Origin of the sequence: Mesorhizobium sp. CA12 (assembly GCF_020165255.1) — a bacterium.
In the GTDB taxonomy this organism is placed as follows: Bacteria; Pseudomonadota; Alphaproteobacteria; order Rhizobiales; family Rhizobiaceae; genus Mesorhizobium.
This window is the reverse complement of record NZ_JAIUHT010000005.1, coordinates 1-57,671: the sequence shown is the minus strand read 5'-3', so window position 1 is coordinate 57,671 and position 57,671 is coordinate 1. Positions and strand designations below refer to the sequence as shown.

At 59.8% G+C, this 57,671-nt stretch carries 47 protein-coding genes; 30 read left to right on the top strand and 17 right to left on the bottom strand.

What is annotated here, in order from left to right; translation table 11 throughout:
• Positions 1-223 precede the first annotated feature (223 nt).
• The 3 genes from LB520_RS10655 to LB520_RS10645 all read right to left on the bottom strand — a co-directional run bounded on the left by LB520_RS10655 (position 224) and on the right by LB520_RS10645 (position 2,060).
• On the bottom strand, positions 224-505 hold the full coding sequence (locus tag LB520_RS10655) for a hypothetical protein (protein ID WP_140542987.1): 282 nt from the start codon (positions 503-505) through the stop codon (positions 224-226).
• Positions 506-593: 88 nt separating this feature from the next.
• Complete coding sequence (locus LB520_RS10650) at positions 594-1,607, bottom strand: ATP-dependent DNA ligase (protein WP_224637627.1); 1,014 nt, start codon at positions 1,605-1,607, stop codon at positions 594-596.
• Between the two features lie 9 nt (positions 1,608-1,616).
• Positions 1,617-2,060, bottom strand: coding sequence for a PPC domain-containing DNA-binding protein (locus LB520_RS10645; RefSeq protein WP_095768692.1), 444 nt, complete (start codon positions 2,058-2,060; stop codon positions 1,617-1,619).
• A gap of 238 nt (positions 2,061-2,298) precedes the next feature.
• Between LB520_RS10645 and LB520_RS10640 the strand changes: the two genes are divergently transcribed.
• The 16 genes from LB520_RS10640 to LB520_RS10565 all read left to right on the top strand — a co-directional run bounded on the left by LB520_RS10640 (position 2,299) and on the right by LB520_RS10565 (position 19,622).
• The gene (locus LB520_RS10640; RefSeq protein WP_411969878.1) at positions 2,299-2,865 is read left to right on the top strand and encodes a (2Fe-2S)-binding protein; all 567 of its coding nucleotides are present in this window, start codon (positions 2,299-2,301) and stop codon (positions 2,863-2,865) included.
• A gap of 1 nt (position 2,866) precedes the next feature.
• Positions 2,867-3,889: an FAD binding domain-containing protein gene (locus LB520_RS10635; RefSeq protein WP_224637469.1), complete on the top strand. Its 1,023-nt coding sequence runs from the start codon at positions 2,867-2,869 to the stop codon at positions 3,887-3,889.
• Between the two features lie 2 nt (positions 3,890-3,891).
• The gene (locus tag LB520_RS10630) at positions 3,892-6,171 is read left to right on the top strand and encodes a xanthine dehydrogenase family protein molybdopterin-binding subunit (RefSeq protein WP_224637468.1); all 2,280 of its coding nucleotides are present in this window, start codon (positions 3,892-3,894) and stop codon (positions 6,169-6,171) included.
• Positions 6,172-6,636: 465 nt separating this feature from the next.
• Entirely contained in the window at positions 6,637-7,293 is a 657-nt protein-coding gene (locus tag LB520_RS10625) for a cytochrome c3 family protein (RefSeq protein ID WP_411969877.1), read from the top strand.
• Positions 7,277-10,249, top strand: a complete 2,973-nt coding sequence (locus LB520_RS10620) for a TAT-variant-translocated molybdopterin oxidoreductase (RefSeq protein WP_224637466.1) — start codon at positions 7,277-7,279, stop codon at positions 10,247-10,249. The genes LB520_RS10625 and LB520_RS10620 overlap by 17 nt, the downstream gene beginning before the upstream one ends.
• Positions 10,242-11,600 (top strand): NrfD/PsrC family molybdoenzyme membrane anchor subunit, encoded by a 1,359-nt coding sequence (gene nrfD / locus LB520_RS10615; RefSeq protein ID WP_224637465.1) that lies wholly within the window; start codon positions 10,242-10,244, stop codon positions 11,598-11,600. Before LB520_RS10620 ends, nrfD begins: the two co-directional genes overlap by 8 nt.
• The gene (locus LB520_RS10610) at positions 11,597-12,124 is read left to right on the top strand and encodes a DUF3341 domain-containing protein (protein WP_224637464.1); all 528 of its coding nucleotides are present in this window, start codon (positions 11,597-11,599) and stop codon (positions 12,122-12,124) included. Before nrfD ends, LB520_RS10610 begins: the two co-directional genes overlap by 4 nt.
• Positions 12,125-12,144: 20 nt before the next feature.
• A complete protein-coding gene (locus LB520_RS10605) occupies positions 12,145-12,663 on the top strand; it encodes a c-type cytochrome (protein ID WP_263483690.1) in 519 nt (172 codons plus the stop codon).
• Positions 12,660-13,775, top strand: a complete 1,116-nt coding sequence (locus LB520_RS10600; protein ID WP_224637462.1) for a hypothetical protein — start codon at positions 12,660-12,662, stop codon at positions 13,773-13,775. The genes LB520_RS10605 and LB520_RS10600 overlap by 4 nt, the downstream gene beginning before the upstream one ends.
• The gene (locus LB520_RS10595) at positions 13,768-14,211 is read left to right on the top strand and encodes a hypothetical protein (protein ID WP_224637461.1); all 444 of its coding nucleotides are present in this window, start codon (positions 13,768-13,770) and stop codon (positions 14,209-14,211) included. The genes LB520_RS10600 and LB520_RS10595 overlap by 8 nt, the downstream gene beginning before the upstream one ends.
• 8 nt (positions 14,212-14,219) lie before the next feature.
• Positions 14,220-14,960, top strand: coding sequence for an SCO family protein (locus LB520_RS10590; protein WP_224637460.1), 741 nt, complete (start codon positions 14,220-14,222; stop codon positions 14,958-14,960).
• A complete protein-coding gene (gene coxB, locus LB520_RS10585) occupies positions 14,957-15,910 on the top strand; it encodes a cytochrome c oxidase subunit II (protein ID WP_224637459.1) in 954 nt (317 codons plus the stop codon). Before LB520_RS10590 ends, coxB begins: the two co-directional genes overlap by 4 nt.
• Positions 15,907-17,550, top strand: a complete 1,644-nt coding sequence (ctaD, locus tag LB520_RS10580; protein ID WP_224637458.1) for a cytochrome c oxidase subunit I — start codon at positions 15,907-15,909, stop codon at positions 17,548-17,550. Before coxB ends, ctaD begins: the two co-directional genes overlap by 4 nt.
• The gene (locus LB520_RS10575; RefSeq protein ID WP_224637457.1) at positions 17,547-18,182 is read left to right on the top strand and encodes a cytochrome c oxidase subunit 3; all 636 of its coding nucleotides are present in this window, start codon (positions 17,547-17,549) and stop codon (positions 18,180-18,182) included. The genes ctaD and LB520_RS10575 overlap by 4 nt, the downstream gene beginning before the upstream one ends.
• Positions 18,179-18,427, top strand: a complete 249-nt coding sequence (locus LB520_RS10570) for a cytochrome C oxidase subunit IV family protein (RefSeq protein WP_140543006.1) — start codon at positions 18,179-18,181, stop codon at positions 18,425-18,427. Before LB520_RS10575 ends, LB520_RS10570 begins: the two co-directional genes overlap by 4 nt.
• Positions 18,428-19,250: 823 nt before the next feature.
• On the top strand, positions 19,251-19,622 hold the full coding sequence (locus LB520_RS10565; RefSeq protein WP_224637456.1) for a hypothetical protein: 372 nt from the start codon (positions 19,251-19,253) through the stop codon (positions 19,620-19,622).
• A 185-nt stretch (positions 19,623-19,807) separates the two neighbouring features.
• On the opposite strand, the gene LB520_RS10560 is transcribed toward LB520_RS10565, so the two are convergent.
• Positions 19,808-20,617 (bottom strand): hypothetical protein, encoded by an 810-nt coding sequence (locus tag LB520_RS10560; RefSeq protein ID WP_224637455.1) that lies wholly within the window; start codon positions 20,615-20,617, stop codon positions 19,808-19,810.
• Between LB520_RS10560 and LB520_RS10555 the strand changes: the two genes are divergently transcribed.
• On the top strand, positions 20,616-20,975 hold the full coding sequence (locus LB520_RS10555; RefSeq protein WP_224637454.1) for a hypothetical protein: 360 nt from the start codon (positions 20,616-20,618) through the stop codon (positions 20,973-20,975). The two genes, LB520_RS10560 and LB520_RS10555, sit on opposite strands and share 2 nt — an antisense overlap.
• Positions 20,976-21,109: 134 nt before the next feature.
• Here the strand turns inward: LB520_RS10555 and LB520_RS10550 are convergent, their stop codons facing one another.
• Complete coding sequence (locus LB520_RS10550; protein WP_224637453.1) at positions 21,110-22,579, bottom strand: calcium-binding protein; 1,470 nt, start codon at positions 22,577-22,579, stop codon at positions 21,110-21,112.
• Positions 22,580-23,402: 823 nt separating this feature from the next.
• On the opposite strand from LB520_RS10550, the gene LB520_RS10545 reads away from it, so the two are divergent.
• Genes LB520_RS10545 through LB520_RS10525 form a run of 5 tightly spaced genes read left to right on the top strand, consistent with a single transcriptional unit; the run spans position 23,403 to position 32,326 of the window.
• On the top strand, positions 23,403-24,611 hold the full coding sequence (locus tag LB520_RS10545) for a glycosyltransferase family 4 protein (protein ID WP_224637452.1): 1,209 nt from the start codon (positions 23,403-23,405) through the stop codon (positions 24,609-24,611).
• Positions 24,608-25,861 (top strand): O-antigen ligase family protein, encoded by a 1,254-nt coding sequence (locus LB520_RS10540; protein WP_224637451.1) that lies wholly within the window; start codon positions 24,608-24,610, stop codon positions 25,859-25,861. The genes LB520_RS10545 and LB520_RS10540 overlap by 4 nt, the downstream gene beginning before the upstream one ends.
• Before the next feature lies 1 nt (position 25,862).
• The gene (asnB, locus tag LB520_RS10535; protein ID WP_224637450.1) at positions 25,863-27,857 is read left to right on the top strand and encodes an asparagine synthase (glutamine-hydrolyzing); all 1,995 of its coding nucleotides are present in this window, start codon (positions 25,863-25,865) and stop codon (positions 27,855-27,857) included.
• Between the two features lies 1 nt (position 27,858).
• Complete coding sequence (locus LB520_RS10530) at positions 27,859-30,072, top strand: GumC family protein (protein ID WP_224637449.1); 2,214 nt, start codon at positions 27,859-27,861, stop codon at positions 30,070-30,072.
• Between the two features lie 28 nt (positions 30,073-30,100).
• Positions 30,101-32,326, top strand: coding sequence for a lipopolysaccharide biosynthesis protein (locus LB520_RS10525; protein ID WP_224637448.1), 2,226 nt, complete (start codon positions 30,101-30,103; stop codon positions 32,324-32,326).
• Positions 32,327-32,599: 273 nt separating this feature from the next.
• Here LB520_RS10525 and LB520_RS10520 read toward each other — a convergent pair whose 3' ends face one another.
• Positions 32,600-33,667: an NAD-dependent epimerase/dehydratase family protein gene (locus tag LB520_RS10520; RefSeq protein WP_140839506.1), complete on the bottom strand. Its 1,068-nt coding sequence runs from the start codon at positions 33,665-33,667 to the stop codon at positions 32,600-32,602.
• Positions 33,668-33,908: 241 nt separating this feature from the next.
• On the bottom strand, positions 33,909-34,592 hold the full coding sequence (locus tag LB520_RS10515; protein WP_095768664.1) for a helix-turn-helix transcriptional regulator: 684 nt from the start codon (positions 34,590-34,592) through the stop codon (positions 33,909-33,911).
• A 324-nt stretch (positions 34,593-34,916) separates the two neighbouring features.
• Between LB520_RS10515 and LB520_RS10510 the strand changes: the two genes are divergently transcribed.
• A complete protein-coding gene (locus tag LB520_RS10510) occupies positions 34,917-36,596 on the top strand; it encodes a PAS domain S-box protein (RefSeq protein ID WP_224548584.1) in 1,680 nt (559 codons plus the stop codon).
• On the opposite strand, the gene LB520_RS10505 is transcribed toward LB520_RS10510, so the two are convergent.
• The gene (locus tag LB520_RS10505) at positions 36,593-37,264 is read right to left on the bottom strand and encodes a LuxR C-terminal-related transcriptional regulator (protein ID WP_095768696.1); all 672 of its coding nucleotides are present in this window, start codon (positions 37,262-37,264) and stop codon (positions 36,593-36,595) included. The genes LB520_RS10510 and LB520_RS10505 overlap by 4 nt on opposite strands.
• A gap of 643 nt (positions 37,265-37,907) precedes the next feature.
• On the opposite strand from LB520_RS10505, the gene LB520_RS10500 reads away from it, so the two are divergent.
• The 6 genes from LB520_RS10500 to LB520_RS10475 are packed head-to-tail and all read left to right on the top strand — an operon-like array spanning position 37,908 to position 44,077.
• Positions 37,908-38,630 carry an NDP-sugar synthase gene (locus LB520_RS10500; RefSeq protein WP_095768666.1) on the top strand — a complete coding sequence of 241 codons (723 nt, stop codon included), beginning with the start codon at positions 37,908-37,910 and terminating at the stop codon, positions 38,628-38,630.
• Between the two features lie 50 nt (positions 38,631-38,680).
• The gene (locus LB520_RS10495) at positions 38,681-39,817 is read left to right on the top strand and encodes a DegT/DnrJ/EryC1/StrS family aminotransferase (protein WP_095768667.1); all 1,137 of its coding nucleotides are present in this window, start codon (positions 38,681-38,683) and stop codon (positions 39,815-39,817) included.
• The gene (locus LB520_RS10490; RefSeq protein WP_224637447.1) at positions 39,814-40,503 is read left to right on the top strand and encodes a sugar transferase; all 690 of its coding nucleotides are present in this window, start codon (positions 39,814-39,816) and stop codon (positions 40,501-40,503) included. Before LB520_RS10495 ends, LB520_RS10490 begins: the two co-directional genes overlap by 4 nt.
• A 53-nt stretch (positions 40,504-40,556) precedes the next feature.
• Complete coding sequence (locus LB520_RS10485) at positions 40,557-41,561, top strand: SDR family NAD(P)-dependent oxidoreductase (protein ID WP_140839031.1); 1,005 nt, start codon at positions 40,557-40,559, stop codon at positions 41,559-41,561.
• A gap of 26 nt (positions 41,562-41,587) precedes the next feature.
• Positions 41,588-42,799, top strand: a complete 1,212-nt coding sequence (locus tag LB520_RS10480) for a hypothetical protein (protein WP_224630747.1) — start codon at positions 41,588-41,590, stop codon at positions 42,797-42,799.
• A 15-nt stretch (positions 42,800-42,814) separates the two neighbouring features.
• A complete protein-coding gene (locus tag LB520_RS10475) occupies positions 42,815-44,077 on the top strand; it encodes a polysaccharide biosynthesis/export family protein (RefSeq protein WP_224637446.1) in 1,263 nt (420 codons plus the stop codon).
• Positions 44,078-44,098: 21 nt separating this feature from the next.
• Here the strand turns inward: LB520_RS10475 and LB520_RS10470 are convergent, their stop codons facing one another.
• From LB520_RS10470 to LB520_RS10430, 9 genes are all read right to left on the bottom strand, one after another.
• The gene (locus tag LB520_RS10470; RefSeq protein WP_224637445.1) at positions 44,099-45,454 is read right to left on the bottom strand and encodes an HlyD family type I secretion periplasmic adaptor subunit; all 1,356 of its coding nucleotides are present in this window, start codon (positions 45,452-45,454) and stop codon (positions 44,099-44,101) included.
• 11 nt (positions 45,455-45,465) lie between these two features.
• Entirely contained in the window at positions 45,466-47,160 is a 1,695-nt protein-coding gene (locus LB520_RS10465; RefSeq protein ID WP_224523343.1) for a type I secretion system permease/ATPase, read from the bottom strand.
• Between the two features lie 336 nt (positions 47,161-47,496).
• Complete coding sequence (locus LB520_RS10460) at positions 47,497-48,210, bottom strand: N5-glutamine methyltransferase family protein (protein ID WP_224637444.1); 714 nt, start codon at positions 48,208-48,210, stop codon at positions 47,497-47,499.
• Positions 48,211-48,255: 45 nt separating this feature from the next.
• On the bottom strand, positions 48,256-48,522 hold the full coding sequence (locus LB520_RS10455; RefSeq protein WP_095768673.1) for an acyl carrier protein: 267 nt from the start codon (positions 48,520-48,522) through the stop codon (positions 48,256-48,258).
• A 54-nt stretch (positions 48,523-48,576) separates the two neighbouring features.
• Entirely contained in the window at positions 48,577-50,130 is a 1,554-nt protein-coding gene (locus LB520_RS10450; protein ID WP_224637443.1) for a class I adenylate-forming enzyme family protein, read from the bottom strand.
• A complete protein-coding gene (gene asnB / locus LB520_RS10445; RefSeq protein WP_224637442.1) occupies positions 50,127-52,145 on the bottom strand; it encodes an asparagine synthase (glutamine-hydrolyzing) in 2,019 nt (672 codons plus the stop codon). The genes LB520_RS10450 and asnB (LB520_RS10445) overlap by 4 nt, the downstream gene beginning before the upstream one ends.
• A 2-nt stretch (positions 52,146-52,147) precedes the next feature.
• Positions 52,148-53,131, bottom strand: coding sequence for an NAD(+) synthase (gene nadE / locus LB520_RS10440; protein ID WP_224522964.1), 984 nt, complete (start codon positions 53,129-53,131; stop codon positions 52,148-52,150).
• The gene (locus LB520_RS10435; protein ID WP_224637441.1) at positions 53,128-55,866 is read right to left on the bottom strand and encodes a non-ribosomal peptide synthetase; all 2,739 of its coding nucleotides are present in this window, start codon (positions 55,864-55,866) and stop codon (positions 53,128-53,130) included. The genes nadE and LB520_RS10435 overlap by 4 nt, the downstream gene beginning before the upstream one ends.
• 407 nt (positions 55,867-56,273) lie before the next feature.
• Complete coding sequence (locus LB520_RS10430; RefSeq protein WP_224630744.1) at positions 56,274-56,702, bottom strand: hypothetical protein; 429 nt, start codon at positions 56,700-56,702, stop codon at positions 56,274-56,276.
• A gap of 600 nt (positions 56,703-57,302) precedes the next feature.
• Here LB520_RS10430 and LB520_RS10425 point away from each other — a divergent pair.
• The gene (locus LB520_RS10425; RefSeq protein ID WP_224637440.1) at positions 57,303-57,485 is read left to right on the top strand and encodes a hypothetical protein; all 183 of its coding nucleotides are present in this window, start codon (positions 57,303-57,305) and stop codon (positions 57,483-57,485) included.
• Positions 57,486-57,671 lie beyond the last annotated feature (186 nt).

Below are 57,671 nucleotides of genomic sequence, written 5' to 3'. Positions count from 1 at the left end.
ACTCCGTTGTTCCCCCCAGTTACAAACAGTGAAGGGTCCACTGCCGATTTGCGCCCCCGATTTTTGACGGCCCATGGGTAGGGATCCCACGTAACCTTGATCAATGGCCGGTCTTCTGATGTGGCGCCGCGACCGCCTTGCTCTGCGGCGATGCCTTCTCGCGCAGCCCGCGGAGCTTTGCAGGCAATCGAAGGCGGGAAAATCCCATCGCTGCTAGCTTTCGCTATGCTTCGTCAAAACGACTGCCTTCCTTGGAAGGATCCCGCGACAGCACACGTTCTTCCTCGTCGTCGGGCAAGGCTTCGTCGCTCTCCTGATAGGGGTTGTCGTCATCTTCTTCGGGGAGGACGCCTTGTGCTTCGGCATCGTCCTCCGGATCGCCGTTTATGGCGACGCTGCCAGGCGGCACCCGACCATTATCAAGAGCGTCCCAGTCCTGTTGTTCGATGCCGGGAGCTTCGGTTTCATCCCGCCTTGCGGCTCGCTGTTTGTCGCGCGGATCCATTTCTCGTCTCCAAGATAGGTGCGTCCGTGACGCGGGCTGTTCTAACCATAAACCGTTTGATGGGGTCGGTTGTTCCGGAGGGGCGCTGCTACGAGATCTGCTCGAACGTGCATTGGCGCGGCGCTTTTTCGGGCCGCCAGCGAATGAATCGAGTGCCATGCCGGAACCGCTCGCCCGTGACGTGGTCGAAGCGGACTTCCACGACCAGTTCCGGCCGCAACGGCTCCCATTCGCCGCTGCGCTCGGTGCTCCAGCGGCTCGGCCCGCCCGGCGCCTTGCCGGTGAAGCCGGACCCGCCACGCAGCGCCTCCAACTTCTTCGTGAGCGTGGCTCGTTCCTCGTTGGCGATTGTCGAGGTGAAGCCGACATGGTCAAGCAAGCCCCGTTCATTGTAGAGGCCAAGCAATAGCGATCCGACCTGCGACTTGCCGTTCAGATAACGGAAGCCGCCGACCACGCAGTCGGCAGTGCGCAGCCGCTTGACCTTGATCATCGCGCGCTCGCCCGGCTGATAGGGATCGTTCAGCCGCTTGGCGACGACGCCGTCGGTAGAGCCATGCCCGGCGTCCTCCAGCCATCGCCTGGCGGTCGCGAAACTGGTGGTGCAGGGCGAGAGCTGAAGAGCGTCTGTGTTTGCTTGCGCGACGAAGTCTTCAATTGCCGTGCGTCTTTGCGTCAATGCGACTTCGAGCAGCGATTTGCCGCCCGGCGCGACCAGCATATCGAACAAGATCAGCCGCGCCGGCGTCTCCACGCTCAGCTTGCGGATGCGGCTCTCGGCCGGATGAAGCCGCATCTGCAGCGCGTCGAAGGATGCGGCGCCGCCGATCTCGATGACGATTTCGCCGTCGACCACGAAATCCTTGGCTTCGAGGTTTTGCATCATTGCTGTGAGTTCGGGAAAGTAACGCCCAAGCGGCTTGCCCGACTTCGCCCTGAGATCGACCGTTTTGCGATTCTTGAAAGCGAGGCAGCGAAACCCATCCCATTTCGGTTCGAACTGCCAGACGCCTTTGTCCTGCGGCAGTTTTTCGTCGATCCGAGCCTCCATCGGGGATGTATCGAGGGGGAGAGGAAACGCGTCGGTCGCGGCCGCTGCCATCATCGGCCCTCAGGCGTCGAGATCGATCAAGGCGATGCCAAGGCCGGGGCGTTTGGTGCGCCGCAGGTGAACGGGCGATTCGGTCACCGTGACTTCGAGCGTAGGCTTGACGATGCCTTCAACAAGGTGGCCGCCGCGCGTCGATCCGTCGCTTAGACCCAGGACAGCATGGATGTGCAGGCTCGGTCTGCCGCCGTCGTCGACCGCGATGTCGCCAACAGCGCTCAGAACCTCGCATTGCTCGCCGACCGGGATCTTGCGGTAAGATTTCGAGCCGAAGTCGAACCAGCCAACAGTCGCCTTCTCGAATGCGCCGATCGCGGTCAGCGAGGCGCCGGCAATTCCTTGCTCGTCGGCGAAGTCGGACAGGGCAGCAAATGCTTCCTCGCCTGGGTCCAGCACAACCACGAATGTCCTTTGTCCAGAAGTCTGTGCGACCAGTTTCGATTTCATATCGGCCTGCCATCAGCATTGGTATTGGCCGTAGAACTCGAACCCGGCATGCATGTTCCCGCATGATGAGCATCTTCGAAGGACAGGATCACACTTCTGTGAGGCCTAGGATCCCGCGCGGGCCGGGCCGGAACAATGGCCTGAATGAATGGTTAGCCCCCGATGAGCAGCCAGCCAGGAGCGAGCCATGCCCCAGCCTTCCGTCCCATCCACGCTTGGCCTCAGCCGGCGCAATTTCATGACAGGCACAGTCTCGGCTGCCGCGGCACCATTACTCGTTTCGGCGGCGAAAGCCGAAGCGCCTGCCGCCGCTGGCGCGGAACTTCGCGAGCCAGTGGTGACGTCGATGCGGATCAACAAGCAGGCCTATGAGCTGTCGCTCGACACTAGAACCAGCCTGCTTGACGCCTTGCGGGATCATATCGGACTAACCGGCACCAAGAAGGGTTGCGACCATGGACAGTGCGGGGCGTGCACGGTTCTTGTCGATGGCAAACGCGTGCTCTCCTGTCTCAGTTTCGCGGTGATGAATGCCGGCAAGGATGTGACGACCGTCGAGGGGCTGGCATCCAGCGACGGTAAGCTGCATCCGATGCAGCAGGCCTTCATCGACCACGATGCCTTCCAGTGCGGCTACTGCACGCCGGGCCAAATCCTGTCGGCCATTGGTTGCATCAATGAAGGGCACGCAAAATCCGAAGACGACATTCGCGACTATATGAGCGGTAATATCTGCCGTTGCGCCGCCTATCCAAACATTGTTGCTGCCATCCTGCAGGCACGCGATCAGATGAAGGGAGCCTGATATGCGTCCCTTCGTCTACGAACAGCCGACCGACATTTCCGCGGCCGTCGCGATCGCATCCCGCTTCACGACCGAGGACGACCAGCCGACGCGAGCGAATGTGCAGTTCATCGCCGGGGGCACCAACCTTGCCGATTATATGAAGCTCGGCGTTGCCGAGCCGAACCGGCTGGTTGACCTCAACCGGCTCAAGGATCCAGGCCTCAGGCAAATCCGGGTGACCGACGATGGTATCCGCTTCGGGGCTCTGGTGCGGATGGGTGAGGCGGCAGATCACGCTGAGCTTAAGCGCGGCTATCCCGTTATTGCCGACAGCTTGCGGCTGGCCGCAAGCGGCCAGATCCGCAACATGGCAAGTCTCGCCGGCAATGTCCTGCAGCGCACGCGCTGCGAATATTTTCGCGAGACATCCTGGCACTGCAACAAGCGCGTGCCAGGGTCCGGCTGCGCTGCGATGGAGGGTTTCAACCGGCAGCATGCGGTGCTGGGCGGCAGCAATGCCTGCATCGCAACGTATCACGGCGACTTTGCCCAGGCGCTGATCGCGCTCGATGCCGTCGTGCGTGCCGAAGGCTCGCGTGGAGCGCGAAAGATACCGCTCGCCAAGCTGCATCGTCGGCCACGCGATACGCCTGAGATCGAGACCGATCTCGCTGCTGACGAGATCATCACCGCCATAGAAGTGCCGGCTGTGCCATGGGCGCGGCGCTCGCTTTATCTGAAGATCCGAGACCGCGAATCCTACGCGTTCGCGCTGGCTTCGGCGGCCGTTGCGCTCGACCTGGACGGCGACAACGTACGCGAGGCGCGCATTGCCTTGGGCGGTGTGGCGACCGTGCCGTGGCGTGCCAAAGCCGCGGAGGAAGCCCTGCAAGGAAAGACGCTCGACGAGGTTTCGGCGGGGGCGGCGGCGGATGCCGCCTTCGCCGGGGCCGAGCCGCGCCAGCACAACGCATTCAAGATCGAGCTCGGTAAGCGAACGCTGGTGCGCGCGCTGCTCGAAACCCGCGACATGAAGGTGTGACCATGGACACTGCCGCTCCGAGACCGAAAGAGAACCAGGGCCAACCGCTGCCGCGCGTCGATGCACGGCTTAAGGTCACCGGGCAGGCGCATTACCCAGCCGACCTGCCGACCGCCAACATCGCTTACGGCGCGCTGGCCACCAGCAGCATTGCCAAGGGCAAGGTAGCCAAGCTTAATCTCGACGACGCTCGTGCCGTGCCCGGGTTGCTCGACATCGTCACTTACGGCGATATGGACACTGTCGAGAAGCCGAAATTCGGCAATTCCGGCGCCACCTCGATCGGGCCGCTGCATGACCGGACGATCTTCCATGACGGCCAGATCATCGCGCTCGCGGTTGCCGAGACATTCGAAGCCGCCGAAGAGGCGGCGCAGTTGATCCGCGCCGAGTATGATGCGGAGACGCCCACGGCGAGCTTCGACAGTCCGGGCACGGCAACCATTCCTGCCGCCGGCAAGAGTCCTCTGTTCAAGGAAGACGTGAAGGCCGGCGACTTCGATGCCGCCTATAGAGAGGCCGCGGTGAAGATCGACGCGCGCTATTCGACGCCCACGCAGCACCACAATCCGATCGAGCTGTTCTCAACCACCGCCTTCTGGGAGGGCGACCAACTGATCGTCCACGAGCCGTCGCAAAACGTGACCGGCTGGAAGGTCGAGCTTGCCAGGCAATTGAAGATCGATCCCGCTAAGGTGCGCATCGTCAGCCCCTTCATCGGCGGCGCCTTCGGTTCCAAGGGACCGATGACGCCGCGCACGGCCATCGTCGCGGTTGCCGCCAGGCGGCTCGGCCGACCGGTGCGTTGCGTGACCAGCCGGATGCAGGCCTTCGGCACCCAGACCTATAGGGCGGAGACAAGGCACCGCATCCGGATCGGCGCAGGCAAGGACGGCCGCATCACTGCTTTCGCGCATGAAGGCTGGGAGGTCACCTCGCGGCCGGACTCCTATGTCGTGGGCGGCACGTCGGCAACCGGCCGCATGTATGCTTACGGTTCTGTGCTGACACATGTCTCGCTGGTGCAGGCGGACCGCAACACGCCCGGCTATATGCGCTCGCCGCCCGAGACGCCTTATGTCTATGCGCTGGAAAACGCCATGGACGAAATGGCGGTAGCGCTCGGCATGGACCCGGTGGAATTCCGCCGGATCAATGAACCGAAGACAGAGCCGATCGGCAAGAAGCCGTTCTCCAGCCGCTCTCTGATCCAGTGCTATGACCAAGCGGCCGAGGCTTTTGGCTGGGCGAAGCGGGACCCGAAAGTGGGAGCGATGCGCGACGGCGACTGGCTGGTCGGCATGGGCTGCGCGACGGCGATTTATCCAACCGCAGTCGCGCCATGCGCGGCACGGGTGCGCCTGACCGTCGATGGCGATGTGCGGCTGCAATGCGGTTCGCACGAGATCGGAACCGGCGTGCGCACCGTCGCCGGTCAGATGGCGTCGGAACGTCTCGGCGTCAGCATCGATCGGATCAGCGTCGAAATGGGCGACAGCAGCCTGCCTCCCGCTCCTGTCTCGGGCGGCTCGATCTCCACCGCGAGCGTCTGCTCGGCAGTGCTGAAGGCCTGCGACGCCATCCGCACCAAGCTCTATGCCGGCGCGACCGCCGAGGGCGGTCCGCTGGCGGGCTCTCACAACGAGGAACTCGACCTCGCCGACGGAAAGATCGTGGCCAAGGGCGGCGCTTCGGCAAAGATCGAAGATGTCCTGAAGACCATGCAGGTCGGCGCGATCGAGGAATATGCCGAGTTCGCGCCCAAGGGTGCGACGCCCGAAGCGCTGAAGAAGCTCTATGCCGGCATGCCGGAATTCCACGGTGGCGAGCAGGATGAGGATTCGGTGAAATACGCCTTCGGCGCCGAGTTCGTCGAAGTCCGCATCAACCGCTACACGAGGGAGATCCGCGTGCCGCGCATCGTCGGCGCGTTCGCGGCCGGCCGCATCATGAACACGCGCACCGCGCGCAGCCAACTGATGGGCGGCATGATCTGGGGCATCGGCCAGGCGCTGCATGAAGCGACGGAAGTCGACAGCCGCTATGCCCGCTATGTCAACCGCGACCTGCAGGACTATCTTGTGCCGGTGAATGCCGACATCAAGGACCTGCAGGTGATCCTGGTTCCGGAAGTCGACCACGCGGTCAACCCGGCCGGCGTGAAGGGCTTGGGCGAACTGGGCAATGTCGGCACGGCCGCGGCTGTTGCCAGCGCAGTCTACCATGCCACCGGCAAACGCATCCGCGATTTGCCGATCAGGATCGAGCAGTTGCTCGCTTGAGCATGCCTGCGATGCATGCGCATTTTCTCTAATAGGGCGAAACCCATGTTTCACCTTGGGGTGTGGATGCTGCCCATCGCGGGTATCCCTCTGATCCTCATTCTGATCTGGATGTATTTCCTCGCCAGGCGCCGAAGCCGGCGGCCGGCGGAGCGGAAGGGCGGTCCGTCACAGCCGACGGGGCGGCGTCGCAACGACCTGAAGCGCTGAAGTCTTTAGCCCGGGTGGCCGATCTCTGTCACCCGGTCGGCAAAGCGTGGGCGATGATTTCGTGCCGACCTTGGTTTCCGTGAAGTGGCGGCCGCCGAACGCATGGGAGCGGCGGGGGTTGCGGATTAAATCCGCGACCTGTTCCCGGTTGCAGTCACCATTCTGTGATTCCGACGCGGGCGCGGAACCTTGGCGGCGAAAGCACCGTTAGGGGGCGTCAACTCTGGGTTTGCCTTCAGCAGAATCGGCGAGGGGATGCCGCAAATCTTCTCGAAAAACGCCAATGGCGTTGCGCGCTTTGTCATCTGGGGAAGTTGTGCGGTTCTGTTGATCGCAGCCGCGATCGGGACAATCCTTCCCCGTTCGGACCTGGTAACGGGAGTAGGTGAGCCATTGGCGCAGCCGGTGCCGTTCAGTCACAAGCACCATGTCGGCCAGCTCGGCATCGACTGCCGCTATTGTCACAATGGCGTCGAGACCTCGTCTTCGGCGGGTTTGCCGGCGACCGAAGTCTGCATGACCTGCCATTCGCAGCTTTTCACCAATGCCGGCATGCTGGCGCCGGTGCGTGCAAGCCTGGCCGGCGGCAAGCCGATCGAATGGCAGCGCGTCAACGGCGTGCCGGATTTCGTCTTCTTCAATCATGCGATCCACATCAACAAAGGCGTCGCCTGCGAGACCTGCCATGGCGAGGTCGACCAGATGCCGCTGACGATGCGGGCGCGCACACTGAGCATGGAGTGGTGCCTCGGCTGTCATCGCAACCCGGAGCCGAATTTACGTCCCCTGCAGGACGTGTTCCTGATGCACTGGCAGCCGCCCGCGGACATCGCTGAGATCAGGCGGCAGCTGATCGGCGTGCTCGACATCCATCCCGAGACGATGACGGATTGCTATGTCTGCCATCGCTGACCGGCCTGGTTCCGCCATCGACATCGAGGCTCTGCGCAAGCGGCTGGCGCATGGCGGTGAAATGTGGCGCAGCCTCGACGAGATCGCCGGCGCTGCCGAATTTCGCCGCTTCGTCGAGGCCGAGTTCCCGGCAATCGCGGAACGCCTGCCGGCAAAGCCGAACCGGCGCACGCTGCTGAAGCTGATGGGCGCCTCGCTGTCGCTTGCCGGGCTGGTCGCCTGCGGCAGGGCGGAAAACATCGTGCCCTATGTGCGCCAGCCGGAAATCCTGGTCCCCGGCAAGCCTGTCTACTATGCGACGACGCTGTCGAGTGACGGCTTCGGTATCGGCGCCATCGTCGAAAGCCATGAAGGGCGGCCGACCAAGATCGAAGGCAATCCCGACCATCCGGCCTCGCGCGGCGCCACCGACGCGGTAATGCAGGCAGCCGTGCTGACGCTGTTCGACCCGGACCGTTCACGCACGCCGCTCAAGGATGGCCAGCCGGCATCGTACGGCGATTTCCTGAAGACAATGGCGGGGCTCGTTTCGCGATGGACGGCATCGCAAGGGCAGGGCGGGGCGTTGCTGGTTGAAGCGACCACCTCGCCGACGTTCGCGGCTCAGATCGATGCGCTACGGGCTCGCTATCCGAAACTGAAAATCTACCACCACGACCCGTTGGCGATGCCGGCCGCGATGGAGGCGTCGCGTGCCCTGTTCCGGTCGGCGCTGACGCCGGTCTATCGCTTTGATCGTGCTGAAACGATCGTCAGCCTCGACGCCGATTTCCTCGGCGAAGGACCGGGGCGGCTCGCCTATGCGCGCGACTTTGCTGCGCGGCGACGTGTACGCGATCCGTCCGACCGGATGAGCCGGCTCTATGCGGTGGAGTCGACGCCGACAATCACCGGAGCCGCCGCCGATCACCGGCTTGCGATCAAGCCAAGCGACGTCGAAGCCGTGGCTGCCGGATTGAACGCGGCGTTGACCGGCAAAACCGGAGCTTCCGGCTCGCCGGCCGACCAGGCCTTGATGACGGTGCTGGTCGACGACCTGAAAGCGGCAGGTCGCAATGCGCTGGTCATTGCTGGAGCGCAGCAGAGCGCCTTCGTTCACGCCGCCGCGTTTGCCGCCAATGCGAAGCCTGGCGCGCTTGGCAACACGGTCGAGCTGATCGAGGCGCCGGATGCGCTGTCGGTCGACGGCGATCTCGGAGCGCTGCGCGAGGCAATCGGCGATGGGGCTGTGGACACCGTGGTGGCGCTGGGTGCAAACCCGCTGCACACCGGCCCGGCAAACCTCGATATGCGCAAGGCTTTTTCGGGACTGAAGCTGCTAGTCCATCACGGCCTCTACCGCGACGAGACGGCGTTCCTGGCGCATTGGCATGTGCCCGCGGCGCATGAGCTCGAGAGCTGGAGCGACATCCGCGCCTATGAAGGCAGCACCTCCCTGGTCCAGCCGCTGATCAAGCCGCTTTACGACAGCAAGACCGCGCATCAGCTTCTTGCCGTGCTTGGCGGCGGGTTCGAGGCCGATCCGCTTTCGCTTATCCGGCAGCATTGGACGCAACTCGATGATGATGCCTGGAGAAAGGCTCTGCGCGACGGCGTCATGGCGGACAGTGCTGCCAAGCCGGTATCCGTCACAGTGCCGCCGGACCTGGCGGGACTGAAGCCGGCAGCAAAGGCAGACAGCGGCATCGATGTCCGTTTCGTCGCGGATCCCTGGTTGCGCGACGGCCGTTTCGCCAACGCCTCATGGCTGCAGGAACTGCCGCGACCCTTGACGAAGATTGTGTGGGGCAACGCTGCGCTCGTCTCGCCCGCCACCGCCGAGCGATTGAAGGTCGGAAATGGCGAGGTCGTCAATATCGCCTCCAATGGGGCGGATGTCGATGCACCTGCCTGGATCGTGCCCGGTCACCCGGACGAGACGATAACGCTGTCCTTCGGCTTCGGACGAAAGGTCGGTTCCGTTGCTGCGCTATCGCAAGGCTACGACGCCTTCCATTTGCGCCGTGGCTCGGAATGGTTCGCGACCGGCGCGGCCATCGCGCCGCGCGGACACAGCATGCGGGTCATCACCACGCAGCATCACCAGGCGATGGAAGGCCGCGCCATCGTGCGCCACGCGTCGCTCGATGCATTCCGAGAGAACCCGGATTTCGTGCGCAAGAATGCGCCGCCGTCGCCGACGGGATCGCTCTATCCCGACTGGCCTTACAATCAGGAAGCCTGGGCGATGGCGATCGACCTCTCGGCCTGTATCGGCTGCATGGCCTGCGTCTCGGCCTGCCAGGCGGAGAACAACATCGCGCCGGTCGGGCCCGAGGAATGCGAGCGCGGCCACGAGATGCACTGGCTGCGGGTCGACCGCTACTATGCCGGGCCGGTCGATGCGCCCGACACTTTCTTCCAGCCGGTGCCCTGCATGCATTGCGAAAAGGCGCCGTGCGAAGTGGTGTGTCCAGTCAACGCCACCGTGCATACGCATGATGGGCTGAACGCGCAGGTCTATAACCGCTGCATCGGCACGCGCTATTGCTCGCAGAATTGCCCCTACAAGGTTCGGCGCTTCAACTTCCTCGACCATCAATCCTTCGACAAGGATGAAGCCGGGCCGGAACAGGGCGTGCACAACCCGAATGTCAGCGTGCGCTCGCGCGGCGTCATGGAGAAATGCACCTATTGCGTCCAGCGCATCAGCGCCAAGCGCATCCAGGCGCAGATCGAGAACCGCGACATCACCGACGGCGAAGTTGTCACCGCCTGCCAGCAGGCTTGCCCGACGCAAGCCATCACCTTCGGCGATCGCAACAAGAAAGATGCAAAGGTCGTTCGCGAGAAGAGCGCGCCGCAGAATTACGCGCTGCTGGAGGAGCTGAACACACGGCCGCGCACCACCTATCTCGGCAAGATCTCCAATCCGAACGGCAAGCTTGCCAAGCCGGGCGAGGCGACCGATGGCTGAAGCGAGCGCGAAAAGCCCGGCTGTCCTGCGCGGTCGTCACGATTTTCCCGAGATCAGCGGCCGCATCGGCTCCATTGTGCTCAACGGCCGCCTGCCGCGCCATTTCTGGACTGCGTTCCTGCTCTGTTTCCTGCTGGTTTTGCTGCTGCTCTATTCGATCACCTATCTCATCGCGGTCGGCGTCGGCGGCCTCGGCATCAACATGCCGGTGGTCTGGGGCACGATGATCTCCAACTTCGTCTGGTGGATCGGCATCGGTCATGCCGGCACGCTGATCTCGGCGGTGCTGTTGCTGCTGCGCCAACCCTGGCGCGCCTCGATCAACCGCTTCGCAGAGGCCATGACGCTGTTTGCCGTCGCCATGGCCGGCCTATTTCCGATCCTGCATCTTGGGCGACCGTGGTTCTTCTACTGGCTGCTGCCGCTGCCCAATGTGCATATGCACTGGCCGCAATGGCGCAGCCCGCTGGTCTGGGACTTCGCGGCGATCGCCACCTACGCGACCGTTTCGCTGCTGTTCTGGTATATGGGGCTGCTGCCGGATCTTGCAGTGCTGCGCGACCGCGCCAGGTCGAGACCGGCGCAGCTCTTCTACGGCATATTGGCGCTCGGCTGGCGCGGCTCGGCCTATCATTGGGCGCGCTACCAGGTTGTCTATTTCCTGCTCGCGGCCTTGGCCACGCCGCTGGTCGTTTCGGTGCATTCGATCGTCTCGCTCGATTTCACCTTCGCGATCACGCCCGGCTACCACTCGACGATCTTCCCGCCCTATTTCGTCGCCGGCGCGTTGCTCTCCGGCTTCGCCATGGTGCTCACCATCGCCATCCCCTTGCGGTGGGCCTTCTCGGTCAAGGACCTGATCACGCTAAAGCACATGGACAATGCCGCCAAGCTGATGATCGCTGCCGGGATGGTCGTCGCCTATGGCTATCTCTCGGAAGCATTCTTCGCCTGGTATTCGGGCGAGCCCTACGAGCGAACCATGATGGCGCAGCGCGCGCTGGGTCCCTATGCGCCGCTGTTCTGGATAATGCTGAGCCTGAACTGCGGCGTGCTGCAATTGCTGTGGTTCAGACGCATCCGCCGCAACATGCCGCTGCTGTTCGCGATCGCCGTCGCCATCAATGTCGGCATGTGGATCGAGCGCTACATCATCGTCGTGACGGGGCCGAGCCGCGACTACCTGCCGTCTGCCTGGGGCGAGCAGTCGCTGGCCTGGCTCGATTTCGGCATCCTGTTCGGTTCGATCGGCACCTTCTTCGCGCTCGTCTTCCTGTTCATCCGCATCCTGCCGGCGATCACCATCTTCGAGGTCGAGGAACTGGCCGAAGAGGAGGGCAAGATCCGATGAGCCTCTACGGTCTCATGGCGGTGTTTGCCGGTCCCGAAGCGCTCATCGCGGCGGCGCGCGGCATGCGCGAGCGCGGCTATCGGCGCATGGATGCGTTCTCGCCGTTTCCGATGAACGACCTGGAAGGGATATTGGAGATACCGAAGACGCGCCTGCCCTGGGCGGTGCTCGCCGGCGGCATTGCCGGCGCGGCTCTCGTTTATGCGCTGATCTGGTACTCTGTCGAAGTCGACTATCCCATCAATGTCGGCGGCCGGCCGCTGCATTCCTGGCCGCCTTTCGTCATCATCGCGTTCGAGGCCGGCATTCTCGGCGCCGCCTTCGCGGGCTTCCTGGGCGTGCTCGCGGCCAATGGGCTGCCCCGCTATCATCATCCGGTCTTCAACGCCGAGAGCTTCAGCTACGCGCGCGGCGGCAAGTTCTATCTGCTGATCGAAACGGCCGATCCCAAATACCGCAAGGGCGTGACCAGGGGCCAGCTGACACGGCTCGGCGCCGAGATGGTCGAGGAGGTCGAGGCGTGAGGCGCCTCGGCCTCACGCTAATGTTGGGTGCGCTGGGCGTCGCCGGCTGCCGGCAGGATATGGAGGACCAGCCGCGCTACGATCCGCTGGAGGCCAGCAACCAGTTCCCCGACGGCATGTCGGCGCGGACACCGGTGACTGGCACCGTCGCGCGCGACGCCGATCTGACGCCGGTCCCGGACAAAATCCCCTATCCGATCACGATCGAGCTTCTGCAGCGCGGACGACAGCGTTTCGACATCTTCTGCTCGCCCTGTCACGGCCGCACCGGCGATGGTCACGGCATAATCGTCCAGCGCGGCTTTCCGGCGCCGCCGAGCTACCACCAGGAAGCCCTGCGCAAGGCCTCGGACCGGCACTTCTACGACGTCATCACCAACGGCTATGGCGCCATGTATTCTTATGCAGCCAGGGTGCCGCCGCAGGACCGCTGGGCGATCATCGCCTACATCCGCGCGCTGCAATATTCGCGGGCCGCGCCGGTCGCCGAACTTCCGCAAAGCATGCGCGCGCGGCTCGAAGCGGAGGCCTCGCCATGAGCCGCCTCGAGCAAGGCTTTCTGTCGGCGGGCGCCGCAGGACTTGTCGTCTGCGGTCTGGGCGTATCGCTCGATGCCAAAGCGATGCTGAGCGCCTGGCTCCCCGCAATTCTCTTCGCGCTCAGCCTGCCGCTCGGCGCGCTGACCATACTGATGGTGCACGGGCTGACCGGCGGGCGCTGGGGAGAAGCGGTCCGCCAGCCGCTCCGCACCATGACGGCCCTGCTGCCGCTGGCGTTGGTTTCCCTCGTGCCCGTCCTGATAAGGCTCGACCTCGTCTTTCCGTGGGTCGGCGCCGACACAGCGAAACTGCAGGAGACTGTCCATGAAAAGCTTGTCTATCTCAACCTGCCGTTCTTCCTGCTGCGCTTTGCGGTTTGCGCGGCGATCTGGCTCGTCCTTACCTGGATAGTGCTCGGCACGACCGAGGCCCCGGTCAATTCGAATGAACACAACGGCAAGAAATTCGCCCTTGGCCTCGTTCTCCACGCGCTTGCCGTCAGCGTCTTTGCCATCGACTGGATGCTGTCGCTCGAGCCTGAATTCACCTCGACCATCTATGCGCTTTGCGAAGCTTCGGCCGAGGTGGTCGGGGCATTCGCCCTGGCAATCCTGGTGCTGGCGGCAAGGCGGGCGGTGGAGGTCATGCCCGGTGGCGAGGAAGACGTCGCGCTCAGCGAGGATCTTGCCAACATGCTGCTCGGCTTCCTGCTGACCTGGATCTATCTCATGTTCATGCAGTGGGTCGTCGTCTGGGGCGGCGACCTGCCCGACGAGATCCGCTGGTATGGCATGCGCTCCGCGGGCGGCTGGCTATATCTTCTTTGGCTGCTGATTGCCTTGCACGTCGCGGCTTTCGCAGGCCTGCTCAGCCGAAGGCTGAAGCGCAGCCATCGCGGCCTTGTCTGGCTCGCCGCTGTCGCTCTGGCCGGCCATTTCATCGACATCTTCTGGCGAATCCGGCCACCGCTCTTTGCCGGCGGCGTCCTGGCATTGTGGCATGATGCGGCCGCCTGGATGGGATTGGGAGGACTATGGCTCGCGCTGTTCCTTTTCCTGCTCCGCCGGCCGGACAGGATCGTCTGGTGGAAACGGGAGGTCGCCCATGGCTAAGGCGCGCCGTCACCCCGAAACGCGCGATGTCCAGCCGCGTGTGCTGCTCGCCTTCGGCGGCGGGCTGCTGCTGTTCATCGCTTTAGCCGCGATCGGCGTGAAGCTCATCTTCAACACCGCGCCGACCTGGCTGCCGCTTCCGACGGACACCAGTCCGGAAGGCCCCGGCTTGCAGACCGCGCCAAGGCAGGATTTGGCCGCTTTCCGCGCCGAAGAGGATCGCCAGCTCAAGACGCTTGGCTGGGTCGATCGCAAGGCCGGCATCGCCCGCATCCCGATCGATGACGCCATGTGGGCGGTGGTCAGCCACGGCCTGCCGGATTGGTCGCGACCGACGGCAGCGGCCACGGAGCCTGATTGCGCCCTGCTCACGGCGGCGGTTCCCCGTGCGCTGCGGGCCCGGAATTGCCGACAGCAAGGCGAGACAGAGCGATGAGAAGCTTGTTGGCTGCGCTTTGTCTGTTCATTGCCGGCATGGCGATTGCCGCGGAACGACCGAGCTTCGATCCGAAGCTCGGCGCGCAGCTCAGCCTTGAGCGAGAATTGGTCGATACAAGCGGCCGGAAGCTGACGCTTGGCGAGACGCTTGGCGGACGTCCGGCGCTTGTCATCTTCGGCTACGATAAATGCCCGAATCTTTGTGGCGTCACCCAGCAGGCCGTCGCATCCGATCTGAAGAAGACATCGCTTCGCCCTGCGGATTATCGCGCGCTGTTCATCTCGATCGACCCCGAAGAGACCTCCGCCGATGCCGCCGCGGCGCGGGATGACATCGCTTCCGCCGCAGGCCCGGCGGGATTGTCCGCCTGGCGTTTTCTGACCAGCAGCGAGAGCGCCGGCGCGGCGCTCGCCAACGAGGCCGGGATCACCTTCGACCCGCGCAAAGACATCGATCAGTTCGTGCATCCGATCGCAGTTATCGCGCTCACACCGTCGGGCCGAATTTCACAGGTATTGCCGGCCTTGACCTTCACGCCGCGCGATCTCCAACTCGCGCTGGTCGAAGCATCAGCCAACAAGCTCGGGTCGATTGCCGATCATGTCTTCCTGTTCTGCGCGGGGTTCGACAGTTCGAAAGGCCAGTACACTCCCGTAGTCTGGGCGGCGCTGAAAGTGGTCAGCCTGGCAACGGTGCTCGGCCTGGGAGCAACGGTGCTCTGGCAAATGCGGGGGAGGGCAAGGTGAGCTTCGGCGTTCCCTTCTTCCCGCAGGAAGCCTCGTCGGAAGCCGGCCATGTCGATGCGCTGTTTTATACGCTGCTCGTTTTCTCAGCCGTGCTCGGGCTGGCGCTCACCGGGCTGGTCGTCGGCTACGCGGTGAAATACCGCGTCGGGTCGCCGGCGGATCGCACCGGACAGCGTTCCCGTACCCTGTGGCTGGAGATGAGCTGGACCGTCGCCAGCCTGATCATTGCCTTCATCTTCTTCGGCTGGGGCGCGACGCTTTTCGTTCGCCGCGATCATCCGCCGGCGGACGCGCTCGAGATCACCGGGCTTGGCAAGCAGTGGATGTGGGAGTTCAGGCAACCCGGCGGCCAGCGCGAGATCAACGAGCTGCACGTTCCGGTCGGCAAACCGGTGGTCGTGTCGCTCGCCTCGCAGGACGTCATCCACTCCTTCTACGTGCCGGCGTTCCGCATCAAGCAGGACGAGGTGCCTGGACGCACGACCCATATCTGGTTCATTGCCACCGAGCCCGGCCGCTACCACCTGTTCTGCGCCCAATATTGCGGCACTCAGCATTCTGAAATGGGCGGCTGGGTGACCGTGATGGCGCCCGAGCAATATGCCGCGTGGCTGAACAGCCAGGGCGAAGGCGAGACGCTTGCCGCAAGCGGCGAGAAACTGTTTCGCGCGCTGGGCTGCTCCGGCTGCCATGGCGCGAGCAGCAAGGTGAGGGCGCCCTCGCTTGACGGCATCTTCGGCCGGCCGGTGGCGCTCGACAATCAGCAGACGGTGATCGCCGACGAGCGCTATTTGCGCGACTCCATCCTCAACCCGAAGAAGGAGATCGCGGCGGGCTACGAGCCGGTCATGCCGAGCTTCGATGGCCTGATCGATGAAGGCGAGCTGCAGATGCTGCTCGCCTATCTGAAGTCGCTTTCGCCTCAACCAACGGCCGGAGCCAAGCCATGACCAACGCGGCGATGCAGGGTACATATCTCGGCCAAAGCAGCGGCCTGCGGGCATGGCTTCTCACCACCGACCATAAGCGCGTTGCGTGGCTCTATCTCATCTCGCTAACGGCCTTCTTCTTCCTCGGCGGCGCGATGGCGGTGCTGATGCGGATCGAGCTGGCGACGCCGGCAGGCGACCTCGTCTCCGACGACGTCTACAACAGGCTGTTCTCGCTGCACGGCATCATCATGGTCTGGTTCTTCCTGGTGCCGTCGATCCCGGCGACCATGGGCAATTTCCTTTTGCCGCTGATGATCGGCGCGCGCGATCTCGCTTTCCCGCGGCTCAACCTCGCCAGTTGGTACGTCTTCATTTTCGGCAGCCTGTTCGCGCTGTTTGCAGTGGTGGCCGGCGGCGTCGATACCGGCTGGACCTTCTACACGCCGCTGTCGACGCTTTATGCCAACGGCTTCGTCTCGACCGCGGCCTTCGGCGTCTTCATCGTCGGCTTCTCGACGATCATGACCGGCATCAATTTCATCGTCACGGTTCACACGCTACGCGCGCCGGGGCTCACCTGGTTCCGACTGCCGATTTTCGTCTGGACGCTTTACGCCACCAGCCTGGTGATGGTGCTGGCAACGCCGGTGCTCGCCGCATCGCTGATCCTGATCGTGCTGGAGCGCGTGTTCGGCATCGGCATCTTCAATCCCGATCTCGGCGGCGATCCGCTGCTCTTCCAGCATCTCTTCTGGTTCTACTCCCACCCGGCCGTCTACATCATGATCCTGCCCGGCATGGGTGTGGTGTCGGAGGTGCTGCCCTGCTTCAGCCGCCGGCCGCTGTTCGGCTACAAGGCGGTGGCGATGTCGTCGATGGCGATCGCCGTCTTCGGCTTCCTGGTCTGGGGCCACCACATGTTCGTCAGCGGGCAGTCGGCCTATGCCGGCGTGGTGTTCTCGTTCCTGTCCTTCTGCGTCGCGATCCCGTCGGCGATCAAGGTTTTCAACTGGAGCCTGACGCTGCGCAAGGGCGAGATCAGCTTCGAGACGCCGATGCTCTATGCGCTGTTCTTCCTGGCGCTGTTCACCTTCGGCGGGCTGGCGGGGCTGTTCCTTGCGGCGTTGGCGGTCGACGTGCATGTCCACGACACCTACTTCGTCATCGCGCATTTCCACTACATCATGGTCGGCGGCATGGTGACGGCCTACATGGCGGGCCTGCATTTCTGGTGGCCGAAATTGACCGGCCGCATGTATTCGGAAACGTCGGGGAGGATTGCGGCGACCGTCACTTTCGTCGGCTTCAATCTGACGTTCTTCCCGCAATATGTGCTGGGCTTCGACGGCATGCCGCGGCGCTATCACACCTATCCGCCTGAGTTCCAGTTCTGGAACGTCCTGTCCTCGGGCGGCGCGGTGGTGCTGGCGATCGGCTATCTGATGCCCTTGTTTTACCTCGGCTGGTCGCTGTTTCGCGGCGCCCGGGCGCCCGACAATCCGTGGAACGCCACGGGGCTCGAATGGCAGACAAGCTCGCCGCCACCGCCGCATAATTTCGAGACCATGCCGGTCGTGACGCGACCGGCCTATGCCTACGACATGAAGGGGCTCGAGCACGAGCGCTTCAGCCCGCACCGGGAGGAAGCGGCGCGATGAGCGGCACCGAAAGCGTCGCTTTCGACACGCCCCAGCGCGAACTGCGCGCCGACACTTTTGCGATGTGGGTGTTCATCGGCTCCGAGGCGATGCTGTTCGGCGCGATTTTCCTGGTCTTCCTCGTCGCGCATATCGATTTCGGCCCGGCCTTCGCGGCGGCTTCCAAGCATCTTTCGCTGCCGCTCGGCACCTTCAACACGGCCGTGCTGATCACCAGCAGCTTCACCATGGCGCTGGCGCACAGGTTTACGCTGCAGAGACGTTGGCGCGCGACAATTTGGGCGTTGGCCGCGACCTCGGTGCTGGGTGTCTGCTTCCTGGTTGTGAAGGGGATAGAATACGGCAAGGAGATCAGCGAAGGTCTGGCCCCGCTTCTCGGCCTGCCGTTCCGCTATGCAGGACCGGATCCCGTGCACGCCCAGCTTTTCTTCGGCCTCTATTTCGCGATGACCTCGCTGCATGCGCTGCACCTGATCGGCGGCATCGTCGTCATCGCCGGCATGATCGCGCTCTGGCGGCCCTCCAGCCCTGCCAACCGGTTGCGCCGGGTGGTTGCCGTCGGCCTCTACTGGCACTTCGTCGACGTCATTTGGGTGTTCATGTTCCCCGTTCTCTACCTGATCAACCGATGAGCGAATTGCGCAAACTCACCTTCGGCTATCTCGGGCTGCTCGCGCTGCTGGCGCTGACGGTGGCTTCCTCCTTCCTCGATCTCGGCGGCTTCAATGTCGCCCTCAACCTGGCGATCGCGGCCGCCAAGGCGGTCCTGATCGCCCTGCTGTTCATGCATCTGACAGGCACCTTGCCGCGGCTCGCCGTCGCGGCAACCGGGCTTTGGCTCGCCATTCTTTTCGGGCTGACGCTGATCGGGCGATAGGAGAGCGGCGTCAATCGCGAGCGGGCACGCCGATTGGGACTGAGGTCCTGTCATCAAGCCGCAACAGGCCCAGCATCAACATGTGATCTTGCTCATAGTCTTCGGGCAGCATGATTGCGAATGAGGAACACGTCATTGGAGGTGAGCGATGCCCCTGTCCGCGGCGCTGAATGATGCCGACTTGGAATTCAAGTGCTTGGAATGTAACCATGCCTTCAAAAGGAAAGGGTCGTGGTTCAAGGTGATCTCGACCTTCAAATGCGAGGGCTGCGGAGCTGCGAACCGCATCGGGTATGCCGACAAATTGGCGTTGTTCGAAAAGCACTCAGCGGCGTTTGGCTGATCGCAAGCCGGACCGCGAAGGGCGGCTCGACAACTCGCCCGCTGGAGTGGCGTTAGTTGAACCGCCGCGCCTGGTCGACCTCTGAGAAATCGGCCCGGTGTTGCGTATTCGCTGCTCAATAAGCGAGCGGCCCGGCACGAGAACGGGGGAGCCCACGGGCCGGGCCTGACCGGCGGGGGCACGGACTAGATACAGGGCGCCGGCTGATGTTGTTATAACAAATCTCGATGGAGCCTCCGCCGTGCGAATGAACGACCGCTCTCAATAACACCGCCCCTGAATCACGGCCAAGCAAAGTGCCATACGGATTGTCGCGACTTCCGTAGAGCGGCCCAGCCACGCTCAGCATTACCCTGACCCAGTTGTTGCACATTGCATCGCGACGGCATCATAACGGTGCGAAAAATTGCAACTTGTCCCTCGCTTGAATGAAACATTTGCCGCCGATACCCCGTATGCAAAGGAAGCAGGGGGTAAAATATGCTGCATGAAGCCAACGGAGACTGCGCGCTAAAGCTGAGCGAAGACGAAGCGCGCCTCGCTGAGCGCTACCGCTTTCTTTGCGGCCAGCACGATGGGCTTTCCAGATGCGGCATAGCAGCCTGGGTCGGCGCGCTCGCGGGCGGTGTGTTTATCGTCTCGGCGATATTCTTTGGTGGCGGCGAACAGGGCGATCCTCTCTTTATATTCGGCATTGGCGTATGTTGTTTTCTTGCTGGCGGTGTCCTTTGGTTCCACGGGCGCCAAGCTGAGAAGCGTCGCTGGCAAGAGAAGAGGTCAATCGTCAATAAGTTTCGCAGCCGAGGACTCGGCATACAGCTGAACGGCCAAGTTCATCGTCTGTTCGGCTAGTGCGTTTCACCGTTTTCACGGAAACGGCGGAACGCCCTATCTCTTTGTTTTTTACGCAATTCCGGACGGAAAACCGCTCACACTTTTCCTGGAATTGCTCTAGCTGTTGAATGGCTGATGCGCAGCAATGAGGATCTGCGTTCTGCACAGCTGGGGTATCTTCGGTAAAATGATCGCGGCAGTTGCTACGGCGCCGTGTTGTGCGCTTTGAACGCCAAGCGAAGTTCGAGCGCCTCAGGGCTGGCGCTGCCTAGCTTGATGTCTCCGTTTTGTGAACCCCAGGCATAGGCAAAGTCGAATACAGGAGCCGGAGAGTAGGTGGCCCAGCGCGCGAAGATCTGCTTCGCCTGGTCCGGTGTCGGCAGTACATAGACGTCCGCAGCCGCTCCGGTACGGGTCTTCCAATTGCCGCCGCCGAAGGCCTGGTATACAGGCACAATCCTGTCGAGAGGGATGCCCGCGGCAACGGCTGCCTCGACCGTTCGATCGATGAAGTCCAAATCGAAAGCTTTGCCGCGGACCGGATATGGATCCAGGCCAAAAAGATCAATCCCGGTGTTGGCGGGATTAAAGGTATTCATGAAGGCGGGGGCTTCGAAAGACCCCATGTCCATCAAAGTAACAAATGTAACTGCCCCGGGGACATTGGCTCTGATCCACTCGGTCTCGGCCTTCAGGGCCGCCGGACTAACTGCTGGGGAATGGTATTTGCCGGTGATGTCCGGCTCATCGCAGAGGCGAAAACCGAACAGCCGCGGATTGCCGATAAATGGCTTCACCTTGGCAATGAAGCGTGGCGTCACGCCGCTGGATTCATTTAGCCATATCAGCCCCTTCATCCCTGGCGGCAAGGCATTGAGTTGCTCTACGGATTGTACATCGGCGAGGTCGAAGCCCGCGCTCGCGATTGCAGCGCCCGGCCCACCGGAGGTGTAGTGAAGCGTCTTGCCGTTTCCACTCGCAGACAGCGCCGATTGGCTGCAGATCAGCATCATGAGCAACGTCGATATGCACAGATTGCCGATGCGTGTGAACTTTGGCGACCAAGCTGTTGGCGCGACGGGTTCCGACCTGATGGATTGCGCGGCTCGAACCGCTGCGCCATACCCGCACGTTAAACTCGTCGGCATGCTCCAACTATCCACCAAATCGCCCCGCACCGGTCTCCTTTTTAGGCTGTACGGAAAAATTCGGCTTCATCTGTTCGATCGATGGACCAGCCTCGAGGCGGAGCTGCTGCCAAGCCAGTATAGTGGTGGCATCCATGCAATCATCTATGCGCTGCAGATCCAGATGCTGGCTATTTCAGCGCCGTCTTCATGGGCGCCGACGTCGACCAGTCGCGCAATCTGACGAAGTCGGTGACGGTGGAGTAGGCATTACCGGCGAACATTGTCGCCGGTAATGCCTGCTTTGCGGAGCTTGCAGGCTCCTATCGACGGCGATCTTATGGCAGGTACGCGCTAGACCGCCAGAGCATGCCCGTCCTAGACCACAGCGAACGAGCTCGCCGTAACCGCAAGATGCGGGGAAAGGGCGGCGAACTGAATCTGAGCTGCGCCGCCTGCGCCGTCACTGTCAAAGTAGAGCGCTCCGGTCGTGCTGTTGTAGACGATATGATCGGTGCTGTCGTGAGCGGCGGTACCGGTATAGAAAGCACTGCTTGCGAGCGCCCCAACGCTGAGCCCTTTGAAGACGGCGTCATCCAAGTGGATCTTGTCCACAGACGGGCTGAAGTCGGTAACCGTGGCAACATTGCTCTTGCTGAGGGTGCTGTTGAAAACGAAGGTGTCGTGGCCGCCATTGCCGGTCAGCCAATCGCCGCCGCCGCCGCTCTTTATGACGTTGTCGCCGGCATTTCCGATGATGTGCTGACGCAGTTCGTTGCCGGTCAAATTGATTGCCGTCGTGCCGGCATCCTTCTGGGTACCGAGGACCTCAATCGACGAGCCGGCAGCAAGCGCATAACTCACCGACGTCCACACCCTGTCCTGGCCCTGGCCAGCGGCCTCGACCACCTTGCTGGCGGCATTGTCGACATAGAAGTCGTCATTGCCCCCATAGCCCGCCATCGTGTGTGCGGCGTTGTCGGCCGGGCGTAAAACGTCGTTGCCGCTGGTGCCTTTTATGTCGGCGATCGGGGCCGTGACGGGAGGTGGGGTTGTCGTGCCGCTACTGGTGCCAGTGCTACTACCAGTACTGGTGTTGGTGCTGGTGCTGGTATGGGTGTTGTGATCCAGGAAAAACGCCTGCATCGACGACGTGTTGCCAAGCGAGGTCTCGCCATTTTGCGAGGACCACTTATAGGCCATGTCAAAGGCTGGCGACGGGACGAGCTTTGCCCAATGGTCCATGATGGTCTGTTCCTGGGCGGTGGTAGGCATCACATAAGACCCGCCCGTATTGGTCGACCACCCGCCGCCGCCAAACGTCTGGAACACAGGAATGATCGCACTCTGCGGAATGCCCGCCTTCTCCGCTGCAGCGACGGCTCTGTCGATGTAGTTGAAGTCGACCGCGGTCGAGCGCACGGGGTAGGGATCGAGCCCGTAATAGTCGATCCCCGTGTTGGCGGGATTGTACGTGTTGGTGTAATCGGAGGCCGTGAACGACCCCATGTCCATCAGCGTAATGAAAGTTTTCGCACCCGGGAAATGAGAGTGAATCCAGTCGGATTCAGCCTTCAGATTCGCAGCGCTGACCTGTGTGTGGTATTTGCCCGTGGGGTCAGGCTCGTCAGTGAGATAAAAGCCAAAAACCTTGGAATTGCCGAGGAGGGGCGTCACCTTGTCTATGAAAGACTGGGTCACCCCGCTGCTTTCGTTGAGATATATCAAAGCCTTGGTGCCGTCAGGCAGCGCGTTGACCGATGACGCGTACTGAAGGTCGATCAAGTTGAAGCCATTAGCTATGGCGCCGGAGGCGGGGGCGCCATAGGCGTAATGCATGGTAGCCATGCGAACATCCTTCTTCTGATTGATAAGCGCCCCACCCCCTGCCTAACCGAGAGGGTACATTAGCGCCAAATCAAATACGGAAATATGTTGATAGAATGATTGATCGAGTACTTTACCAGCACCAAAAACGCCTAATCTTACAGTGATTTGCATCGAATTTCGGTGTTCGATGATGCATCAAATTAGCCGGGGATAACACGATTCCGTTACTCAACCTTCAGGCCACAAAGACCGACGATGCGGCGAGCGAAACGCTGCTGGAACCAAAACAACCCGATACCGGTAGAATCATTGATGCTGGGCACAGAACACAGCAATAAGGAAACGGTTGTCAGGATCAATTCCCGGTTTTTTGGGAAAACTTGAAATTTTCTCGGGTGTGCCCAGTGCGAGGCACTCCCTTTTTTCGAGCGAAGGACACTTCGCTTGAGTGCTCTCTTCCTCTAGGCATTTTGCTAGGAACGTATCTTCGTCGATAGCTCGTCAGATCCGGGGTTCTGCGATCAACCGCGTTCGCCGAACTTGGACTTGAGGAACGGTTGAACCGACGCAATTCAAGCTGAGGCCTTGTCACCGGCTCAGAGGCAGCCGAGCCTCGAATCCCCTCGCCGAAATGGACATTCAATTCGCGCTCCGACGCAGCCGCGCGCACCCCGAGATCGGTCCGCTCATTCAAACGGACGAGGACATTGGGCAAGCCTGCCCGTACCGTGAACCTTGGCGCAAAACATGTATCTGAGTAGCGAACCAGGATCATGGAAGCACGAAGAAATGCTGACCAGTGCACGCGACCCAAGTCAGACGGGCGGTCGGGGGAGACAGCATGAATCCGCATCTTGTGTGTGTTGGAGGCGAGGACCACGCCTTCAGGATTCCGTTTTTGCTGTCGCTGCGTCAGAAGGGCTTCCAAGTCACTGCGGTGTCGAGCGGTCCGGATACAGCATTCTCGCAGCACGACATTCCGCATCGTCGCTACGGCTTCGACCGATTTTCCAGTGGGAGTGGAGGCGCCGTAAGGACGATCAGAAAACTGATCTCGGACCTGCGCCCGGACATTGTACAGAGCTTTGATACCAAGCCTAATCTCTTGACGCCGTTGGCGATAAGGGGGGCCGTTCCGGTCATCCGCACCATCAATGGTCTTGGCTGGACGTTTTCTTCCCGTGAGCCGAGGGCCATGGCGCTGCGCCCGATCTTCTCGGGGCTGCAGTGGCTTTCGTCGCGCTGGACGGCTGCCACGGTTTTCCAAAATCGTGATGACAAGGCGTTCTTCGAGCGCTACCGGCTCATCGGGCGCGGGACTGGTCGCCTGATCTGCAGTTCCGGCATCGACATCGATGGCTTTATCAGGGCAAGACAGAGCGCTCCGTCATCGCAGGCGATGCGCGAGCAGCTTGGGCTGTCATCGGCTGAAGTGATCATTTTTGTCGGCCGGCTGACGCGCGAGAAGGGCATCCCAACGCTGCTTAAGGCAGTACCCCGCGTTCTTGAAAAAAGGCCGAATGCGCGTTTCGTGCTTGTTGGTCCATGGGAATCCGAGGGGCCGTTCGCCGTCGACAAATCGGAAATCGAACGCCATTCCCCTCATGTCATTGTCCTGGGTCCACGGCGCGATGTTCCTGCCCTTCTTGGCATGGCGGATTTGTTTGCCTTTCCGACACAATATCGGGAGGGAGTGCCACGCGTCCTGCTCGAGGCGGGATTGGCTGGGCTGCCTATCGTGGCGTCAGATATGCCGGGTTGCAACGAAGTGGTCCAGCCCGGTTGGAACGGATACCTGGTTCCGCCTGGCGATGCCGAGGCATTTGCTTCCAGGATAAATCAAGTCTTGGCAGACCGCCCCACCGGGGCGGCCATGGGCGCTCGTTCCATCGAATTCGTCAAGCAGCATTTCGCGCTGCCGCTGGTGGTCGCCCAGTATTGCGATCTTTACCGGCATATTCTTGATGCCAAAGCCGTTGGCGCCTCAGTTCAGGCCTCGCAGACCGAAAAGAATGCCGCATTTGGTCCGTTGGGCGAGGTGCGCCAATGATCCGAGACGTCCTGTTGGCCGGCGGCGTTGCAATGGCTTATGCATCGCAACTCGAAATTCCAGGCGCGCCGTTCGGAATCAGCGAATTGTTGCTGGCGGTTTGGATACTGATTTCGATTGGCCGCGTACTTGCCGGTGGTCGACTTGAAGCCACGCCGGCCCTGTCGATTTTTGCCGCCCTCTGGGGGATCATGGCATTCGCTCTCGGGCTAGGCATGATTGTCGGCATGCTTACGAGCGTTCAGTACATGGACGCGCCGGTTCACGACATGATTGCCTATCTGTTGCTGGCATTCGTTACATGTCTGCTTGCGGCTGATCCTCAGGCGGATCGCCATCTGCGTCGCACCGCGTGGTGGGTGATCGTCATTGCGAACGCGTGTTTTGTTTTCCAGCTGGCGCTTGGATTCGGCTTACTCCACCAGTCCGGAGTGAACCCTTGGTTTTGGGACAGGTTCACAGGATGGTCGGACAACCCAAATCAACTGGCACTTTATTGCGCGCTGTTCGGTCCCCTTGCACTATACCTTTCAATGACAACAAGTAATATGATAGCCAGGACATTTGGCATAGTAAGCATTGTTCTCATAGTATACGTCGGACGATTGACTAAGAGCGATACCTATCTATTGACAATAGTGATAACCGGTTTGGTTTTCCTGATGTTGCGCGTCCGGAGATGGGTCGCGGTTGGCGGAAGGGTCACTCTTGGTCGTCAAATCAGCCTTTTGCTGTTGCTTGCTTTGGTCCCTCTTGCAATCTCCGCAACACCCTATGTGCTTGCGGAAACGAGCACTGTTGAAAATTTCGCCAAGAGCCTGACCAAAGGCGAGGGTGGTGAGGCGACAGCCGAGACAGCCAATCTGCGCATCAATATCTGGACCAATGCTCTGGGCAAGGGGTTGGGGTCAGCTTCGCTGGGCCTCGGCCCGGGACCACATGTCGACAGATCTGTCGTGACCAAGGAGTTTATCGACCTGCCTTTCGAGGCTCACAGCACGCTACTGGACTTGTATACTCAAGGAGGCATTCTAGCGGTTCTCGCCCTGTTATGGATCCTTGGCCTCGCGGCCATCTCTGCCTGGCGTGCAAAGCTCGACGCTCTGGTGGCACTTGCGTTGTCGATCGGCATCTTCGGCTTCCCGCATTTGGTCATTCGCCACCCGATCGTTTGGTTCTCGATCACACTTTGCCTCGTAGCCGGGCAGCCCAAGTTTATCGCGGCAACTGCAGGAGCGAGGAGCCGTTGATATGTGCGGAATCGCCGGGATCCTTCTTGCGCCAGACTCGCCCAGCACAAGGCCGCTCGCAGCTATAGCGCAGATGACAACAGCCCTCCGTCACAGAGGGCCCGACGGCGAAAGCTTCTGGAAAGATGTGGAGGCTGGTATCGCTTTCGGCCACAGCCGCCTGGCAGTCGTGGATTTGTCGGAAACCGGCGCCCAGCCCATGCGCTCGGACAGCGGCCGGTACGTGATCACCTTCAATGGCGAGATATACAATTTTCGGGACTTGCGCCGAGAGCTTGAGGATGCCGGCCACAGCTTTCGCGGAACATGCGATACGGAAGTTGTGCTTGGGGCCGTGGAGCAGTGGGGGCTCGAAGCTGCGCTTAAGCGATTTGTCGGCATGTTCGCGTTCGGATTGTGGGACGCAAAAACGAGAGCTCTTCATCTGGCCCGCGACCGGATGGGGGAAAAGCCGATCTACGTCGCCCCGACCCGCCATGCCCTGGTTTTTGGCTCCGAACTCAAGGCCATTCGGTGTTTCCCGGATTTCCGTCCAGAACTCAATCCCAGCGCCGTAAGGGCTATGCTGTCGCAAGGTTGGGTGCCGGACGACAGTTGTATCTGGCGCGGCGTTTTCAAATTGCCGCCGGGATCGGCCCTATCCTTAACTGCAGCGGATTTCGCAAAAGCGCGCCGTACGGGAACCGTTCGAAACAAAGTTCGATTCTGGTGGTCGTTGGCAGACGTCGCAACGAAGGGCCGGCAAGACCCGATCGTCGGCAGCGACGAAGATTTGACGAATGAACTCGATCGGCTGCTTCGGCTTTCTGTTCGAGAGCGCATGTGCGCGGATGTGCCGCTCGGCGCCTTCCTGTCGGGCGGCGTAGATAGCTCGACCGTAGCCGCGCTAATGCAGGTCCAATCCCGAAAATCTATTCGCACTTTTACGATCGCCTTCGGGGAGCACGGATTCGATGAAGCTCCTCATGCTGCTGCGGTCGCTCAGTACATAGGCAGCGATCATACAGAGCTGCACCTTTCCCCTGCTTCCGCGCGCGATGTCATTCCGGAATTGCCCAGTGCCTGGGACGAGCCGTTCGCCGACGAATCGCAGATCCCCACTCTGCTGGTGGCGCGACTTGCTCGCCAGCACGTCACTGTAGCGCTGACGGGCGACGGAGGCGATGAATGTTTCGCCGGTTACGCTCGGCATCTGATGGCGGCGCAAGCAAATCGGCGTCGTCGGTTGCCTTCGTCGCTGCGTGGTTCACTTGCCGCAAGCATCGGGCTTGTGGCGCGCGCCACCCGTTACGATTTTTTTGGCAGGCTGCCACTTTCAGCGCTCTTCGGCCATGCGTTGCGCGGTGATCGGCTGGAGCGATTGGCTCAATTGCTCGCCGCTTCGGACCAGGAAGAACTGTACCAGCGTCTGACAGGGTCATCGACGACAAGCCTGACCCGATTTGGCCACCGGGCGTCAACTCGGCGAACTCCGCGACTCGACGATTTGCTGTCCCGGCTCCTCTACAACGATATGGCAGGATATCTGCCCGGCGACATCCTGGTGAAGCTGGACCGCGCCAGCATGGCGAACGGGCTGGAAGGCCGCTGCCCGCTGCTCGACCATCGCGTCGTTGAATTCGCCTGGCGGCTGCCACCGGATGCAATGGTCCGCCATGGACGAGGCAAGTGGCTGCTTCGACAGTTGTTGCATCGCTACGTTCCCCGGCGGCTGATAGATAGGCCTAAGCAGGGCTTCGATGTTCCGATTGCGGTCTGGTTGACAGGACCGTTGCGTGCATGGGCGAGTGACCTGTTCGCCGACATGCGCCAGTCAGGAGATGGGCTTCTGGACATCGATAAGGTCCAGACGTGCTGGCGCGATCATGTCAACGGAAAGCGGGATCATTCCCGGGATCTTTGGGCAACATTGATGTTCCTGGCATGGCGCGCCGACGCCAACCGGCTTCCAGTGCCCACGAGACAGTCGCGCATGCTTGAAATGACGGGAGTTTAAAATGGAAGGTTCGATAGCTAGGCGAACAAAGCTACCGCGCGCCACAGAGATGCGCGTCGAAGTGCGAGAGCCCAATCCGCGCATGCGGCGTCCGCTACGTGACCCTCGAGAAGACCTGACCCCTTTCGGCCAATTGTTGGTTACCTTGGCGGCGCGCAAATGGTTTTTGGTCGCAATGGTCGTTTTGGGCGGTGCGGTTGCGGGTCTAGCCGGCTTCGCCCGGCCGGCGCTGTATGAGGCCACCACGCAAATCATCGTCGACAATCCGACCAGAAGCACTCCTCAGCCGACGGGCGGTCAGGATATGCTCGATACCAGCATTGACAACCATCTGACGATGCTGGCCTCGCAATCTCATCTGCGTCGGGTAATAGACGCAATTTACAAGGCAACGCCCGATCGGCAGGCCAACCTCAATGGCGCCGCGGCGCAAAACGCCGCTTCCCCAGCCGAATCGCAATCGTTTGCAGGTGCATTCTTGGCCGGGATTTGGCCGGATCACGCTGACATGACCCCAGAGGGCAGGGAGGCTGCGAGGCTGAAGGCGTTGAGGCGCTACGTCAGGGTCGGGCAGGAACTGCGATCGCGAGTCATTACCATCGGCTTTACCGATCCGGATCCCGTCCGGGCGGCATTCGTGGCCAACACATTCGCGCAAGTGTATGTCCAGGATCTCGCGCGGACTGCTCAGGCCGCTGATAGGTTGGAGCTCGAATCCGTCGTTGCTGCGCTGCCTGGCGTGCAGTCCGATCTCGCGCAAGCCACCGACCGCCTTGAAAAATACCGGCTAAGTCACGGGACTGTCGACCAGGGTGCCGTTGACAATGCTGTCCGCGACACGGCCGAGCTTAATCAGCAACTGTCATTGTCTCGCGCAAACCTCTCCACAGCCGAGGCCCGTGTTCAGCATATTCAAGAATTGCAACGGTCCGGTGCCACGAAGGCCACGCTTGCGAGCGCAATCGGATCGCCGACGCTGAGCGATCTAATAGCCCGGCAGGGCGGCGCCGCGGCCGATGCGGATCTGAATGTTGCGGTCAAGCGCGAAATCGAACAGAGCATCGAACGCATCAAGTCGGAAGCCGACATCTATCGCGCGCAGGTTTCCGCTCTGGAGGCGCGCAAGAATGTGCTTGACGCGGTCGTAGCCGACACGGCAGGCAGGCTTTCCGGGCTTCACGCATTGGAGCCGGCAGTCACCATATTGACGCAGCGGTACAATGATCTTCTGAACAGGCAACAGGATTTGAGGAACCGCATCGCGGTTCCGTCTGCGGGAGTTTCGATAATTTCGGCGGCATGGCCACCGAGCAACCCGAAGAGCCTTTCACCGATCTTCCTTATCCCGCCGGGTATGGTCGTATTCGGCCTCATCGGGGGCGTCTTGGTTCTCTTGAAAAATCGCATGAGCCGTACAATGCGCGGTGAGGCTGAGGCAGAAGCAGTGCTCGGCTTCCCTTCCGTTGGGCTATTGCCCAGGACATCAAGAGCGAGTGCGAAGCGCTTGCAGACCCTCACTCTAAGCCAGAAAAATTCCGCCTACGGCCGCGCTGCATTGTCCCTATTGATCAATGTGGCACCCGAACCGGCCCCCGGACGATCGTCGCAGATGGTGCTCGTCACTTCCAGCGATAAAGGTGATGGGAAAACAGAGCTGGCATGGAGCTTGGCGCTCTCGGCCACACGCCTGGGCAGCAATGTCCTGTTCATCGATCTTGACCCGCAGGATAAGCAACTGACCAACGACTTTGTGCGCGAATTCAGCATTTCCAAGCCGCATAAGTCGTTTGCGGATTATGTGAGGGGCCGCTGCGAGTTAGACGAGGCTGTTGTGAGCATGCCCGGTATCGGCATCGATTTCATGGCCGCACCCATAGTTTCGGACGATCTTTTGAAGCTGTTGGTCGACGTCGATGTGCCGCGACACTTCGCGGACAAGCTGGGCGCCGTGTACAATCTCGTCATTCTCAACGGGCCGCCAGGGTTGCACGGTCCGGAATCCCGACTGCTCAGCGGTTGGGCAGATGCCGTTATCTTTGCTGTCCGGTGGGCCAAGACACCGCGCAGTGTCGCGCGCGGTATTCTGGAATCGCTGCAGCCTGATGGTTCGAGATCCGCTCCGGTAGGGATTGCTCTCACTGGAGTAAATCTCAAGCAGCACGCCAAATATCATTTTGGGGACAGTGGCGATCTTCTGCTGTTCGGAAAACGATAAAGCCCTCAAGCCCACTGGGTCGCGAGAAATGATTATCGAACTCTTTGGACCGCCTGGTGCTGGTAAAGCAGTCTTTGCCCATGCGCTTGCCAAATCGTTGCGTGGGCAGGGCTACGCTACGAAGGTGGTCTTCAGTCACAAAGCAAGTAGAAGGTCAAGAAGTGTAGATCTCGGGATATTTATGTTCATCTATAGAGTATTTTCTGCAATATTTTCAACTGCAAAGCTGTTCTTCTATACGTCGGATTTGATAAAATATCTGTCGATATCGTCGTCGATGCTAAAGGCGATTGAGCCAAGGAAATTTATTTGGCGAGCTCGGGTCTGGCAAAAAATCATAAACCTTTCCAATCGTTGGGACCAAGCGCGACAGTGCAGAGAGATTACAATATTCGACCAGGGATACGTGCAGGCTGTTGCTTCACTGTCGATTTTTCACGGGTGCGTCGACAACGTTGCGATTGCAAGAGCGCTGAAGGTCACTCCTACCGCGGATTTTACCTTGCGAGTGGTATTGCCTCGTGCAGCAGCCGAGGCGCGGTTGCGGGAGCGGATGATGCAAGCGGCTCCGGCCGAACGCATTCTCGATGCGGATTTCGAAGCGAGCATGCGAGCTTTCGGAGTGTTTCAAAATATCAACGACATCCTTGTGGCAACCGACAGGAAAACAATCTCCGTTGAAACCCTCGACGACCGATCGTTGTCGAAAAGCGTTGAACTCGTCAGCCGCAAGATCGCCTTCAAGATGGCCCGCGATCAGGTCACTCCCATGTACCGACATCAAGTTGTCCACTCATCGCAGCCGCTGACGGTAGACAATGCCTACCTTGATGACGGCGTGGATACCATAACAATACAGAACCCCGTAAATTCCGCAGCTGGAAGCGATGCGGTAACGCTCGGGAAGCAAGAAATAAACCGTAGCCTGGGCTATGCCACCGTTTTTGCGCTCATGATCTATGTGACCGGGGCAGGTCTAACCAGCCTGGCGCAATTGCTGATTGCTCGTATCGTAGGCTCTACCAGCTATGGTATCTACTCCTACGTCCTTTCAACCACATCGGTGCTCGCATATCTCGCAACCCTTGGCTTCAACGTATCGTTGTTGCGCTTCGTATCTGCCTATAGGGCCCAGGGGCGCCTGGACCTGGCCCACGGCATAATCAGATTTGCCTTTCAACGCTCGTTGGCAGTGGCGTCTCTATTCGGCTTGGCAGGGGCGACCTACATCTTTCTGTCTTCGTCCTCACACAACAGGGAACTTGAGATCAGCCAGCTCTTGGGTATGGCCGCCGTTCCGCTGGTCACGACTTCAGCCTTGGGCGCGGCTCTCATCCGTGCCTTCGGCGGCGGTGTTTCTGCCCTTCTGCCAGAACGCATTGTGCGTGATGGACTGCTGCTCACATTGCTAAGTGCCGCCGCCTTGTCCGGTTCGTGGACTCTGAATGCACCGTTGGTCATGCAAGCGGTGCTGACGAGTTCGGCCGTAACAGTCGCATTCGTCTTTGTCCTGTTGGCAAGATTTCAGCCGCCGGGTTTACGACATGCTGAACCTGCCGATGCATCCAAGGATTGGTGGTCGGCGGTCCCCCCTATCATGCTGATGGCGGGTCTTGACGTCTTCATCAACAGGGCGGGGGTAATGGTGCTCGGCTGGACCGGCCACATACGCGACGCAGGCATTTTCGCCCTGGGGCTCAATGTCGCGTTGCTTGTCGGTCTCTCGTTGGTGGCCGTCTCTACAATGTTCTCGCCGACGGCAGCTACGCTTTACGCAAAAAACGACCGAAGAGGTTTGCAAGAGCTGTTTTCACGAGCTGCCCTGCTTTCCTCCGGTGCCGCAATAGCAATGGCAATCCCGTTGCTCTTGATTGTTCGGCCGCTTTTAAGCTGGTTCGGTGAGGATTTCGGAACTGGAGCACCGATCGCGCGGGTGCTGATGCTCGGCTACGTATTCGTGGCCCTGTGCGGACCGCAGCTCAATCTCTTGACCATGACCGGAAACGAATGGGCGGCCGCTGTGACGATGATCCTCGGGGCAGCTTTTGGTGTCGTCGGCTGTGCCATAGGAGTAGAGATCTACGGTCCGCTGGGCGCAGCAATAGGGCTTGCGCTTGCCCTGGTCGTCTGGAACGTGGCCATGGCGATTTATATTCGCAAGCGACTGAAGATCACGCCCGGACTGATCTACGCGATCACGTCCTTTAACAGCCGCACGGTCGAAAGCACCCAGCGGACTTGGTTCTTGCGCTGACTCGATGCTCTGGGATTGGTGACCGACGACAGACCCCGGCTGGCGCGATGTGATCCATTCTAGCGCAGGCATCAAGGTACGCACGGATTGGCTGGCTTGCGTATCGGCGTCTCGATGAAACGCCGAACGAAAAGAGACGCAGAGAATGCCTCGTTCTTGCCGATCAGCGAGGCGAGCGCGTTGAGAGGGATGTGAACAGGGCGCCGACAGAGCCAGGCGACGCCAGTGAGCCGATCGCGCGGGTCTGAGTGAGCAGCGCGAACTGCCGGCAATCTACGCTGACACGAGCGTTTGTTGCTCCGTCTCAGGGTCCGTCGCGCTTCCATGAAAGTGTCGATACCATTCGACGAAACGGGCAACGCCATCCTGGAGCGTGGTCGCCGGCGCGAAGTCTACGGCCCGGCGAAGATCGCCTACATCGGCGCGCGTCTCGAGAACATCACCTGGAGGCAAAGGCACATCCCTCCTGAGAGCTTTGCGACCTACGGCTGTCTCTATAATCGCGATTAGCCTATTGATCTCCTCTGGCCGGTCATTGCCAATGTTGTACAGGCGATATGGGGCTGAGCTGGTGGCTGGATCAGCCGCGTGACCGTCCCAATTCTGGTCGGCACACGGTGGCGTTGCGAGTATTCGAACCACCCCTTCGACGATATCGTCGATGTAGGTAAAATCTCGCCAGACACGGCCGGCATTGGACACCTCGATCACGCGTCCCTCGGCGATGGCGTGGGTAAACGCGTAGACAGCCATGTCGGGCCTGCCCCATGGTCCGTAGACGGTGAAGAACCGCAATCCTGTCACCGGCAAGCGAAATAGATGACTATAGGAATGCGCCATGGCTTCATTCGAGCGCTTGGTGGCGGCATAGAAGCTTATTGGATGGTTAGCGCCGCCATGTTCGGAAAAAGGTATGGTTTGGTTGGCGCCGTAAACCGAACTGGACGAAGCGTAGACCAGATGCTTGATATCGAAGTGCCGGCAACCCTCTAGAACATTGAGAAACGCCACGATGTTGGACTGAACATAGGCATGCGGGTCGACAAGAGAGTAACGAACGCCCGCCTGGGCAGCCAAGTGGACGACATATTGCGGTTGAAAGTCGGAGAACAAAGCTTGCACCAACAATCGATCCGCCAGATCCATACGCATTGGAGTGAAACCTGGCTCGGCGCAGAGGTGCGCAAAACGCGCTTCCTTGAGCTTTAGATCGTAGTAGGGCGTGAAATTATCCACGCCTATGACCCGCGCACCGTGACGCAAAAGCCGCGATGCCACATGAAACCCGATAAAGCCTGCGGCGCCGGTGACTACAACAGGACCTTTTCGTGCCAGCTGCATAACCGCCATGTCCGGACTGGATCGACCGGCTTTCGTTCCTGTTGAACTGGATTTGTCAGGTTGTGCGTCAAGCATGCCCGCGGTCTTGGAATTATGTCCGGCCATGACGAATTGCCCCGCTTCGAAATTTTTGCATCGAGATCGTCGGCTTATATCTGGATCAGGCAGGAACGCGCTCGCACAGACGCAATGCCAAACCAACATACCGGACACGCGCCGCCTCGCGGTCGAGGCGGCACTATCACGGCAATACGGAAATTCGTCCGAGCAGAGCTACCAGCTCACCCTGGCGCTTGGTTTCTGTTTTGGCAAAAAGCGAGGCAAGCTGGGACCGGATCGTGGTGCGGCTGAGATGCCAGCTGCGGGCGATTTCCAATGGTGCGTCCCCTTGAGCTAACCTCATGGCAAGCTGAGTTTCAGCGCTCGTGAGGCCGAACATCTTTTGCAATGTCTGCGGATTAGCCGAGGACCGGGTCTCCCGGTCTAACAACGCGACGATACTTGTTCCGTCGGGCGCGATCACTCCGCCCTCATTGAGTATCACCGGCCGATCGTCAGTGGTGCGGATCACCACCCATGACAACGAACCTGGCAGGAAGTTGGTTGGAACGTTCGCGACCAGCCGCCTCAGCGCAGCCGTAAGCTCCGGAGCCGTGCCGGCCGTCTCACCCTGTCGTTCAAAGGTGCTTTGAGCGGCAATGTTCCACTCCACCACCTTTTTCTCGCGATTGAGGACCAGGAAGCCACAGCCAATGCGGTCCAGCATGCCGGTGACGGATTCCAGGCTCCGACGCTTTGACGCGCATGCTGTGCCCTGCCTGTCCGACGTGTAGCGTGCCAGGCGAGCGACACTGCCGTAAGCAGTGCTCAATTCAATATGGCGCTTATTCGCAACGGTATCGTTGTGCCTATCAATGAAAGACATTGCCTTCCCACCCCTGTTGGCCGAAAACCGCTAAGATCTCCAATCGTTACGCTTGACTCCAAGACAGATTTCTCTGCCAAAAATCTTTGATCTCAGAGGCTTGCATCGGTTTCTTCATGCTCTCTTACAAAGAGTCCAGGCGAACCGGACGCTCTTCGTAAATGATAGTAAGCTTGGATTTGAGGGCCGCAATCCGGCAGTGGTATTAGATCAGGCGGTGGAGTTCTAGGCTCGACGGACTAATCCGAAAGTTGTAGTCTGTGAGGTATGGGGCTGCATCTGCGTAGAACGGTTTCGGCCTTGAAGGGCATCTCGCTAGCTCACATGGCTTCCATGCTGGTGCTAGTTTTCACGCTAATATTCGTAATAACAAACTTAATTCAGACGGAAACTGAAGCAACCTTCATATCATCTATTCCAGCTATAATTGTCGCTGCATATCTTGTTGGCCGTCGCGGTGCGATCATTGCAACTCTCGTGACAGTCGCCGCCAGCCTCGGGGCCGAACGACTTCTGCGCGGTTCGATTCCCGCAGAGGACTGGCCGCGAGCAATCTTTCTCCTGGTTTCCGGCTTCATGATCGCCTTCATGTTCCACCGCTTGCGGCAGGACCTTAGCGAGGCCCTGAAGGTCGCCGAAACCCGACTGGCCGCCGTCGAGGCCACCGAGAGCCGCTTCCGTTCGGTGTTCGAGCGTGCGGCCCTCGGCTTTGCGAACACGAATGAAAAAGGCGAGCTTCTGCAATCCAACAAACGTCTTTGTGAGCTGACGGGATATACCGAAGCCGAGCTTGCTCAATTTCCGCTTGCGCAGCTTGTTCATCCCGATGATCGCGATAGCGTTGTTGAAGCGCTTGCCGATCAAGGCAAGTCCGCGATGCCATTCGATATGGAAGCCCGATTGAAGAAGAAGGACGGGTCCACATTCTGGGCTCGCCTGAACCTATCGTCGTACCGTTCCGACGGCCTCCTTTCAGAGAGCGCGATCATCGTTGTCGATGACATCTCGGAACGACGGACGGCGCGCGAAGCGATCCGGGTTCAGAAGGAACGGCTTGATCTGGCGCTTTCGGCGGGGCGGTTGGGAACCTGGCAAGTCGACCTCAAAAGCGGCGTCGTCACGGGTTCCGACAAATTTTGGGAAATCTTAGGCCTGCCGCGCGCCACCAGTCGGCCGATAGACGAGCTAGCTGCAGTCGTCTATCCCGCGGACTGGCCAAAGCTTGCACTCCCCAAAGAATCCGGCGCGACCACGAATTACGACGTTGAGATAAGGGTGCGACGTCCGGATGGACCTATTCGTTGGGTCGCTCTGCGCGGACGGGAGGAGCGGTATCATGATCAGCAGCTGCTGATCGGGATAGCAGCTGACCTGACTGAACGTCGGCAGACCACGCTTTTGCGTGCCACGGTCAGGAGACGGGACCGTATTTTGATCGAACAGCGCCATCGATTCAGCAATCTTTTCGCGGTCGTGATAGCGCTGGTCAAAATGGTTGGTGCTCCGGCGAACAATGTCATGAAGTTCAAGGAGGACCTAATCGATCGGATACGAGCGCTTGAAGTCACGCATATGATGATCTCCGGTCGCACCGACAGTTCGGTATTGCTCCGGGATCTCGTGGTCCAGGAACTGTTGCCCTACATGGAAACGCGAAAGATAAAGACCCATGGCCCTGACGTCATGATGTCAAGCGGCGCTGCCGAAACCTTCGCAATGGTTGTTCACGAGCTTACGACGAACTCTGTCAAACACGGCGCGCTTGGCGGTTCCCGAGGGCGCCTTGAGGTTAGATGGGCCGATAGTGGAGAAAGCGATGACGTCGTCTTCGATTGGATAGAATCGGGAAGACGCAGGAAGGCCAAGAACATCGGCCATGGCATTGGTTCGATGATATTGGGCGTCAACACCGCGCCGCTTATCGGCCATGCCTCGAAGCTGGAAATATTTGAAGGCGGTCTACGATACTCGCTGCGGCTGTCTCGACGTGAAATCGCGCCCTAGTCGATATATTTCGAACGCCAGTTTTGTAGCGCGACGGCTGCCTCGGTGCGGTTGCGTACTCCCAGCTCACGCATTACCGCAGCGGCGTGAATTTTTGTCGTTGCTTCGGAAATGTCCAAATCGCGAGCTATCTCCTTGTTTGAAAAGCCTTCCGCCATCAGCTTGAGCACGTCACGTTGCCTTGAAGTCAGCTTGCTAAGGCTGGCCGCTCCCATCCGCCGTTGGGTCCATGCCCTCGCCGATTGGGGTGCGTGTGAGCCGGGTCCCCCGGAAGGTCGAGACAACAGCGCCGGCACATAGATGCGGCCTGCCAGAATCTCGCGCACTGCCGACACCACTTCTTGGTCCGTCTGAGATTTCACGATGTAGCCGTGCAGCCCGATCGACAGCGCTTTCAATATTTCCGCTCGTGAATCATTGCCGGAAACGATTGCAAAACGGGTGTCCGGATACGCTGACAAAACGTCGCCGAGCACTTGCTGGTTGAACAGTCCCGGCATGTTCAGATCCAGAATGGCAAGATGGATGTCCCGCTGAGCCAGGACACTGGCAGCGGCATCAAAACATCCAGCTTCGAATATTTCCAGTTCCGGGAGCTCGGCCTTGAGCGCCAAACTCAGCCCACGACGATACAGACCGTGATCGTCCGCAATGACGACTCGATACATTTGCATTCCACCCCAACGCAGGCCCTACAAAGCGGGCCCTGAAACGCCTAATGCGGCTAAACGATCAATCGGGGAATGGCCTTGGCGGTGGCCAACCACTCGTCGAACGCCCAGAAATCCGCACCACTTGCGCGCCGTATTGCTAATATATTCCTCTATGGCGGAAAAATCTCTTTTTTTTTCCGAGGAACCTTCAACCGGCTTGAATCGCACCGTTTCTGCCCTTGTCAGAAAGCCAACATCGCGATCAGGCGCGTCTATGGCCAACTACCAAATTCCATGTGACATCAGCTGTTTGAGCGGTAGCGAGACGTAAATTCCAGCAGGTGGCTTCTGAGGTCCGCACTGGGGCATTTGAAGGTCTCGTGGCTAAGCAATTTTGCAGATGCAGGTCGGCATATTCGGCGCCATCGTGCCTCGCGGCGGACAGGGCGGACCGGCCTAGTCGCTGAACCTGCGGAGGCAATGGATTGGTGCCATTCGATTGCACGACGACATCCTTCGAACGCTAACTTACCGTTCTTCATAAGATGCTCGGGACGGACACGTGGCGACTTTTCTATCCGACCCATAGTCGGAAGAGGTCTGAACACGTCTACCCAGGCACCAACCATTGAAGCGGCGTTGAACTATGGAGGATCGGATGAAAGCGGTTATTCAATGCGGTGGGATGGGAACACGACTTCGTCCCTTTACGTCGGTGTTGCCGAAGCCGCTGATGCCAATTGGTGCCCGGCCGGTGCTCGAGCTGCTTCTCAAGTGGCTGCGACGCAATGGCATTGAAGAGGTCTACATCACGACCGGGTATCTCGGCCATCTCATCCGCAGCGTGTGCGGTGATGGTTCGCAATGGAACCTGAAAATACGGTACACTCAGGAGATGGAGCCGCTGGGCACCATCGGGCCACTGTCGCTTATCCGAGATGAACTAACCGAACCCTTTATCGTGCTGAACGGCGACGTTCTCACCGATCTTAGCCTCAGCCGATTCACAGCTGCCCACCGCAAGCACAAGGATCCGGTGACCATCGCTACCGCAAACCGTCTTATCAAGATGGATTTCGGCGTCATCGACGAAGTCGACAATGCAGTGCAGATGTTCCGCGAGAAGCCGACGCTTTCTCATCTCGTTAGCATGGGCATCTACTGCATGAATCCGGATGTTCTGAGTTTTATTCCCTCCGGCATTCCATTCGGATTCGACGACCTGATGCTGCAGATGATGCAGCAGGGCACGGTCGTCCATGTCTACAAGCATGAGGGACTCTGGCTCGATATCGGCCGCGTCGACGATTTCCAGAATGCTCAAGCCATTTCCTGGGAAGAGCAGTCGGCTTCGATCGAAGTCGCGGCAGCGGCTGCCTGACAAACGGCGAGAAACTCAAACACGAATGATGATTTGGGAGTGAGGTCACCATGCTCTTGGTCAGTGCCCCGATTTTGGGTGTTCCGGAGAAGGCGGCTCTATCAAAGGTCATTGATAGCAGCTGGTTGACCATGGGCGAGCAGGTTCGATTGTTCGAAGAGTCGTTTGCCCGCATGCATGGCGCGGACGATTGCGTTGCGGTGAGTTCCTGTACTGCGGCGCTTCATCTAATTTTGCACGGACTTGGCATTGGTCCGGGCGATGAGGTGCTGGTTCCGTCGCTAACTTTCGTGGCGACCGCGAACTCAGTGCTCTATGTCGGTGCAACTCCCGTCTTTGTCGATATTGAGTCAGCCGACTTGCCGTTGATGTCGCTTGCAGAAGCCGAGGCTCGATGCACGCCGCGAACGAAGGCCATTATTCTCGTTCACTTCGCCGGGTATCTGGCCAATCGAGAACAATGGCAAAGGTTCGCTCGTGTTCGGGGACTGCACATCATTGAAGACGCGGCGCATGCTCCTGGCTTGAGAGAAGTAGGGACCTTCGGCGTTGCCGCGGCCTTCAGCTTCTACGGCAACAAGAACATGACAACCGCCGAGGGCGGCGCCGTAATCGCCCAAGACCATGAACTGCTGGAAAGGATTCGCCAAGCGCGCGGGCACGGGATGACCACCGGCACACACCAGCGGCTGAACAGCCGCACGCCGCAGTATGACGTCACCATGCTTGGGTTCAATTATCGTATGGACGAGATGCGGGCCGCAATCGGACTTGTCCAGTTAGGAAACCTGCAAGAATGGAACGAAGTAAGGCGTATCCTCGTCGTCCTTTATCGGCGACTCATTGCAATGCACTGCCCGGCAATAATCGTACCATTCAGTGAATCGCGGAGGTCGGCGCACCACATCATGCCGATACTTTTACCGCGATACGCCGACAGGCAAGCCGTTATCGACGAACTGCGCAACCAGGGAATCCAAACAACGATCCACTATCCGCCCGTGCACCGGATGACGTTGTACCGCGAGCTTTTTCCCGGGACCCAATTGCCGCGAACAGAAGACTTTGCTCAGCGGGAGCTGACGATTCCACTTCACCCGCAGATGACCTCAGCGGTGGTCGAAGCGGTTGTGGAGGCTCTGGCAACTGCGGTGAACGGCTGTACCAAAGCAGGAACGGCCGCATGAATGCGACAGATCAATCCCTCCACCGACACTACGTTGCAGTCTCGGCCCATGGGTCTGTGCGGCGTTTGATCGACATTGCCATTGCGAGCGTTGCTGCGGTCTTGTTTGCGCCACTGATGCTGCTGATCGCCATCGCCCTTCTGGCCGAGGGCGGTAGGCCGGTTTTGTTTGCACAAACCCGCCTGGGCGCCGGGGCTCAGCCTTTTCGCATGTACAAGTTCCGCAAGTTCGATGTGCGATGCGATCCCCACGGCCTCGCGCTGACGGTCGCCGACGACAAGCGCATGACAACGATAGGGCGCGTGCTCGCCGCGACAAAGTTCGATGAATTGCCGCAACTGTGGAATGTAATCATAGGCGACATGGCAATCATTGGACCGCGGCCGGAGAGCCTGGCGTTCGCCGACTGTTTCCACGGCGGCGCCGAGGCTGTTTTGCAGTACAAGCCTGGGTTACTCGGTCCGAGCCAGGTTCTCTTCCGCAACGAAGCGAATTTCTATCCGAAGTTCACGGATCCGGTGCAGTACTATCGCGAGACCCTGTTTCCCGCCAAGGCCAGGATCGACCTTTCCTATTATCCGCAGCGAACTCTGGTGGCTGACGCCGTCTGGATGGCTCGCGGTTTTCTAGCCGTTGTCGGCCGGGTACCGCCGTCGCCGATCGCGACTAAAGCGCATTCGGGCTGACACTCCGGTGAGTGTCACCGTCAGAGTGGACATGGCAAGAGGGACGATTGGTCATGGACTACAAAGGCAAAAAGGTACTGGTCACGGGCGCCGATGGATTTATCGGATCGCATCTCACCGAGGCGCTGGTCCGCAATGGAGCGGATGTCACAGCATTGGCGCTCTACAATTCGTTCGACAGTCACGGCTGGCTTGACGATTTGCCGGACAACATCCGAGCCCACCTGAAATCCGTGCGTGGCGACGTGCGCGACAGCGCGTTCCTGAACAGGATCATGCGCGGCCAAGCTGTGGTTTTTCATCTGGCTGCTCTCATCGCGATTCCATATTCGTATGCGGCTGCCCAGTCATACGTGGAAACCAATGTCATGGGCACGATGAATGTTCTCGAGGCAGCGCGTCAGTGGGACACCGAACGCGTCGTGCACACCTCGACCAGCGAGGTTTACGGCACGGCGCTGACCATGCCTATCAAGGAATCTCATCCGCTGCAGGGCCAGTCTCCATATTCGGCATCGAAGATCGGTGCCGACATGATGGCCGAAGCCTACGCCAGGTCATTTGACGTTCCCGTCGTAACTCTGCGGCCATTCAATACCTACGGCCCACGCCAGAGCGAGAGGGCGATAGTGCCGACCATAATCAGGCAGGCCCTCGACAAGAACTGTTCGGCTATCATGGTCGGGGATACGAGCCCTATCCGCGATCTAACCTTTGTTGAAGACACGGCGGCAGCATTCCTGACCGCAGGCGTGGCGGAACTCAAATTCGGCCATGCCTACAATGCCGGAAGCCAGCGTGCCGCGACGATCGCGGAAGTCCTGGACCTGGTGGTCGAGTTGAGCGGATCGAAGAAGCCTGTCTATCGAGATGAAAGCCGCTTGCGCCCACAGAACTCCGAGGTTCGCGCGTTGCTTGCAGACTCGACGCAATTCGAAACGCAGACCGGGTGGCGAGCCCGTACCAATCTGCGAGATGGGTTGGAGCGCACCATATCATGGTGGAAAGCGCGTCTCAGCGAGGGGCGGGTGCGCCGGGAAATGGGCTACATGACATGACTTGTCGTCGCCGACATGCGTTGTCGATGATCTTCGCTGTCGCGTGCCTTGGTCCGCATGCTGCCGCAAGCCAGGCGGGCAATACGTCAACGCACTTTGTTGCGACGCCGGCGATGCAGTTGCCCGACTATCTGCGTCCTACGGTCGATCCCGCGTTTGGGGAAACATTCACCCGGATCACAAAATCCGGGCCGCTTGGAAATGGGGTCGCGTGTATAAAAGATTATTGCAGCCACCGTTATTCCAGCGCCCAAGCCTGGAATGCGGACCAGAGCCTTCTCGTTATAACCAACGGCTGCAACGGGATGTGCTTTTTCGACGGACGCACATTCCTACCGCTGCTGATGCGCGATCGATCGGGGGAATGTGAGTGGCATCCCCAAAATGCGGATCTGATGATCTGCGTTCGAGGCCAGCGAATATCGACCTGGGCGCCGCGGACCAATCACGAGGATGTGCTGTTCGATTCAAAGGACTATCGGGATCTGCACTTCGGACCAGGCAAAGGTAACCCGAGCCGAGACGGTAATCGCCTGGCAGTGCGTGCACTTCGATCGGACGGTGCCGAGGTCGTCTTCGCGTACGATCTCAAGCAGCATAGCAAGTTTGCCGATATCGCACTTGGGCGGCTTGCTGGGGTCAATGAGAACTGTTCGATCTCTCCTCTGGGCGAAAATATTCTTTGCATCCAGGCACTGGCGGACGGCACCGAACAGTCGTTTATTTTTTCGATCGACGGCGCTCCAGGCCAGCAGTGGACAGAGCATCATCGGCCGGGGCATGGCGACATGACGGTCGACGCCGATGGGAGCGAGATCTACGTCGGCATCAGCAAATCCTATCCGGACAGCTATCAGGTGATCAAACGCCGGCTGTCTGACGGGAAAGTAACTTCGCTTATGAAATACGGCGAGGCCTCGCATGCTTCTCTGCGTGCTTTGAACAAACCTGGCTGGGTGTTCCTGAGCTACGGCGGCGACCCGAATGTGGTTTCGGCCCGTCCGGAAATGGCGCCCTATGCACGAGAGGTTATCGCGCTGCGCCTCGATGGCAGCGGAGAGGTTCGGCGCATAGCGCAAACGCGCAGCGTTGATTTCGACTACCGCAGCGAGACCCATGCCTCGCCATCGCCCGATGGCTCGCAGGTAATCTGGTCCAGCAACTGGGGTGTGCCCGGCGGACCTGTTTATGACTTCGTCACCCGCGTCGACTGGTCGGAAGAGGCGAAGTCGAACTGAATGGAGATGTCACCGATGGCATTCATGAACCGAAATCTTCTTGCAGCGATAGGTGTGCTGGCTGCGGTTGATGCTGCCTCCGCGGCGGACGACCGGCCAGCCTACCATCTCTCCCCCGGCGACATCGTCGAAATAGGAATCTCTTCGATACCGGAACGAACTCAACGTGCGGTAATCCAGATGGACGGTACGATCGCGCTTCCCCAAGTCGGGAAGATATCCATCGGCGGTCTGACGCCTGCCGAGCTGCAGGCCCGCATGGAAACGATCTTGCCGACCAAGATATTTCAGCAGCGTTTGCCCGATGGGCGAGAGCAGATGATCGTTGTCCAACCTGGCGATGTGACCGCGATAGTCGCGGAATATCGTCCGATCTACGTGACTGGCGAGGTGCTCACTCCCGGCCAGCAGGCATATCGGCCTCTCATGACGGTGAGACAGGCGATTGCGGTGTCTGGCGGTCTCAGCCTTTTGCGCTCACGCGTAAATCAGACCGGTCCTGACCCGGTTGATCTGCAGCGCGACTATGAATCGCTTTGGGGGGAATACACCCGAGACTATTTCCACAGCGCTCGCATTCGCGCCGAACTGCAGGATCAGCCAAGTTTCGATACCAAGCCCCCCCAAGGGTCACCATTGTCTGCCGCCTTCAGCTCGGCCATTGCCGACGCCGAGGGAGAGGCGCTGAAGATCTCTCTCGATAACTTCCAGCAGGAGCAAAGCTACGTTGATCAGGGCGCAAAGGATGCCGCGGCGCAGATCGACGTTCTGACCAAGCGCCAGCAGGTCGAGAGCGACGGAGTCAAGGCGGATGAGGATGACTTGGCTCGGGTGACGAAATTGTTTCAAGCAGGCAATCTGACCAACGCCAGGCTGTCTGACGTTAGGCGTTCCGCGCTTCTCTCTTCCAATGGGCAGCTTCAGACATCGGTCGAGCTCATGCGGGCGCGACGCCAGCAGGAAGATTATCTCAGGCAACGCGAGCGCAATGAAAACCTGCGAAGGATCGGCTTGCTGACCGAGTTGAAAGATACCGATGTCCGTCTTGCCGACACCACCGCAAGGCTCCACGCCACCAGCCAGAAATTACAACCCGCTGGCGCGTCCGCTCTGCCGCTGCCGGTAAGCGGAGAAGCCATTCAGACCCAGATCACCATCGTGCGCAAGATTGGTGAAGAATGGCGCAAACAACTCGTCGAAGAAGATTCAGAAGTGCTTCCGGGAGATACGATCGAGGTGAGGTTCAGCAGCGATCTGGGACGTGCAGCAAGCCAGTAGGGGGCCGCGTTTGCGGTCCCGCTATTGCTTGAAGGCCCGGGAAATCTGATCGGTCAATGGCTTAAGCAAATACGACCAGACGCTGCGCTCCTCGGTGCTTATGTGAACTTCGGCAGGCATGCCTGGCTTTAGGATTTTCTCACCCTTCAGGCAGGTGGCCTGGTTGTCGACGTGGATGCGAGCCGAAAAATAGGAAAGCTGGCGTTCCTGATCCTTGATCAAATCTGCAGAGATACGCTTCACCGAACCCTCGCAGACAGGTGTGGTTCCGACGTCGAAAGAGGGAAAGCGGATTGATACCCGCTGCCCGGGCTGGACATCATCCATCCGGGTCGGCGGAATGAGCGCATCCACGACAAGGTTGTCGGTGTCGGGCACAACCACCATGAGCACCTCTCCCGGTCCAACTACGCCTCCGACGGTGTGGATAGAGGATTCTTGTACCGTCCCGGTCTGGGGAGATCGGATATCCGTCCTTGCGAGCTCGTCGTCGGCCACTATCTTGCGCTCTTCGAGCTCTGTGCGCTTCGCTTCGTTTTCGCGGAGCTCGCTTGTCACGTCGCTGCGCATCTGCTCGTCGAGCTGAAGCACCTGCAAGTCCGTTTCACTGATGTGGGCTTGCACCTCCGCGATTGCTGCAACAAGTCGCCCCGACTCACCGCGAGCACGAGCTTCTTCCAGGCTGACATTGCTCAGTCGCTCTTTGGACACCAATTTCTTGGAGTAAAGAGCTTGGACGTCGGCAAGGCTGCGGGTAAGGAGATCCAAGGAGTCGTTCGTCGCCGCAAGCTGAGCCTTGAGACCGTCAATCTGATGTCGAAGTTGCATCGAGCGGCTCTGCAACTGCGCCTTTTGGCCAGCCAATGCCGTAGCCCGGCTTTCAAACAAGGCACGTTCTCCATTGACAAGAGCAGCCACCCGCGGGTCGCTCATCCTCACGCGCAGACTGGGAGGAACCTGCATTTCCGGCAGCCCTTGCCGCTCTGCCTCGAGCCTGGCCAGGCGGATGGTGACCCGGTCGAGATCTTCACTGACGATCTGCAGGTTTGAGCGTGTGAGCGTGTCGTCAAGCCTGACCAACACGGCGCCGGCACGCACATGATCACCATCCTGGGCGAAAATCCCACCGATGGTGCCGCCGGTCCGATGCTGGACCTTCTTTACACTGCTTTCGACCACAACGGTCGCTGGCGCGATCACAGCGCCGGCGATCTTGGTTAGTCCCAACCACGTCCCTCCGCCAACGAGCAGAAAGGCGGTGGTTGCCAAGCCCAGAACCAGGTTGGCACGGATGCCATCCGGATCATTGATCAGCCTGGTTCCGAGCCAACGACTTGCGTCGTTGATACGAGCATAAGAAATCGTCGCGTCAGACACGGAATAGGACCTCAAGCGTTGCCGGCATTTTTTTGCAGCGGAACGACTGCCGGCTGGGGGAAGGGGCGGACGACATTTGAGAGAACATCTTCTCGCGGGCCAAATGCGTGGACCATCCCGTTCGACATGACCAATACCTGATCGATATTGACGAGCGCAGAGGGGCGATGCGCCACGACGATCACGATACCGCCACGCTGACGTACCGCCAGGATCGCCCCCGCCAACGCAACATCGCCGTCTGAATCCAAGTTGGAATTCGGTTCGTCGAGCACGACGAGAAACGGATCGCCGTAAAGTGCCCTGGCCAATCCGACCAGTTGCCTCTGCCCGGCCGACAGGGCCGTCCCGCCTTCGCCGATTCGTGTTTGGAATCCTTGAGGCAATCGCATGATCATCTTGTCGACACCAGCCGCTCGAGCGGCTGCCATGACGCCTTTTGGGTCGCTCTGGCCACCAAATCTCGAGATGTTGTCGGCAACCGTTCCGTCGAACAGTTCGACATCCTGCGGCAAATAGCCGATATGAGCACCGAGCAGTTCCGAACTCCACTGATCGAGAGCAGCGTCGTCCAATCGAACGGTTCCCCGAATTGGCTTCCATACTCCGACCAGCGCGCGCACCAGCGTTGTCTTCCCGGAACCGCTAGGGCCGACGACTGCCATCCCAGCGCCGCTCGCCAGGCGAAAGCTTACATTGAGAACCGTCGGCCGTTGTGCGCCTGGAGGGGCTATCGTCAATTCCTCGACGGAGAGTTGCCCTCGCGGGCTGGGAAGCTCCATGGGAGCGCTTTGGCTACCGAAAGCATCCAGCGCTGCAGTCAAGTCGGAGTAGCTTCGGCGCGCGGCCAGAAATCCTCTCCAGTTTGCGATCGCGGCGTCGACCGGCGCCAAAGAGCGGCCAAGCAATATCGAAGATGCGATGATCACACCCGGGGAAGCGTCCCCCCCGATCACCAGATAAGCGCCCAGCCCGAGTACACTCGATTGCAAGGCCATCCTGAGTGTCTTCGACAATGATCCGGTTCCGCCCACGATGTCGGAGAGCCGTTCCTGGTTCTTGAGATAGGCATGGCTGACTTCTCCCCAGCGTCGGCCAAGCCTGGCGGAGAGACCCATCGCCTGAACGACTTCCGCGTTGCGGCGGCCTGCATCGGCAAGGATGCGTTGCGCGACCAGTGTTTCGGAAGTTCGGGCCGCGGGGCCGCGGCCGGCAATTTCTGCGACCACGGTCAGAAGCACGACAACAACGGCGCCGACGGTTGCCAGTAGCCCAAGGGAAGGGTGCAACAGGTAGATGACCACCATATAAAACGGCATCCACGGGGCGTCGAAAAAAACGGTCGGCCCCAGGCCGGAGAGAAAGCCGCGCAGCTGGTCCAAGTCGCGAAGCGGCTGCACCCGGTTCGCCTCCTGCCCGGCGACCAGGGGTACCGACAGCGATATGGTGAAGGCCTTGTGCTGCAGATTTCTGTACAGGCGATTGCCGATTCGAACCAGCAAGCGAAGCCGCACGAAATCGAGCAGCCCGTATATGGCGTAGAGGCCCAGCATGCCGACCGTAAATCCTACGAGCGTCGGAACGCTCTGCGAGGGAAGCACACGGTCATACACCTGCAGCATGTAGACGGAGCCGGTCAGGGCTAGAATGTTTATCACCGCCGAAAAGAGACCAATGCCAACCAGCCCGGACCAACAACCCGACATGGCTGAGAGCAAATGTTGCGTACGATGTTCCCTCACGACGCGCGATCTCTCACTCGAGATTGTCGCACGGCCTCGTGGACGCTGTCAGCGTAGGACAAGATCTTACCTTTCGTTGTGACCCGCCCACCCCGAACATTACATCAAGCTAACATTCGTCAAATTTTATCAAAATGCAGCAAAATCGTGACGCTCAGACGCTAAATCGTGAATCGCCACGAACAAGCTGGGGATAACCGACCCTGGAAAGCGAGCGTTTATTGACCATTTGAAGGTCGACGGGGTTTGCCCTTTGTCGGATCACGTTTTGATGTCTGTTGGATGAGGAAAGTGACCTGATCAGACATTCGACGCGCGTGGTTCATCGGGGTTCTTCATATGGGCGACAACGACACGGCCCTCGCCAGCTTCGTTCGAGATCGTGCCAATATTCTCGTAGGCCTTTGCGCGGTTGAGCAGACTCACGACTTGCCGGTCCTGGCCAAGGCCAACCTCGAACAGCAGCATGCCACCTGGCCGCAGGTATTGCGGCGCGTCTCTTATCACCCGCATGTGGATGCTCAGGCCGTAAGGGCCAGCCGCAAACGCCTCGCGCGGCTCGAGCTCGGTCAAGTGAGAGCGGTCGCCCTCGAGCCGCTTTTCCGAGATGTATGGCGGGTTGCAGACGATCATGTCGATCCTGCCGACAAGTTCCGGGCCGGAGAGAGGCTCAAACAGGTCGCCCTGCAGCACCGAAACGCGCCCTGCCAGTCCATGATGGTCGACGTTGCGGCGCGCGGCTTTAACGCACCCATCCGTTAGGTCGCTCGCCCAGATCCGCGCGGTGGGGGCATAGTGCGCTATGGCGCATGCCAGATTGCCGGCGCCGCAGCACATGTCGATAATGCGGGGTTCCGCAGTCCTCAACTGATCCAAGGCGCCGAGGGCGGCTGTGCCCAGCAGTTCCGTCTCCGGGCGTGGCACAAGCGCGCCAGGTGTCACGAGCAACTCCAGCCCCATGAAGATGGTGCGCCCTTTGCTGTAGGCATCCTCGACGCTGATTTCTTGGCTCACGACAACCCGCTTTTCCCAATGCTGTCGTTCGGGAGACAGCTATGATCAGTTCTTTTTTCGGATGACGTATTGTGCAATCCCTTGGATGGAATCGAGGTTCTCAGGCAGAAGCTCGCTGTCTTCGACGACAATGCCAAAGGTTTCCTCAATGAATCCGATGACCTCCAGGACTCCCGTCGAGTCGACGATACCTTGGTCGAGCAGCGACGTATTGTTTTCCAGAGCCTCAGCGTCAGCAACATAGAAGTTGGACGCCAGAAACCCCCTAATTTTCTCGCTGTAAGTCTCTATCCTGTCTTCGCTGGACAACATTTTGCTTCCCCGGTTAAAACAAGAAAATTGACGCCAAGTCTCGCGGAAAACGCCTCATGACAAAGCCGTCTTCTTAAGTTTTCCCGTATCTGTCATCGGCAGGCTGGGTACAATGACAATTGATTTTGGGACCATGAAATTTTCCAGCCGCCTTTGACATTCCTTCTGCAGTTGTTTCTCGTCGATGGACTTCCCTTGCTCCATCACGACGAACGCCTTCACCGCCTGCCCAAGAAGTTCGTCCGGAACGCCTATCACGGCGGCCTCCCGTACCCCTGGAATGCCAACAAGCGCGTTCTCAACCTCTTTGGGCGCGACCTTCTCGCCACGGGATTTGATGATCTCATCGCCACGACCTACGAAATAAAGGTACCCTTCCGCGTCGATCCGGCAGTAGTCGCCGGTGTAGAGGACCTGTTCACCGGGCAGAGGACCAGGTTTAAGCTTCCTTGCGGTCGCCTCTGGCTTGCCCCAGTAGCCCTTCATCACGGTCGCGCCGCGGATGACGAGCTGGCCGACGACGTCGGGGCCGACCCGCTTGTCGTCGTCGTCGACGATCCACATTTCCGTGTTCGGGATGGCTATCCCGACGCTCGACGGCTTTCGTTCAAGGTCCTCTGGCGGCAGGTAGGTGCAGCGCTTGCACTCGGTGAGCCCGTACATTGAATAGATGCGCGCACTCGGAAAAAGGTCCTGGAGCATGAGAATATGCTTCAACGGCAGGGCGGCCGCGGTATTCGTAACATAGCGAATGCTCGAAAAATCCTGATCCTTCAGCGATTTGAGCTCCGAGAGCGCCGCAAAAATAGTAGGCACGCCGGGGAAACCTGTGACCCGTTCTTGCTTGATCAGTCCAAGGATCTGCGCTGCAAAAGCAAACGAGCGTTCAAGCACCAGACGGGCGCCAGTGCGGAACGCCATGATCATCTGGTACAGGCCGTAATCGAATGCCAAGGGTAGGACATTGAGGATCACTTCGTCTTCGCCGAGCTCAAGGTACGATGCGATCGAGGTGCAAGCCGCCATCATGTTTGTGTGCGTCAGCATCACGCCCTTGGGCTCGCCGGTAGAACCTGACGTGTAGATTATGGCGGCGAGATCAATGTCGATGCATCTGCGTGCCGGTGCCTCCCTGTTGCCGGCAATCGCAACATCCCAGCGAACCGCATGAGGCAGTTGCATCAACTCGGCGTCATCTATACGCCCGGAGACAATCATCCGGCGCAGTGACAGGCAGTTGCGGGCCGGCTCGCTGAAGACCGAGGTCAGATGGTTGTCCGTTATCAGCGCGGCTGGCAGGCAATCGTTGAGCAGGTAATGAAGCTTGTCGCTCTTGGTCAGCGGATTGACGATGCACACCACGGCATTCGCCTTGAGCACGGCCCAGAAGCTGACGACCGTCTCAACGGTGTTGTCGGCGAAGATCATCACGCGATCGCCGCGCGTCACTCCGGCCTCCGCCAGGTGTTGCGCAACGCTGTTGGCACGGGTCTCGATCTCGGCATAGGTCACGCGCTGCCCGCCGCAGACCAGCGCCACCTTGTCACCCAGCCGGTCGGCCGAGTGCCTGAGATAGTCGTGCAACAGCGGTATGGCTCCATGCATCATGCCAACACCTCTTCCTTGATCTCATGGTCAACGTCGACGCTGAGCTCGATCTTCTGCCTGCCGATGGGGCGGCTTGCGATAAACTGCTGGTGAAGAAGCTGCGTGGAGAGCACGCCCACCAGCGCCATGTTGTCGGAATTGGAAAGATCTTGGTCCACGGTCCTGGCTCGGCACTTGCCCAGCAGGCGCGCGACCGACTCCGCATCGAAGACATTTGCGTCGCGCAACGCTCTTTCCGAAAGTGCCTCGCGCACATAGGCTGGTGCATTGTCGGCAACGAAGCATTGAGCGTTCGGCGCCCTGTAGGGCTGTTTCTTGCGGGCGATGATTTCCGGCGGCAGGATCGGCTCGGCCACCCGCTTCAGCACATGCTTCTCATCCAGAATGCGCAGCTTGTATTTGGCTGGAAGCGAGTTCGCGAGTTTTACAACGTCATCGTCGAGGAACGGGAAGCGCCCTTCGACAGAGTTGCCCATCAGCATTCGGTCTCCCTGCGAGGAGAGCAGATAGCCGGACATCAAAGTCTGGATTTCGATATACTGGTCCTGTGCCAGAGAGTCCCAGCGCGAAAATTCGTCGGGCAGGCGCGCAAGGAACGCGGCGGCCGCATTGTACGGTTCCGTCTCGGCTTTCATGTCGGCAGAAAACAACCGCTTGAGAGCGCTGGTCGTGCGCCAACGGGTACCATGTGCGAAGCCTGGCGCATCATGGGCATGGATATCATGTCCGAAGAACTGACGCGCCATTGCTTGCTGATGCACCGGGGAACGAGTGAGATAGGGATACAGGCGTTCCAGCAATCGCGCGCGTCTCGTCGAGGATGGTTGATGCCCCCAGAAACGGCGCACCTTCCCTTCCCGGAACAGGTCGTAGCCAGCGAACATTTCATCCGCGCCTTCGCCCGTCAGCACGACCTTGATTCCGTGCTCGCGTACCAATCTTGAAAGCAGAAGCAGTGGCGCCGGCGCGGTCCTCAGGATCGGACGTTCGGTGTGGTAGATCACCTCCGGAAAGACATCGGCGATATCGCTGCGAGAAACCGTCACCTCGTGGTGCTCGCTGCCGGTCGCGCCTGCCACCAATCGCTGGTAGCTGGTCTCGTCATATTCAGCATCGGCAAACCGCAGGGAAAACGTCTGGAAGCGGTCGCCGGCGATGCGGCTTGCCATCATGGCGACAAGCGAGCTGTCGAGTCCGCCAGACAGGTAGCAGCCAACAGGCACATCGGCCTGGTCGATCCGCAGCGCCGTCGCGGACTGCAGAGCCTCGCGCACTTCGTCCACGGCATCATCGAGCGACCCCGGGAATTCATGGCGTTCGTCGAACGCCTCGGGATAGCTGGGTTTCCAGAATGCCTGCTCACGAACGGTTCCGTTCTCATAGACCCGAATGTGGCCAGGCTTGAGTTCCCGGACCCCTTTGAATACGCCTTGCGGCGGGACCACCGTCCAGAGAGTGAACGTCTGATCAATGCCGGCTGGATCGAAGGCTCGCGGCAAAGCCGCGTCGGCCGCGAAAATGGCCTTCACTTCGCTGGAAAAATAGAGGCGCCCAGCGTGCTCGCAAAAATGCAGGGGGCATATGCCGAACCGATCGCGCGATAGCACGAGGCGGCCGGCCAGCGAATCCCAGATCGCGATTGCCCATTGCCCGTTCATCCGCTCAAAAGCGGAGTCGCCCCATTCGCGATATGCATGAACTGCCACTTCGGTGTCGCTGCGGGTGCGGAAGCGATGACCGAGCGCGACCAGCTTCTCGCGAAGCTCAACGTAATTGAAAATCTCGCCGTTGAAGACAATCCAGGTCTTGCCGCTCGTGTCGGCAAGCGGCTGTTGCCCATTCGAAAGGTCGACAATTGAAAGGCGTGCGTGGGCCAGCCCCGCGCGATTGTCGCGGTAGAGGCCGTGTTCGTCCGGACCGCGATGCACGAGCGACCCCGCCATGCGCAGAAGCGCATCGCGCGAAGGCCGCGCCGCGGTAGCGTCCAGTGCCACGATTCCGGCTATGCCGCACACGCTCAGCCCTCGTCCATCTCGACGGCGGGCAGGGGTCTCGCGTGAAGATAACGCGCTGCGCGCCGCTTGCTTTCAATGTCCTTGAAGACTTTCTGAACCTGGTCGGGAGTGAGGCCGGCGACCGCTGCAATCTCGTTGGCAGAAATGCCGTGGTTCAGGCCATAGAGACACAAATCCGTCAGGTGATATGGCAATGCGAAATAGAACTCCTCCTGGCTTTGCGCCATGGAGAACGTATCCGTGGTTGGTGGCCTGCGCCGCACCTCGGGGTCTATCCCGAGATACTCCGCTAGTTGATAGACTTGCGTCTTGTAGAGGTGGACGATCGGCAGCACGTCGGCGATTCCATCGCCCTGTTTGACGAAAAAGCCTTGGTCGTGTTCCAGCCGGTTTGGCGTGCCTGCCACCGCGTAGTTGAGACGGTCCGCGTGATAATACTCCGTCATCTTTCGCACGCGTTGCTTGTAGTTGGTGGCGGCGACGATCTGCAGATAGGTTGCCGGTGGCAGTCTGACCGTGTCGACTTTGCCATCCGGATCCTCGACCGTCAGTCTGGTAATGTTGATGCCGTTGCTTTCCAGAACCGACGCCATCACCAGCTTGCACTTCCAGCCTTGACCGTAGGCGGGAACGACGGTCCGTATCGCCTCGATCTGACGTGAATAGGCACCGATGCCCTCCAGGGCAGGCGTGATGTCTTCAACGATCGAATCGATACCAAGTTGCGCTGCAACCGTTCGGCCAAGCCGCAGCGAGTCGCCGGAAGAATGGGATTCCGGCATGAATAGGCCGAGGACCTTATCTTTCCCGAACGCGCCGACGCAGAGTGCTGCGACAACGGAGCTGTCGATGCCCCCAGAGAGGCCGACAACGACGCCTCGGCGCCGGAGTGTACCAAAGACCTGTCGACGCAAGGCTTCTACGATGCGATCGACCTCGGCACGAGCGTCGAGCACCAGGGCATCCTTGCCAAACCCGGAGATCACGTCGATGACCGTTCCTCCCCCTGGCGAGATTCTTCTGGCAGATAAGTTCGGGCCACGGCCGCCTCGATGAGCGGTCGGTTGAAGGCCACGTTAGGCTCCGAGACCATGTCGATGTGGGTGCCAATGATTGGGATCACATCCAGGTCTGCGAAAGCATTGTCCCACCCGATGGCGCGAGGCATTCCAGGACGGGCGCAGCGAAATAGGGTACCGGTGATCGGCAGTCGGGGTCTTGGCGTCTGGAGCCACTGAAAAAACGCTTTTGCCCTCAAAACTTCCTGAAGCTCCAGCTTGGCCCTAAAGCTGGTCGCGTTGAATTTCTCCTGGGCATAGCGATCAAGCAAGCGGGCCAGTTGCATCTCGTAGCCCATTCGGACCACGACTTTTGCAAGGGCGCGGCAAGCCATTCTGTAGGCGGTAATACGATTGGTTCGGATTCGATGAATTGTGCGGACGACCGTCTCTCGGTAAGTGCTCCGTTCACCGAGCAGGCTGGTGTCGAGAATGCCGAGAAATTTCACATTTCGCCCGGCAGCCAGCAGCCTTGAAGCAACTTCAAAAGCAACGACGCCGCCAAGCGAATGGCCGAGAAGTCGTACGTTACCTTCAGGCTGGGCGCGGCGTATCTGGTCGAGCGCGGCCTCGGCCATATCTGCGACCGAGTTTTTTCCCTGCAATATCATTGCCAGGGCGGGATACCTGATCGGAACAACCCGGGCGGTTCTACCCATGGAGGCCGCGAAGGCGGCAAGGCTAGGGCCATAGCCGACGGACCCGGGGAGCAGGAAGAGAATTGGCGGATGCTCTTTGCGCGAACTGGCCTGCTCGTTACCTGCTTTCGCGGCCGCGACGGCCTTCACCATTTCGTCGAAATTCATTCCGACGGTGAAAGGTTCAAGGTCGATCTCCAGGCCGAGGACGCTTTCGATCTCCATGACACAATGCAGCAGCTTCAGCGAATCGCCGCCGGCGTCATCCCAACGTCCCGCGGCAACGCGCGTGTTCAGAATCTTGGTCCAGGCACGTTGCACGATCTGCTGGATAGTCCGTTCGGGTCCTGTATTCGGAGCCTGGACAATGCGGTCCTGCCTCACGCTTGCGCCGTCCAACTCGGCAAGCCTCGCCATGTCGACCTTCCCGCCCGGCAGGCGTGGAATTTCGGCAATGGCGTGCAGTCTCAACGGGCACAGAGGCGGCGGCAGTGTCGTTCGGGCAAGATGGCGGAGATCGTCCGCGAAGTTGGAAGTGGCCGGCCCGCGAGGTACGGCGAAGGCGATGAGTTCCGTTGACGCCGTCACAATCGCTACAGCGTCCTCAACGGAAGGCGCGCCACGCAAAACCCGCTCCAGCTCCGCGGGTTCAACGCGTCGGCCGTTGATTTTTATCTGACGCCCCTTGCGACCCATGATCTGCAGCAGGCCATGGTTGTCCAGTTGGACGAGATCACCCGTTTCAAAGATGCGGACGGACGGGTTCTCGGGGTCTGCAGCCACCGGCACGACGACGCCGTTCTCCCAATGGCCAAGCAAGACATACGGACTTTTTATGACAAGCTCTCCAGTCCCGCCGGGCGGCACCGGGCGTCCTTGCTCGTCGATAATCGCGAAACTAATCCCTGGAAGGAGCCATCCAACGGGAACCGAGGCAGCCTGCTCCGGCCAATCGGTCGGTACAAACCATTGTGATCCTGTCGTCTCGGTTGACGAGTAGCCGATCTGCACCAGGCAGTTGCTTGAAACGGCGTCGCGTAGCAGCTTGATGTCAGACCATGAAACCTTTTCGCCGCCGATCCGAGCCACCCTGAGACTGCGGAATGCGTCTTCTGATTTGTTCGCCATAAGCGCCCGCAGGAGAGCCGGCACCAGGTAAGTGACAGTCACTCCCTCGGCTTGCATCCGGTGTAAAACCGCGCGCAAGCCTACGGCTTCGACCTCAAGAAGATGCAATGTGGCGCCGGTAAGAAGGGCGGCGAGCACCTCTCGACACCCAGCGATGGTGGCCGGTCCCGTAAGAGGCAGGAATACATCCTGCGCATTGATGTGACAGGCATTTACATATTGCTGAACACGCCATAGCAGGCTGCGTTGACTGTTAACGATGCCTTTTGGCCGACCTGTACTGCCCGAAGTGTAAAGGACGATCGCGGGGGCATCCACGGATACCGGATGGAGCTGGGGAACGCGATCGCTCTTCGGTTCGCCGCGGGGCGAGACATTTATCCAGCCGACAGTTCGCGGCAGGCCCGTGGGTCGGACATCTCCATCCCCTATGATGGTCGATAACCGCGCCTCGGACACGATCGCATTGATCCTGGTATCCGGATCCCTCGTGTTCAGGGGTACCAAAGGCCGCCCTGCGGCCATGCTCGCCAGCATCGCCAACGGAAAGAAGGCCGTATTCGCAAGAAGAATACCGACGGCGTTTTCGGCGGGAGTGATGGCGAGGATGCGGCTAGCCAGTGCTTCGACAGCCGAGACGAGTTCCGAATAAGTGAAGCGATTGGTTGCGTCGGTAATCGCCAGCTTTTCGGGATACTGACTGGCCACATTTTTCAAATGATCGACAATGGCGACATCGGCATAATCAGCGTCCATCCGCTGATAGGGGCGCAAGACAGGGCCGCCTTGGTCGAGAGCGTATTCCGGGACGTTCGTCCATTTGTTATTTGCCGCCGATTGAGAATCCGTCCGCGGATATTCAATCGCGAGTTCCGATCCTGAGTAGGCTGGTGACATGACGGGCTCACGCTATGGATAGCGTCAGTTATCGCCGCCCGCCCAAACCATTTCATCGATCATTCTGATGATGCTGGCGACGCTAGAGGTGTACATCGAAAAATTTCGCGCCCGCCTCATGGCGGCGGGGCGTCAGACTAAAGAACAGCCGTGCGACATGGAGAGCTGATGCCGCGGCGCGGGCCGGGGCAGATTTGCATTCTGAATGGCTCGTCTAGCGCCACGGTCTGTGTTGCCAAAAGGCATGTCGCGCTCAGCCACTCGCTACACGATATCCACTGAGAAAATTTTGAAGATAGTTACAGCGCGCAGCGCGCGATCGACTCGGTTGCTGTCCTTCGGACGGTCCTTTGGAAATACCGCAATCTCTACGACCGGCGATACGACCGGTTTTGCATCGACGGCACTTAGCGAGTTCCGCCGGCGATCCTGTTTGTCCACGCGGCGATGGCCAGTCCGCAGATAGCGCCTGCAAAATCAGCAATCCAGTCGAACATGTCCATGTCCCGCGCCACCAGCGGGGTGGCCTGAAGAACCTCGATCGCCGCCCCTACAAAAAGGACGAATACAACCAGCCTCAATTTTTGCTTGGGCCAACCGAGACCGCCGAGGATCCCCAAAGTCGTGAAGGCGACCGCATGATTGAGCTTGTCGTGACTGAACGTGAAACCCATGCCCAGCATATCGAGGATAGCGCCGGGCAGCAGAGCTAATAAAACAATTCCCACCAACGCGAATGGAAAGGTCATTCTCGCCACCAGCGAGCAGGTGTCCGTTGCCGGCAAACGCGTCAGTCCTTCGATCGAGCCTGCTGGAGCTTTCTCAAGCCGCGGCAATTAACCTCGTCAATCCTCCCGCTTAGAACCGCCGCCATGCCGGTGCATCGGCTAAATGAATGAGGGCGTCGGAGGTGAAAGCTCATTGGGTCTAACAACACCGGGATATGCCTGCGTTGCCGCAGCGGACCCGATCATCCGCCATGTGAAGAGGTTCACCTAGCCAGGCGTTTAGTTGCGCTATGTTGGAGAGGAGAGTCGCAACGGTTTGGGGATATTCGTCAAATGACGGCCGTCGACAATCACTTCACCCTACCAGGGGAGTGTCACTTGGAACGAGGAAGCCGCCTTCTAGCAGGTCCAGAGCGTCCAGCGCTTCTTCGACCCGCAAATGCGCCAAAGGAATTCCGTCAACGAGCAAAACTCTTTGGTCGCCTACGTCGTAGACTTCCCAAAGCCTGTCCATTCCCCGCCGGATGGCGTGTCGTCGTTCCATGCGCGGACAATATGAGCCATATGCGAGTTTGAATAGGGAACGATCCCCGCGGTGACAAATTATAGCGTGGAAAACTGGTCAAGCTTGATTGCACTTAATCATGGATACAACCCTGGAATGGTTTTACAGTGAGTGAACGAGGCCTGAAATTCCTTCAGGAGTGGATGGATAGCAATCTGCCGCATCATTCATCATCTGACACGATCTTAGCGCAAGAGCTTGCAGGGCGACTAACCAGCGACGCAAAAAAGGCTGGAATTCGATCAGAAGAGATCTCGGAGGAGGTCGGCAGCATCTTCTCAACGATGCTCGAGGCGCTTGGAAGTAGGGATCCCGTGCCGGATTGAGAGCAGAACGTGGGCTGCGCAACCGAAGAAGCGCTCCGGCCCACAACGATAGCAACTACAGCTGCCCTGTCGGACATGTTGAAGTAAGATGCCTGGTTGGCGCCCTCACGCCGCCATCCTGCCGATCGAGAAGTATTCGATGCCGTAGCGCGCGATCACCTTGGGATCGTAGAGATTGCGGCCGTC

What these genes read in the sequence shown, in the direction of transcription:
- LB520_RS10655 (WP_140542987.1), bottom strand. Translation starts at nt 505, where the DNA reads ATGGATCCGCGCGACAAACAGCGAGCCGCAAGGCGGGATGAAACCGAA.
- LB520_RS10650 (WP_224637627.1), bottom strand. Translation starts at nt 1,607, where the DNA reads ATGGCAGCGGCCGCGACCGACGCGTTTCCTCTCCCCCTCGATACATCC.
- LB520_RS10645 (WP_095768692.1), bottom strand. Translation starts at nt 2,060, where the DNA reads ATGAAATCGAAACTGGTCGCACAGACTTCTGGACAAAGGACATTCGTG.
- LB520_RS10640 (WP_411969878.1), top strand. Translation starts at nt 2,299, where the DNA reads ATGACAGGCACAGTCTCGGCTGCCGCGGCACCATTACTCGTTTCGGCG.
- LB520_RS10635 (WP_224637469.1), top strand. Translation starts at nt 2,867, where the DNA reads ATGCGTCCCTTCGTCTACGAACAGCCGACCGACATTTCCGCGGCCGTC.
- LB520_RS10630 (WP_224637468.1), top strand. Translation starts at nt 3,892, where the DNA reads ATGGACACTGCCGCTCCGAGACCGAAAGAGAACCAGGGCCAACCGCTG.
- LB520_RS10625 (WP_411969877.1), top strand. Translation starts at nt 6,637, where the DNA reads ATGCCGCAAATCTTCTCGAAAAACGCCAATGGCGTTGCGCGCTTTGTC.
- LB520_RS10620 (WP_224637466.1), top strand. Translation starts at nt 7,277, where the DNA reads ATGTCTGCCATCGCTGACCGGCCTGGTTCCGCCATCGACATCGAGGCT.
- nrfD (WP_224637465.1), top strand. Translation starts at nt 10,242, where the DNA reads ATGGCTGAAGCGAGCGCGAAAAGCCCGGCTGTCCTGCGCGGTCGTCAC.
- LB520_RS10610 (WP_224637464.1), top strand. Translation starts at nt 11,597, where the DNA reads ATGAGCCTCTACGGTCTCATGGCGGTGTTTGCCGGTCCCGAAGCGCTC.
- LB520_RS10605 (WP_263483690.1), top strand. Translation starts at nt 12,145, where the DNA reads ATGTTGGGTGCGCTGGGCGTCGCCGGCTGCCGGCAGGATATGGAGGAC.
- LB520_RS10600 (WP_224637462.1), top strand. Translation starts at nt 12,660, where the DNA reads ATGAGCCGCCTCGAGCAAGGCTTTCTGTCGGCGGGCGCCGCAGGACTT.
- LB520_RS10595 (WP_224637461.1), top strand. Translation starts at nt 13,768, where the DNA reads ATGGCTAAGGCGCGCCGTCACCCCGAAACGCGCGATGTCCAGCCGCGT.
- ctaD (WP_224637458.1), top strand. Translation starts at nt 15,907, where the DNA reads ATGACCAACGCGGCGATGCAGGGTACATATCTCGGCCAAAGCAGCGGC.
- LB520_RS10575 (WP_224637457.1), top strand. Translation starts at nt 17,547, where the DNA reads ATGAGCGGCACCGAAAGCGTCGCTTTCGACACGCCCCAGCGCGAACTG.
- LB520_RS10570 (WP_140543006.1), top strand. Translation starts at nt 18,179, where the DNA reads ATGAGCGAATTGCGCAAACTCACCTTCGGCTATCTCGGGCTGCTCGCG.
- LB520_RS10565 (WP_224637456.1), top strand. Translation starts at nt 19,251, where the DNA reads ATGCTGCATGAAGCCAACGGAGACTGCGCGCTAAAGCTGAGCGAAGAC.
- LB520_RS10555 (WP_224637454.1), top strand. Translation starts at nt 20,616, where the DNA reads ATGAGCAACGTCGATATGCACAGATTGCCGATGCGTGTGAACTTTGGC.
- LB520_RS10560 (WP_224637455.1), bottom strand. Translation starts at nt 20,617, where the DNA reads ATGATGCTGATCTGCAGCCAATCGGCGCTGTCTGCGAGTGGAAACGGC.
- LB520_RS10550 (WP_224637453.1), bottom strand. Translation starts at nt 22,579, where the DNA reads ATGGCTACCATGCATTACGCCTATGGCGCCCCCGCCTCCGGCGCCATA.
- LB520_RS10545 (WP_224637452.1), top strand. Translation starts at nt 23,403, where the DNA reads ATGAATCCGCATCTTGTGTGTGTTGGAGGCGAGGACCACGCCTTCAGG.
- LB520_RS10540 (WP_224637451.1), top strand. Translation starts at nt 24,608, where the DNA reads ATGATCCGAGACGTCCTGTTGGCCGGCGGCGTTGCAATGGCTTATGCA.
- asnB (WP_224637450.1), top strand. Translation starts at nt 25,863, where the DNA reads ATGTGCGGAATCGCCGGGATCCTTCTTGCGCCAGACTCGCCCAGCACA.
- LB520_RS10530 (WP_224637449.1), top strand. Translation starts at nt 27,859, where the DNA reads ATGGAAGGTTCGATAGCTAGGCGAACAAAGCTACCGCGCGCCACAGAG.
- LB520_RS10525 (WP_224637448.1), top strand. Translation starts at nt 30,101, where the DNA reads ATGATTATCGAACTCTTTGGACCGCCTGGTGCTGGTAAAGCAGTCTTT.
- LB520_RS10520 (WP_140839506.1), bottom strand. Translation starts at nt 33,667, where the DNA reads ATGCAGCTGGCACGAAAAGGTCCTGTTGTAGTCACCGGCGCCGCAGGC.
- LB520_RS10515 (WP_095768664.1), bottom strand. Translation starts at nt 34,592, where the DNA reads ATGTCTTTCATTGATAGGCACAACGATACCGTTGCGAATAAGCGCCAT.
- LB520_RS10510 (WP_224548584.1), top strand. Translation starts at nt 34,917, where the DNA reads ATGGCTTCCATGCTGGTGCTAGTTTTCACGCTAATATTCGTAATAACA.
- LB520_RS10505 (WP_095768696.1), bottom strand. Translation starts at nt 37,264, where the DNA reads ATGTATCGAGTCGTCATTGCGGACGATCACGGTCTGTATCGTCGTGGG.
- LB520_RS10500 (WP_095768666.1), top strand. Translation starts at nt 37,908, where the DNA reads ATGAAAGCGGTTATTCAATGCGGTGGGATGGGAACACGACTTCGTCCC.
- LB520_RS10495 (WP_095768667.1), top strand. Translation starts at nt 38,681, where the DNA reads ATGCTCTTGGTCAGTGCCCCGATTTTGGGTGTTCCGGAGAAGGCGGCT.
- LB520_RS10490 (WP_224637447.1), top strand. Translation starts at nt 39,814, where the DNA reads ATGAATGCGACAGATCAATCCCTCCACCGACACTACGTTGCAGTCTCG.
- LB520_RS10485 (WP_140839031.1), top strand. Translation starts at nt 40,557, where the DNA reads ATGGACTACAAAGGCAAAAAGGTACTGGTCACGGGCGCCGATGGATTT.
- LB520_RS10480 (WP_224630747.1), top strand. Translation starts at nt 41,588, where the DNA reads ATGATCTTCGCTGTCGCGTGCCTTGGTCCGCATGCTGCCGCAAGCCAG.
- LB520_RS10475 (WP_224637446.1), top strand. Translation starts at nt 42,815, where the DNA reads ATGGCATTCATGAACCGAAATCTTCTTGCAGCGATAGGTGTGCTGGCT.
- LB520_RS10465 (WP_224523343.1), bottom strand. Translation starts at nt 47,160, where the DNA reads ATGTCGGGTTGTTGGTCCGGGCTGGTTGGCATTGGTCTCTTTTCGGCG.
- LB520_RS10455 (WP_095768673.1), bottom strand. Translation starts at nt 48,522, where the DNA reads ATGTTGTCCAGCGAAGACAGGATAGAGACTTACAGCGAGAAAATTAGG.
- LB520_RS10450 (WP_224637443.1), bottom strand. Translation starts at nt 50,130, where the DNA reads ATGATGCATGGAGCCATACCGCTGTTGCACGACTATCTCAGGCACTCG.
- LB520_RS10435 (WP_224637441.1), bottom strand. Translation starts at nt 55,866, where the DNA reads ATGTCACCAGCCTACTCAGGATCGGAACTCGCGATTGAATATCCGCGG.
- LB520_RS10425 (WP_224637440.1), top strand. Translation starts at nt 57,303, where the DNA reads ATGGATAGCAATCTGCCGCATCATTCATCATCTGACACGATCTTAGCG.